The sequence below is a fragment of the Jeotgalibaca caeni genome, from assembly GCF_028863945.1.
GTDB lineage: Bacteria > Bacillota > Bacilli > Lactobacillales > Aerococcaceae > Jeotgalibaca > Jeotgalibaca caeni.
Genome location: NZ_JARBEA010000008.1, coordinates 1 through 57,671, shown reverse-complemented (window position 1 = coordinate 57,671; position 57,671 = coordinate 1). Strand labels below are relative to the sequence as shown.

Annotated in this window: 50 protein-coding genes (1 of these 50 running past the window's edge); 9 read left to right on the top strand and 41 right to left on the bottom strand. The window is 41.6% G+C overall.

All coding sequences use genetic code 11. The features are described 5' to 3' along the window. From PVE40_RS03090 to PVE40_RS03070, 5 genes are all read right to left on the bottom strand, one after another. Positions 1-734: the 5' portion of a sugar ABC transporter permease gene (locus tag PVE40_RS03090; RefSeq protein WP_274730408.1), read on the bottom strand. The gene continues 130 nt to the left of window position 1, outside the view; 734 of the gene's 864 nt are visible here — the first part of the coding sequence; it begins with the start codon at positions 732-734; its stop codon lies beyond the left edge, outside the window. Between the two features lie 5 nt (positions 735-739). Then, entirely contained in the window at positions 740-2,071 is a 1,332-nt protein-coding gene (locus PVE40_RS03085) for a carbohydrate ABC transporter permease (protein WP_420828508.1), read from the bottom strand. Positions 2,072-2,168: 97 nt separating this feature from the next. Beyond that, positions 2,169-3,476, bottom strand: a complete 1,308-nt coding sequence (locus PVE40_RS03080) for an extracellular solute-binding protein (RefSeq protein WP_274730407.1) — start codon at positions 3,474-3,476, stop codon at positions 2,169-2,171. A 291-nt stretch (positions 3,477-3,767) separates the two neighbouring features. Next, positions 3,768-5,078, bottom strand: a complete 1,311-nt coding sequence (locus tag PVE40_RS03075) for an alpha-amylase family glycosyl hydrolase (RefSeq protein WP_274730406.1) — start codon at positions 5,076-5,078, stop codon at positions 3,768-3,770. Next, a complete protein-coding gene (locus PVE40_RS03070) occupies positions 5,078-6,787 on the bottom strand; it encodes an alpha-glucosidase (RefSeq protein ID WP_274730405.1) in 1,710 nt (569 codons plus the stop codon). The genes PVE40_RS03075 and PVE40_RS03070 overlap by 1 nt, the downstream gene beginning before the upstream one ends. A 130-nt stretch (positions 6,788-6,917) precedes the next feature. Here PVE40_RS03070 and proC point away from each other — a divergent pair, with 130 nt between their 5' ends. Beyond that, on the top strand, positions 6,918-7,742 hold the full coding sequence (gene proC, locus PVE40_RS03065) for a pyrroline-5-carboxylate reductase (RefSeq protein ID WP_338033465.1): 825 nt from the start codon (positions 6,918-6,920) through the stop codon (positions 7,740-7,742). A gap of 48 nt (positions 7,743-7,790) precedes the next feature. Here proC and PVE40_RS03060 read toward each other — a convergent pair whose 3' ends face one another. Both PVE40_RS03060 and PVE40_RS03055 read right to left on the bottom strand, forming a co-directional pair. Beyond that, positions 7,791-8,750, bottom strand: coding sequence for a LacI family DNA-binding transcriptional regulator (locus tag PVE40_RS03060; protein ID WP_274730403.1), 960 nt, complete (start codon positions 8,748-8,750; stop codon positions 7,791-7,793). Positions 8,751-8,837: 87 nt separating this feature from the next. Next, positions 8,838-9,287, bottom strand: coding sequence for a Fur family transcriptional regulator (locus tag PVE40_RS03055; RefSeq protein WP_274730402.1), 450 nt, complete (start codon positions 9,285-9,287; stop codon positions 8,838-8,840). 215 nt (positions 9,288-9,502) lie between these two features. Between PVE40_RS03055 and PVE40_RS03050 the strand changes: the two genes are divergently transcribed. Then, positions 9,503-10,591, top strand: coding sequence for an FUSC family protein (locus PVE40_RS03050; RefSeq protein WP_274730401.1), 1,089 nt, complete (start codon positions 9,503-9,505; stop codon positions 10,589-10,591). Between the two features lie 45 nt (positions 10,592-10,636). On the opposite strand, the gene PVE40_RS03045 is transcribed toward PVE40_RS03050, so the two are convergent. The 6 genes from PVE40_RS03045 to recX all read right to left on the bottom strand — a co-directional run bounded on the left by PVE40_RS03045 (position 10,637) and on the right by recX (position 17,731). Next, positions 10,637-11,461 (bottom strand): Cof-type HAD-IIB family hydrolase, encoded by an 825-nt coding sequence (locus tag PVE40_RS03045; protein ID WP_274730400.1) that lies wholly within the window; start codon positions 11,459-11,461, stop codon positions 10,637-10,639. A gap of 17 nt (positions 11,462-11,478) precedes the next feature. Beyond that, entirely contained in the window at positions 11,479-13,449 is a 1,971-nt protein-coding gene (gene pulA / locus PVE40_RS03040; RefSeq protein WP_274730399.1) for a type I pullulanase, read from the bottom strand. Between the two features lie 152 nt (positions 13,450-13,601). Next, a complete protein-coding gene (locus PVE40_RS03035; RefSeq protein ID WP_274730398.1) occupies positions 13,602-14,915 on the bottom strand; it encodes a hypothetical protein in 1,314 nt (437 codons plus the stop codon). Between the two features lie 144 nt (positions 14,916-15,059). Further along, positions 15,060-15,605 carry a nucleoside tri-diphosphate phosphatase gene (gene ntdP, locus PVE40_RS03030; RefSeq protein ID WP_274730397.1) on the bottom strand — a complete coding sequence of 182 codons (546 nt, stop codon included), beginning with the start codon at positions 15,603-15,605 and terminating at the stop codon, positions 15,060-15,062. Between the two features lie 111 nt (positions 15,606-15,716). Next, positions 15,717-16,904, bottom strand: coding sequence for an A/G-specific adenine glycosylase (gene mutY, locus PVE40_RS03025; protein WP_274730396.1), 1,188 nt, complete (start codon positions 16,902-16,904; stop codon positions 15,717-15,719). Continuing rightward, entirely contained in the window at positions 16,901-17,731 is an 831-nt protein-coding gene (gene recX / locus PVE40_RS03020; protein WP_274730395.1) for a recombination regulator RecX, read from the bottom strand. Before recX ends, mutY begins: the two co-directional genes overlap by 4 nt. An 89-nt stretch (positions 17,732-17,820) precedes the next feature. Between recX and PVE40_RS03015 the strand changes: the two genes are divergently transcribed. Then, positions 17,821-18,726, top strand: coding sequence for a nuclease-related domain-containing protein (locus PVE40_RS03015; protein WP_274730394.1), 906 nt, complete (start codon positions 17,821-17,823; stop codon positions 18,724-18,726). A gap of 188 nt (positions 18,727-18,914) precedes the next feature. On the opposite strand, the gene PVE40_RS03010 is transcribed toward PVE40_RS03015, so the two are convergent. Further along, positions 18,915-19,865 carry a general stress protein gene (locus PVE40_RS03010; protein WP_274730393.1) on the bottom strand — a complete coding sequence of 317 codons (951 nt, stop codon included), beginning with the start codon at positions 19,863-19,865 and terminating at the stop codon, positions 18,915-18,917. Between the two features lie 78 nt (positions 19,866-19,943). Beyond that, positions 19,944-20,795, bottom strand: coding sequence for a competence protein ComK (locus PVE40_RS03005; RefSeq protein ID WP_274730392.1), 852 nt, complete (start codon positions 20,793-20,795; stop codon positions 19,944-19,946). Between the two features lie 189 nt (positions 20,796-20,984). Here PVE40_RS03005 and PVE40_RS03000 point away from each other — a divergent pair, with 189 nt between their 5' ends. From PVE40_RS03000 to PVE40_RS02990, 3 genes are read left to right on the top strand one after another with little or no spacing between them, the layout of a single operon-like run. Further along, on the top strand, positions 20,985-21,191 hold the full coding sequence (locus PVE40_RS03000; protein WP_274730391.1) for a DUF1659 domain-containing protein: 207 nt from the start codon (positions 20,985-20,987) through the stop codon (positions 21,189-21,191). 25 nt (positions 21,192-21,216) lie between these two features. Next, a complete protein-coding gene (locus PVE40_RS02995; RefSeq protein WP_274730390.1) occupies positions 21,217-21,450 on the top strand; it encodes a DUF2922 domain-containing protein in 234 nt (77 codons plus the stop codon). A 55-nt stretch (positions 21,451-21,505) separates the two neighbouring features. Continuing rightward, a complete protein-coding gene (locus PVE40_RS02990) occupies positions 21,506-22,192 on the top strand; it encodes a LysM peptidoglycan-binding domain-containing protein (protein ID WP_274730389.1) in 687 nt (228 codons plus the stop codon). Between the two features lie 32 nt (positions 22,193-22,224). Here PVE40_RS02990 and PVE40_RS02985 read toward each other — a convergent pair whose 3' ends face one another. The 4 genes from PVE40_RS02985 to PVE40_RS02970 form a co-directional block, all read right to left on the bottom strand. Beyond that, on the bottom strand, positions 22,225-22,479 hold the full coding sequence (locus tag PVE40_RS02985) for a hypothetical protein (RefSeq protein ID WP_274730388.1): 255 nt from the start codon (positions 22,477-22,479) through the stop codon (positions 22,225-22,227). A gap of 10 nt (positions 22,480-22,489) precedes the next feature. Beyond that, entirely contained in the window at positions 22,490-23,089 is a 600-nt protein-coding gene (locus PVE40_RS02980) for an RloB family protein (protein WP_274730387.1), read from the bottom strand. Further along, positions 23,076-24,191, bottom strand: coding sequence for an AAA family ATPase (locus PVE40_RS02975; RefSeq protein ID WP_274730386.1), 1,116 nt, complete (start codon positions 24,189-24,191; stop codon positions 23,076-23,078). The genes PVE40_RS02980 and PVE40_RS02975 overlap by 14 nt, the downstream gene beginning before the upstream one ends. Before the next feature lie 70 nt (positions 24,192-24,261). Beyond that, complete coding sequence (locus PVE40_RS02970) at positions 24,262-26,061, bottom strand: glycoside hydrolase family 13 protein (RefSeq protein ID WP_274730385.1); 1,800 nt, start codon at positions 26,059-26,061, stop codon at positions 24,262-24,264. 134 nt (positions 26,062-26,195) lie between these two features. On the opposite strand from PVE40_RS02970, the gene PVE40_RS02965 reads away from it, so the two are divergent. Further along, positions 26,196-27,044, top strand: a complete 849-nt coding sequence (locus PVE40_RS02965) for a nuclease-related domain-containing protein (protein ID WP_274730384.1) — start codon at positions 26,196-26,198, stop codon at positions 27,042-27,044. 137 nt (positions 27,045-27,181) lie between these two features. Here PVE40_RS02965 and PVE40_RS02960 read toward each other — a convergent pair whose 3' ends face one another. The 22 genes from PVE40_RS02960 to galU form a co-directional block, all read right to left on the bottom strand. After that, entirely contained in the window at positions 27,182-28,336 is a 1,155-nt protein-coding gene (locus PVE40_RS02960) for an acyltransferase family protein (RefSeq protein WP_274730383.1), read from the bottom strand. Between the two features lie 9 nt (positions 28,337-28,345). Beyond that, complete coding sequence (locus PVE40_RS02955) at positions 28,346-29,212, bottom strand: GtrA family protein (protein ID WP_274730382.1); 867 nt, start codon at positions 29,210-29,212, stop codon at positions 28,346-28,348. A gap of 28 nt (positions 29,213-29,240) precedes the next feature. Further along, on the bottom strand, positions 29,241-30,188 hold the full coding sequence (locus tag PVE40_RS02950) for a glycosyltransferase family 2 protein (RefSeq protein ID WP_274730381.1): 948 nt from the start codon (positions 30,186-30,188) through the stop codon (positions 29,241-29,243). Between the two features lie 150 nt (positions 30,189-30,338). Continuing rightward, positions 30,339-32,855, bottom strand: a complete 2,517-nt coding sequence (locus tag PVE40_RS02945) for a G5 domain-containing protein (RefSeq protein ID WP_274730380.1) — start codon at positions 32,853-32,855, stop codon at positions 30,339-30,341. A 212-nt stretch (positions 32,856-33,067) separates the two neighbouring features. Beyond that, positions 33,068-35,644 carry a hypothetical protein gene (locus PVE40_RS02940; RefSeq protein WP_274730379.1) on the bottom strand — a complete coding sequence of 859 codons (2,577 nt, stop codon included), beginning with the start codon at positions 35,642-35,644 and terminating at the stop codon, positions 33,068-33,070. 130 nt (positions 35,645-35,774) lie between these two features. Continuing rightward, the gene (locus PVE40_RS02935; protein WP_274730378.1) at positions 35,775-37,580 is read right to left on the bottom strand and encodes an LTA synthase family protein; all 1,806 of its coding nucleotides are present in this window, start codon (positions 37,578-37,580) and stop codon (positions 35,775-35,777) included. A gap of 125 nt (positions 37,581-37,705) precedes the next feature. Next, positions 37,706-39,652, bottom strand: coding sequence for a glucosaminidase domain-containing protein (locus PVE40_RS02930; RefSeq protein ID WP_274730377.1), 1,947 nt, complete (start codon positions 39,650-39,652; stop codon positions 37,706-37,708). A 167-nt stretch (positions 39,653-39,819) separates the two neighbouring features. Continuing rightward, positions 39,820-42,651 carry an N-acetylmuramoyl-L-alanine amidase gene (locus tag PVE40_RS02925; RefSeq protein WP_274730376.1) on the bottom strand — a complete coding sequence of 944 codons (2,832 nt, stop codon included), beginning with the start codon at positions 42,649-42,651 and terminating at the stop codon, positions 39,820-39,822. Between the two features lie 146 nt (positions 42,652-42,797). Beyond that, complete coding sequence (locus PVE40_RS02920; RefSeq protein WP_274730375.1) at positions 42,798-44,219, bottom strand: lipopolysaccharide biosynthesis protein; 1,422 nt, start codon at positions 44,217-44,219, stop codon at positions 42,798-42,800. An 83-nt stretch (positions 44,220-44,302) separates the two neighbouring features. Further along, complete coding sequence (gene rfbD / locus PVE40_RS02915) at positions 44,303-45,148, bottom strand: dTDP-4-dehydrorhamnose reductase (RefSeq protein WP_274730374.1); 846 nt, start codon at positions 45,146-45,148, stop codon at positions 44,303-44,305. Between the two features lie 12 nt (positions 45,149-45,160). Then, on the bottom strand, positions 45,161-46,147 hold the full coding sequence (rfbB, locus tag PVE40_RS02910) for a dTDP-glucose 4,6-dehydratase (RefSeq protein WP_274730373.1): 987 nt from the start codon (positions 46,145-46,147) through the stop codon (positions 45,161-45,163). Positions 46,148-46,149: 2 nt separating this feature from the next. Continuing rightward, the gene (gene rfbC / locus PVE40_RS02905) at positions 46,150-46,716 is read right to left on the bottom strand and encodes a dTDP-4-dehydrorhamnose 3,5-epimerase (protein ID WP_274730372.1); all 567 of its coding nucleotides are present in this window, start codon (positions 46,714-46,716) and stop codon (positions 46,150-46,152) included. Positions 46,717-46,731: 15 nt separating this feature from the next. After that, complete coding sequence (gene rfbA / locus PVE40_RS02900) at positions 46,732-47,604, bottom strand: glucose-1-phosphate thymidylyltransferase RfbA (protein ID WP_274730371.1); 873 nt, start codon at positions 47,602-47,604, stop codon at positions 46,732-46,734. A gap of 31 nt (positions 47,605-47,635) precedes the next feature. Next, positions 47,636-48,388 carry a glycosyltransferase family 2 protein gene (locus tag PVE40_RS02895; protein WP_274730370.1) on the bottom strand — a complete coding sequence of 251 codons (753 nt, stop codon included), beginning with the start codon at positions 48,386-48,388 and terminating at the stop codon, positions 47,636-47,638. Positions 48,389-48,398: 10 nt separating this feature from the next. Next, positions 48,399-49,439 carry a hypothetical protein gene (locus PVE40_RS02890; protein WP_274730369.1) on the bottom strand — a complete coding sequence of 347 codons (1,041 nt, stop codon included), beginning with the start codon at positions 49,437-49,439 and terminating at the stop codon, positions 48,399-48,401. Beyond that, entirely contained in the window at positions 49,421-50,755 is a 1,335-nt protein-coding gene (locus PVE40_RS02885; RefSeq protein ID WP_274730368.1) for an O-antigen ligase family protein, read from the bottom strand. Before PVE40_RS02885 ends, PVE40_RS02890 begins: the two co-directional genes overlap by 19 nt. Positions 50,756-50,774: 19 nt before the next feature. After that, entirely contained in the window at positions 50,775-51,548 is a 774-nt protein-coding gene (locus PVE40_RS02880) for a hypothetical protein (RefSeq protein WP_274730367.1), read from the bottom strand. Positions 51,549-51,563: 15 nt separating this feature from the next. Then, positions 51,564-52,667 (bottom strand): glycosyltransferase, encoded by a 1,104-nt coding sequence (locus PVE40_RS02875; protein ID WP_274730366.1) that lies wholly within the window; start codon positions 52,665-52,667, stop codon positions 51,564-51,566. A 3-nt stretch (positions 52,668-52,670) separates the two neighbouring features. Beyond that, the gene (locus tag PVE40_RS02870; RefSeq protein WP_274730365.1) at positions 52,671-53,606 is read right to left on the bottom strand and encodes a glycosyltransferase; all 936 of its coding nucleotides are present in this window, start codon (positions 53,604-53,606) and stop codon (positions 52,671-52,673) included. Between the two features lie 26 nt (positions 53,607-53,632). Then, entirely contained in the window at positions 53,633-54,637 is a 1,005-nt protein-coding gene (locus PVE40_RS02865) for a glycosyltransferase family 2 protein (protein WP_274730364.1), read from the bottom strand. Between the two features lie 21 nt (positions 54,638-54,658). Further along, a complete protein-coding gene (locus PVE40_RS02860) occupies positions 54,659-55,825 on the bottom strand; it encodes a nucleotide sugar dehydrogenase (protein WP_274730363.1) in 1,167 nt (388 codons plus the stop codon). After that, positions 55,822-56,712 (bottom strand): UTP--glucose-1-phosphate uridylyltransferase GalU, encoded by an 891-nt coding sequence (galU, locus tag PVE40_RS02855; protein ID WP_274730362.1) that lies wholly within the window; start codon positions 56,710-56,712, stop codon positions 55,822-55,824. The genes PVE40_RS02860 and galU overlap by 4 nt, the downstream gene beginning before the upstream one ends. A gap of 147 nt (positions 56,713-56,859) precedes the next feature. Between galU and PVE40_RS02850 the strand changes: the two genes are divergently transcribed. After that, a complete protein-coding gene (locus PVE40_RS02850; RefSeq protein ID WP_274730361.1) occupies positions 56,860-57,018 on the top strand; it encodes a hypothetical protein in 159 nt (52 codons plus the stop codon). Between the two features lie 13 nt (positions 57,019-57,031). Beyond that, positions 57,032-57,671 (top strand): nuclease-related domain-containing protein (locus PVE40_RS02845; protein WP_338033464.1); only part of this gene is annotated, 640 nt, incomplete at its 3' end.

Here is a 57,671-nt window from a genome sequence, read left to right as displayed (position 1 = left end):
TTGTTGATAAAGGTCTGCAATCCATTCGCAACCGTATAGTTGGCTGGACTCCGCAAGAGGAACCGAGCCAATAGATATTCACCAAACGGAGACATAAATGCCCATAATGCCTGAACCGCAATCATCGGCCGTACTAACGGCAAGATGATTTGGGCAAAGGTACGCAGGTGCCCTGCTCCGTCCAAGCGTGCGGACTCATCCAATTCGATTGGGATCGTATCAAAGTACCCTTTCATCAACCACGTATTCATCGGAATCCCGCCACCGATGTAAACGAAAATCAAGAACCAGTGCTGATCCAAACCGCCTACCAAGAGCCCCATTACATAGAAGGCAGTCAAGGCAGCCGTTGTCGGCACCATTTGCATAATCAAGAAAAACTTCAAGGACTGCTTGCGTCCGATAAACCGATAACGGCTATAGGCGAAACCAGCTAGCGTAATGGCAATTACCTGAATCACCATCGTTGTTAGCGCCACTTTCAACGTATTCATATACCATTGTGGATACAAGGTATCGTTGAAGAGTCGTTTGAAGTTGTCCAACGTCCAAGGTCCGGTTAGTTTTAAGTCAAAGGCCAACAAGTTCCCAGCTCGGAAAGCTGAAGTGGCCGTAATGAGCAACGGATAGATAATAATGACACTCAACAGCGTTAAGTAGGCATAGGTGAAAATTTTATTCCACATCCGGCTGCGTTTTTGTGTATGAATTTTCTTCGGTTTTCTTTCTGCCATCTTCCTCAATCCTCCATTTCAAATGCACGCGTACGACTGAATATCAGCATCGAAATCGTGATGACGATTCCGGAAATAATCAATGTTACAGCGGCTGCGATGTTGTATTGCGGTGACTGTCCGGTCGTCAGCTTAAAGATCCAGGAAATTAAAATATCCGTTGACCCTGCGCCTGAACCGACACTTCCCGGTCCCCCTTCATTGAAGAGGTAAATCATAGAGAAGTTGTTGAAGTTCCCGGTGTATTGCGTTACGAAAATAGGGGCCGCAACAGCAAAAATTTGTGGCAAGGTGATGAAGCGGAATTTTTGAACGGGCGAAGCGCCGTCAATGACCGCTGCTTCGTACCAGTCATTCGGAATCGATTGAAGGATCCCGGAAACCAATACATAAATATAGGGGAAGCCTACCCAACCTTGAATCCCGATAATCGCTATTTTTGTCCAAAACGGATCGGTTTTCCAAGAAATGGCACCGATGTCCACAAACGGCAAGTGGTTCAAGAATGGAATCACTTGGGAATTAATGGCACCAACACTGTCGTTGAACATGTTTGAAAAGGACATTATGGTGATGAAAGCTGGTACCGCCCATGGTAATAGCAAAATAACACCAAAGATGCGCTTTCCTTTGATAAACGGTTGATTCAAGACCACTGCAGTGAAGATTCCTATGACGAGTTGCAAAGTCGTTGCCGCTACCGTCCAGATAACGGTCCAACTGAACACATCGAAGAACGTGTCACGGTACGTGCTGAGTGCAAAAATCGATGTGAAGGTATCAAATCCAACCCAGTCAACTAAGTTCGCTGGCGGGATATGGTAGAAATCATAGTTGGTAAAGGAAATGAAAATGGTCACCAATACAGGGAATAAAATGGCAAAAACCATAACGAGATAAGCTGGAATCGTAAGTAAATAGGCAAAGCCATTTTGATAAGCATTTTTTATATTCCCGATAGCCGAGTAAGCGACGTTCGATTCATCGAGTGCTCGTAATTTTGCTACACGACGAGCATCGTAAATATTGATCATATACATGAAAGCAAACACAATCATAATAAGAACTTGCAGCGACCCTTCAATCAGAAGGAATAGCGAGTTGTCTTCACGCGGCGTAGAGCCCAGCGTAATTAACCCTTCTAATGCTTCAGCCCCAAACAAGATGATTTCCAAAACAACGAGAACGGCAATGATGAAAAATAAAACAGCTTTGAAGAGTTGCTTATTGTAGAATTGACCCAAACCGGGAACAATCGAAAGCAAGGTTGCTTTTTTAATTCGCTGCTCATCCTCTGGGGAATACACATTTTTTTTCTTCTCTTGTTGATCTTCCAAGGTAATTCCTCCTTTACTGCCAAAAGAACAGCAGTCCCTCTATTTGAAAGAATTTCGGCAGAGACAGGGCACGTCTCTGCCGAAATAAATCTACCGATTAATATTTTTGTTCGATATTTTGTTGAATGACTTCAACGGTATCATTTGCTGCTTCTTCTGGAGTTTTGTTGCCAGAACCAGCGTCAAACATCATTGTTTCAGCTCCGACCCAAACCTCAGCCATTTCTGGAATGTTAGGCATTGGAACCGCTGTGTTGTATTGTTCGATAACCGCAACTGCCAATTCATTGTCGCCAGCATCTTGAATCGTTTGACGAGCTGTTTGGTTAGCAGGGATTTCGTTGGTATGTTCTTCAAACAAGAGCATCATATTTTCTTCGTTTGTCACATAGTTCAACCATTCTTGCGCAAGTTCATCAACTTCTGTGTAAGAAGAGATGATCCAAGCTTTCCCGCCGGCAAATGGTGCGTACTCTTCACCGTTTGGCAAGGTTGGAACTGGAGCAACTCCGAAATCAATACCGCCATCACGGTATGCTGCTGCTGCCCATGGTCCGTTGATAACGGCTACTGTGTTTCCGCCAACGAATTGGTCATCAATAAAGTTACCGGAAGTGGTTTTATCAAGCATTCCTTGTGGCCAGTATTCTTGGAACCACGTTTGTGCGTAAGAAATTGCTTCGATTGCTTCTGGTGAATTTAGCCCGATATCAGTAGTATCGGTTCCGTCTTCACCAAATACGTAGCCGCCAAATCCAGCAAGTAGTCCATAGGAGTGGTAGAAGTCTACCCAGTTTGCCAAGAAGGCACTTGATTTACCAGCTTCAGATGGGAATGCGTATTGCTCATCTTGTGCAAGTTTTTCTAATTCTTCGAACGTTGCAGGAGGTGTATCGGTCAATGCTTTGTTGTAATACATGACTAATGCTTCGATAACAAATGGATTTCCGTAAACAGTGTCGCCTGCAGTAACTTGCAAGTTATCTGTTTCATCGTAGCGGTCGTCATCTGGTAAGATTACTTCCAATAAATGTCCTTGTAAGCCAAGTCCACCTACGCGGTCGTAAGGTGCGATCATTACATCGGGACCTAGATTAGCAGGGCCATCAAGGGGTAACGCTTCCAAGTTTTCGAACATGTCACGCTCTGTTACTTCAATTGTTACACCGTGCTCTTCCTCAAATGCTGGAGCGATGGCATCTACGAAGGCCTTGTAGTCATCATCAATAGATACGTTCAACGTTTGACCAGAGAAGTCGCCGCCTGTTTCTGTTGTTTCAGAAGTACCGTTGGAGGTTGTTTCAGTTGTGTCTCCACCCTCTTCTCCCCCGCCACATGCAGCCAATAAAAATGCTGCCGATGCCATTAAAATACCTACTTTACCTTTTTTCCATTTTGTTAACATGTTTCCATCCTCCTTAGATGTCTATACTTGTTATTTTTACTACTTCTTCATTATCTAATTGAATTCACCTTATTGCAAGCGTTTGCCTGATGTTAACGGTAACAACATTGCGAAAGTGTCGAATACCCTTGTCCTTGCTAGCTTGCGAATGGAAAGGATTCCATTTTTCATTTAGCTGTTTGTTGCACAAAAATGAAGACCAGCGGAATCTTTATGGCTGATCTTCAGAGTTTTGGCACAAAGTCTGAAGACCAGCAACTTACTTCCGCTCATCTTCAGACTTTCGTTTGTTTAGTCGTGCAGCAACGGTTCATGATAATGTGCAAAGAGAATCGGTTCTCCACGAGTTAACAAGACGCCGTCGCGAACGGTATATGGTTCATCATCCAAATGATTGTTATATGTTCCATTTGGCGCATCCACTTGAACGACATGGGGTTCCCCGTCCAAACTGAAGATTCCGTGAATCGTTTTTCCGTGATGTGTGTATCTTCCTACTACCGCATTCGATTCTACTCCTGCTTCCAGCGAGTACGATCCTTCTTGCAAGCAAGGCTCCTGTTTGAAGCGGCAAAGTTTTTGCATCAATGGAGATAAATCAATATCCGCTTCTTCCCAAGGAACCGTGTCCTTGTTAAATAAATCGGGTAGCTTCGCTACTCCGCGCTCTTGCCCGGCATACAGAAGCGTAGCTCCCTTTTGAAAATATAAAAATGCGGTCCAGTTGCGGACAGATGCCGGATCCTGTACATAAGAACGGAAGCGCGGATGGTCATGGTTCTCCAAAAATTTCAGTTTCACATAATTAATTGGGTAAATACCGTCTTGGAACATTAAAATTTCCATGTAATGCTTCAAGCTGATTTCTTTCCACAAATAATCTTCAAAAAAGTCGTGAACATCATAATCATACGTCATATCGAAGGCTTGGAATACTTCGTTGTCAGACAAGCCGACGTTTTTACGGTCCCGGTGCTGGCGCAAGAATTTCGGATGAACCGACTCTGCTAACCAAACGGCGTCGGGATTAACTTCCGCAACTTCTTTTCGTGCTCGTAACCAAAATTCCAGCGGCACCAGACTGGCAACGTCACAGCGGAACCCATCCACTTTTTCTGCCCACATCTTCAACGTTTCAATCTGGTAGTCCCAGAGTTCTTGATGAGCATAATCAAGGTCGACGACGTCGTACCATTCTCCAACCTTGTTCCCCATTCTGCCATTGGGACGGCGATAAAACCATTCAGGATGTTCCTTTACCAAAATGGAATCTGGTGATGTATGGTTATAAACGACGTCAATCATGACTTTCATTCCTAATTCGCGAGCTGCTGCAACCAGTTCCTCGAAATCTTCTGGCGTCCCGTATTCAGGATTCACACCGCGAAAGTCGGAAATCGCGTATGGACTGCCGAGAGTCCCTTTGCGCATAACTTCGCCGATTGGATGAATCGGCATCAGCCAAATAATATCTGTCCCTAGCCCGCGAATGCGAGCCAGGTCAGGAATAACGGCCTGAAATGTGCCTTCTTTCGTATGGTTCCTCACGTAAATGCTGTAGATCATCTTGTTGCGTAGAGATGTATCGGTATCGAGTGCCATCAAATCTCTCCTTCTTCATAATCAGTTAGCAGGACAATCGCTCCATAAGGGCCTAAACGCACGCTGTCCCGAATCATCCGCACCCCTTCATTCTCAACAATCGGTCTGCGGTACGCAGAATCTGGAACAGAATCCAGTTGATACGTTTGAACTTCATCGGTGACGTTACAGATAATGGTCGCTACTTTATTGTTCAGTTCCCGTTCATATGCGTAAAAATGTTCTTCCGTTTCCAGTAGTCGGTATTCTCCATACGTAAAGAGATCAGTCCGCTTCAAGTCTAGTACTTTTTTATAGTGAATCAGGACACTGTTCGGATCGTATACTTGGTCACGCACATTATAAGTGTGTTCCACGTTCACCCCGCTCCACGGTTTAACAGTTGAGAAGCCGGCGAATTCACTATCGTCCCATTGCATGCCGCCTCGCGCTGCATCTTTTGACGTCTCCCGCATGTTATAGAGAATCCATTCGCGCGTATAGCCACGTTCGAGTGCTGCTTCATAAAAATCGGCTGCTTCAGGGGCATGGAAATCTTCCAGCCGGTCAATGTACAAATTCTTCATGCCAATTTCTTCACCGTTATAAATAAGCGGAATGCCTTTTTGCAGATACATCAAGGTCGCAAGCATTTTGGCACTGTTGTCACGGTAGATACGGTCGTCACCAATCCGGGAAACTACACGGGCCATGTCATGATTGTTCCAGTATAGAACAGGTCCACCTACATCCGCCATCATCTGCTGCCACTCATCCATGTTCGCTTTGAAACGGTCAAACAACAAGTTCGACTTCTGCATGCTTCCATTTAAGTCGGGGTCTTTTGCATCTTCGTCCATCGTGAAATAGTTGAAGGTAATGACCGAATCACAGCCTCCTTGCTCTGGATCACAGTAAGAGCGCGCCAGCTCCACATTTGCCGAAGCTGCTTCCCCAAGAATATATACATCTGGGAAATGTTCACGCAAGTCTGTTGTAAAAATCTTCATGTATTGATTTACTTTTGGCAAGTTGGCATAGTACTGCTCGGCGATTCCAATTTGTCCTTCTGGCAAGTCGAGGTCAGGGAAACTTTCCTCCTTATGCAAATGAATGAATGCATCCAAACGGAAGCCGTCAATTCCTTTGTCCATCCAGAATAAAGCCACATCTTCCATCGCTCGGCGCACATCTGGGTTTTCCCAATTCAAATCAGGCATTTCTTTGGCAAACAAATGGAAGTAATACTGATCGTCATTGGGTTCTTTTTCCCATACAGAAGATCGGAAAAATCCTTGCCAGTTGTTAGGCGGCTCTGTCCCGCCATTCTTGCCGTCTTTCCAAATATAGTAATTGCGGTACGGGTTGTCTTTCCCTTTTAATGCTTCTTGGAACCATGGATGCTGGTCGGAGGTGTGGTTCAAAACCAAATCAAAGATAATCTTAATCCCTCGATTGTGGGCTTCACGTATGAACTCCTCCACATCCTTCATGGTGCCGAACTGGGGATCGATTTCCATGTAATCCGCTACGTCATAGCCGTGATCGACTTTTGGCGAAGCGAAAATCGGGTTCAGCCAAATCATATTGACTCCTAAACTTTGAATGTAATCAAGTCGTTTGGTTATTCCTGGAATATCACCAATGCCATCTGCATTCGTGTCCTGGAAGCTCATTGGGTAAATTTGATAAAGAATGGTTCGATGCCACCATGGATGATGTTGTTCCATACTCTTCCTCCTTAAAAATATAACTCAACCTTAGCATACCTTGAAAAGGCTAACACAACAAAATGTTTTGTATTGTTACCGCTATCTTTTTTAGAAAGGAGAAAAATGGTTATAATAGAAGAAAGCATTTATAAAGGAGAAGACGATGGAAAAAACAATTGGATTTATCGGCAGCGGAAATATGGGCAAAGCAATTATTAAAGGACTGCTGAAAACGGGCTTTGCAACAGCGGATCAAATCATCGCTTCACGGCGGAATGAAGCGGCGCTGGAACAGTTGGCACAAGAATTAGGAATTCGAACGACCACTCATAATCCAGAAGTCGCAAAACAAGCGGATATTCTCTTCTTAGCGGTGAAACCAAATCTGTATGATGCGGTCATTGAAGAGGTACGAGCAAATGTGCCGGAAGAAACGGTGGTGGTAAACATTGCAGCCGGAAAGAGTATCGCCTCAATCGAAGCAGCATTCGGCCGCGAAGTGAAAGTGGCGCGGGCCATGCCGAATATACCGGCCTTAGTTGGTGAAGGAATGGTAGGCCTTTGCTTCAATGAGCTTGTATCAACCAAAGAGCAAGCAGAAATCGCACAACTTTTTGCAAGCCTCGGTAAGGTGGAAATCATTCCAGAAACATTAATCAGTGCTGTAATTGGTGCGAGCGGTTCTTCCCCTGCTATTTTATATATGGTAATCGAGGCAATGGCGGACGGTGCAGTGCGCGCCGGAATGCCACGGCAACAAGCGTATACCTTCGCTGCTCAAGCGATGCTGGGTTCAGCTAAAATGGTGCTGGAAACGGGAGAACATCCAGGGAAATTAAAGGATGACGTCTGTTCACCTGGCGGCACGACTATCGAAGCCGTAGCAACTGCAGAGGCGATGGGCTTACGTTCAGCTATTTTAGCAGCCGTTGAGGCGTCGATAGAGAAGTCTAAAAACATGGAGCAAGCTTAAGAAAACAGGCATCATTCGCGGTTTTGAACCTTCCACGAATGGTGCCTATTATTTTTCAATGATTCTTGTACTATTGCGAACGGTTAATTGCGTATCGAATTCGATGTTTTCGACTTCGTCTTTCGGATGCTGAATCTTTTTCAGCAATAAAGAAGCGCACACTTTCCCCATTTGGTACACGTCTTGCTTCACCGTTGTTAACTTCGGTTCTGAGACTTGATCCAAGAACACGCCGTCAAATCCGATGACGCCATAATCGTTTGGTACCTTCTTCCCAGCTTGATGGATGCCTAACTGAAGGCCTAATGCCAAGCGGTCCGAGCTGCAAACAAAGCACGTATTTTCTGGATAATCATGGATTCGCGTCCGAAAATAGTCCTTCGGCAAGGTTGAATGGTTGGCAAAACGCAGAATCTCAGTCTCCATCCCCTCTTCTTCCATTACCGATAAATATCCCGCTTCCCGAGAACGCTCAAAACGAGCATCGACATCAATTCCAATAAAAACAACTCTGGAATAGCCGCTCTCAATCGCATGACGGGTCGCCTTTGCTGTCCCTTCCCGGTTATTGGAATCGACAAAGGTAAAGCCGTAGTCATTTTCACCAAACAAGACGACTGGCTTCTTGATATTTTTAATCCAGGAATAATCCCCTTCACGCATTCCCATAATGATGAATCCATCACATTCGGTAAGGTCCGCACTGCTTTGTGTTACGAGCTGCAAGGCGTAGTGACTTTTATCCAACTCGCCAGCAATACCCATTAAGAGGTTCATATAGTAGGGCTCCGTTGTATCCAATTCCTCTAGAATCATCACCTTCACAATCAAAGTTTTATTTTGAGCCAACGCTTTGGCAACATTGTTTGGGCGATAATCCAATTCCTTCATGGCCGCATAGACTAGGTGGCGCAACTCTTCCGTCACTTGCTCTGGATGATTGATTACGCGAGACACGGTCATTTTGGAAACATTCGCCAATTTGGCAACATCCGTTAATGTGGGCATACGGTTCTCCTTCCCCTCAACTTGATACTTCTATTATAACGGAAAAAAAGCCTTTTTCGTAGAGTTGAAAAAGACTTTCTTCTTATCCTATTGTGCCTGCTGCGTATTGCGTTTTTCTTGGCAATTCGGGCAGATTCCATACACTTCCATCCGGTGATGGGTTACTTCAAAACCAATCAAGCTCTGAGCAACCATTTCCACATCGTCCAAAACCGGATAATATAAATCGACCACGTCCCCACACTCTTCACAAATGGCATGATAATGCTGTGTATTCGTGAAATCAAAGCGGCTGGAAGCGTCGCCGTAGGTCAGTTCTTTTACGAAGCCTACTTTCATAAACAGATGCAAGTTATTATAAACCGTTGCTGCACTCATATTAGGAAAACGATCCACTAGTGCTTGATAAATCTCATCGGCGGTTGGATGCGTGTCAGATTCTACTAAATATTCCAGAACAGCAAGACGTTGAGGCGTAATCCGAATCTTCTCGTTTTTTAACTTTGCAATGGAATCGGTTAACATTGAATAACCCATCCTGCCACACCTTTCCTCTAAATCTGTATTCTCTTTTTCATTATAGCAAAAAAACTTCGATTACGAAACATTTCCTATTAGCCTTTTTCACAAACCTTTGCCTTTCAACCGGCACTCCTTTACAATAAAGGTAAGAAAATATCTTTCGCTTCCACTTGTTTCGCGTTATAATTCATACCATCGAATAAAAAAGAAATTCGGAGCTGAAAAAACATATGAAACTAGGAGCTCGCTCATTCAAAACGGGACTCGCTGTAGCTTTATCCATCATTCTATCTCAACTACTCTTGCCTGACAGCGGGGTAATTGCAGGTATCTCTGCTGTATCTTCTACTCAACCATCAGTCGCTCGGTCCTATCAGTACTTAAAGGAACGGATGATCGCAAATACGATTGGTGGAATCCTCGCCGCCGTTGTTGCTTGGTCGGTCGGAACCAATGTGCTGGTTATCGGCCTTGCCTCCGTCTTGTTGATTTCCATTTTGAACTACTTGAAGCTCGGCAATGTGATCAGCCTCTCGGTCGTTACGATGGTTATTATTATGATGTCAACGGAAGGAAACCTGTTCCTCACTGCTTCGGCACGAGTTGCAGAAACGTTTATCGGGGTAATCGTTGCCTTTTTGGTTAACACCTTTATCCATCCGCCGAAATACGGCGAGCGCCTCTTCCACACGATTGATTATGCTACAAGTGAGTTTTTGATTTGGTTACGTGCAAGCTTACGAAAAAATACGAACTTTTCCATTATGAACAAAGACTTAAAATGGTCACGCCAGCAGTTATCTAAAATGGAAACTTTTTTCCAATTACTCCAAGAAAGTAAATTACCTTTTCGAAAATACCGCTACGATGAGATGCGCTTGTTGGTTATTTACCGTCGCATGATTGCCTGCGCAAGAGCCGCTTATAAAATCTTAGTCGTTATGCATCAGTACGAGAATGTTTTCTTCAACTTTCCCCTTGAAATGCGCATCATGGTTCGCGAACGCTTAGAAACGTTAATGAGCGGACATGAACAAATTATGCTGAAATTTTCAGGTCGAGTGTCGCCTGACCAAGTGAATTTCTTTAAGGCCAAACGAGAAGAACGGGAAAAGTTAATCGCTGACTTCTTCGAAAGTGTGCGCCGTGATAATGAGATGAGTAATCCTAATGATCGCAAAGGATATGGCGCCATCCATCTCATGAGTGCCATCTTGGATTATGAGGACGAGCTGGTTCGCTTTAATAAACTCGTGACCAATTATCGAATCAGCAACAAACATAGTCAAATTTCAAACATTGAAGACATTAGCTTATAAAGAAAAGCGTTCCAAACCGCTCGGTTGCGGCTTGGAACGCTTTTTCTATTTCAACACCCATTTTCTAAAAGCGTGGGCGACGCCGTCTGCTTCATTGGATAAGGTCAATTCATTCGCAATTCCTTTTAAGCGCTCGGTCCCATTCTCCATCACTACTCCTAGCCCGGCTGCTTCGATCATTTCATAATCATTCTCGCCGTCGCCGATTGCCATCACTTCATCCATTGAAAAGCCTAAGTGATCAGCTAACTTCTTCAGCGCCGTGCCTTTATTGGTATCCTTGACCATGACTTCAATCAAATAATCTTGGCTACGAACGATGTAGTAGCGGTCATGCCACTCCGGAGACATTGCTTGCTCAACAACATCCACTTCATTCGGGTCGCCAAAGTAAACCATTTTCAAAATTTCTTCTTTCTCATCTAAATGATCGAGATGAATGATTTCCACTTCCATATTGATGGTCCGGCCTTCATCAATCAGATCCTCTTCAATACGCGGCTCCGCCCCATAAGGTAAAACCATGTAGAAACGTTCTTCGTTCAAGAGACAAATATCAGCCGGATAGTTTTTCCCGAATTCATACAGCTCCGTCACCTCTTCGAGCGAAAGGGGTACATGATCCACCACTTCCATCGTGTCCACACGAGTAATCGCGGCACCGTTTTGCGAAATCACATAATCCTCTTCATCGGCAAAACCTAGTTGATCTAGGTAAGGTCGAATGCCTTCAATCGGGCGCCCCGTACATAAAACAATTTTTACTCCTTGATCAATGGCTTGATGGATGGCATCTTGGACGCGCTGCGTTAATACTTTTTGTTCGTTGACCAGAGTCCCATCAATATCAATTGCCACAAGCTTAATCATTCCGTCACCTACTCTTTTTATTTTCGTTTCCGTATTACCGTTGTGGAGAAACCTTCTACCATGAATTCGGAAACGTGCTGCCACATGATTGGCTCGTCTAGATGCGTTTTTCCATCATGTACGAGTACTTCATAGTCGCCCAGTTCTACTTTTGTTTCTACTGCATGGCCATTTCCGTTGAAGTAAACATAGTATAGTTGGATTTCGTCTTCTACTTGCCACATGACTTGATAATGCTCCGCCTTCCAAACTTCCATGTGTAAGGCGATTTCTTCAGCTGTGCGCAAACGGAATAATGGTTCACTTTTGCGCAAAGCAATCAGCCCTTTCACATACTCCACCGCATCCATTTGACTGTCTCTAAGGGACCAGTCCAATCGGTTAATCGCATCTGGAGACTTGTAACTGTTTTCCACTCCGTCTTTGGTTCGCAAGAATTCTTGCCCCGCATGGATGAATGGAATTCCTTGAGCTAAGAGAACCATGCTGGTTGCCAACAAGTGTCTGCGTTTGCGCGTTTCCTCGTCATCGTCCGGCATATTGATGGTTAACTTGTCATAGAGTGTATGATTGTCATGCGCCTCTACGTATTGCACCATCTGATCGGGACTTTGATAGCTCGCGATGTCTTCTGGGAAATAGAGCCCGCCTTGTTGGTTAATCGCAATCCATTGTTCTTGGAATGCTTTACCGCTGACAAAGCCGGGATCCGTTGCTCCGTCCATATCGCTGCCTTTAATCGCTTGACGCAGCGCATCATTGAAGTGAGCAATTCGTGGCATTTGCTCGGCATTTTTACTGTTTGCCTTTTCCTCTGCCGGCAAGTTGGTCATCAAATCCCAACCCTCACCAATTATAATGATCGATGGATCAATTTCATCTAGGGCTTCCCGAATGGCATTCATCGTTTCCACATCATGAGATCCCATCAAGTCAAAACGGAACCCATCCAGTTTGTATTCACGCGCCCAATACTTCAAACTATCAATCATATATTTACGGTACATCACATGTTCAGAAGCTGTATCGTTTCCACAACCCGTTCCGTCAGACATGGTGCCATCTGGATTCTTGCGGAAGTAGTAACCAGGTGCAGTATTTTCAAAAGGATGTCCGATCGGTTCAAAGACATGGTTATATACCACATCCATGATGACACGGATTCCTTCTTCGTGAAGTCCTTGAATCATGCGCTTCATTTCTTTGATGCGCGTTTTCGGTTCATATGGATTTGTCGCATAGGAACCTTCTGGAACATTATAATTTTGTGGGTCATAACCCCAGTTGTAGCCCGAATCCGGGTCGCGCTCATCGACCGTTTGATAGTCGTACATCGGTAATAATTGCAGATGAGTAATGCCTAACTCTTTTAGATAATCGAGCGCGGTTGGTTTTCCAGTAGGTGACTGGGTTCCTTTTTCAATGACACCAAGGAACTTCCCTTTGTTCGCAACCCCACTGCTTGCTGAAATTGTGAAGTCACGGATATGAGCTTCATAAATAATTGCGTCAGTAGCTGCGGTAAATGATTCCATCCGCTGCCAATTTTCCGGGTTCGTGTCACGCAAATCAACTACAACTGAACGTTCCCCGTTCACCGTAGTGGCAATCGCATATGGATCGACCGTTTCGACTACTTTTCCATCAGGATAGGTGATGGCATACAAGTAAGCTACGTTATCCAAATTGCGTTTCACTTCTTGTTCAAAAACGCCTGGAGCAATCAATTCCATTTCAATGTATTCTTTTGTTTCACTGTATAAGTCCTCAAACAAAACAAGTTCTACCTTGACCGCAACGGGCGTCCAGACAGAAAAAATAGTCGCTTCCGGTGAATAACTAATTCCTAATTTGCCTTCATAGGCATAATTTTCTTCAAATTCAGGGGTTACCATCAATTGGCCTGTCACTTCGTCGTAGTAATCAGTTGGAACCAGCGTATGGAGACTATGAGAAGTACGATTGGCTTGCATCTTATTGTTTTCCATAACACATTCCTTTCTATTATTGGCACGAATGTGAAATACGTGCAGATTTTATAAAAGGTAAATCTATTTCTATATACTAATTATACCGCACCAGCCTTGTATTGTGCCATCAAAAGGAAAAGCAATGCCCGGTTGGGGGCATTGCTTTTGGTTTAACGCATATCGTCTTGATGAGAACTTCTTGAAGAAGATTCATCTGTCGGTGCTTCTGGAAGCTCCGATTCTGATTCTTCTGGTTCTGGTTCCGGAGTCGGTTCCGGTTCTGGCTCTGGTTCCGGTTCTGGCTCCGGTGTTGGAGTTGGAGTCGGCGCTGGAGCTGGTGTTGGTGGCGGCGTTGGAGCTGGTGTTGGAGGTGCTGGTGCAGTGCTTGACTCATCAGCAGGTGGAGTCCAAGGAACATATTCTTCCTCTTCTGGTTCTTCCCAAACAGGTTGCTCCTCTGACCATTCCTCTTCCGACCACTCATCTTCAGACCATTCTTCTTCAATAACTTCCTCAGAAGGCTCTTCTTCGATTACTTCTTCTGAAGAAGAACTTTCTTCTTCCTCATACACTTCAATGACAATATCAATCTCTGCCGGCTCACCGTCTAAGTGGTATGCACTCGTTGTGTCCACTCTTAATTCTTTCAAGTTTTGTGAGAAAGCTTGCGACACATAAAGACGTGTTTCTTCGGTTAGATTGCCGTTCTCATCGTACATCCCTTCAATGGTCAAGCTGTTTCCAGCCAGATGTCCCATTGTTTGGTCATGAAGGTTGAAGACTGGCAAAGAGTACTCTTCGCTAGTTGCCAATAACTCATCAATTCCTTCTTGATGGGCAGAAGCAAGGGTTCCATCTTCTGTTTCGGCTGCTGACTCAGGCAAAGGGGTTACCAAAACAATTAATGTTTCTGGCAACTTTTCCTTCATTGCATCATAGGCAGCGAATACTTCATTAATGTTATTTTCTTCAATTGGTTCGCCATCAACGGTCCAATCAACAATTCCATTTACCGGAAGCGGTGTGTGGTAAAAAACAACATCAGGATTTGTCTCAGCTAGACTTGCAACTTGTGCTTCCAGTTCTTCTTCGCTATCCATTTGGCTCAGAAATTGAACTTTCATTTCGCTGAAGGCACGTTCGTTCGCCAAGTTGGTCATATTTTCTACGGCCCAAGGAGCTTGGTCCTCGATTTCACCGTAAAACGTTACGGCTGTGTCTCCTTTTCCGTATTTTACATATTGCAAGAAATCAGCGACTGTACTTTCTTCCCGTTTTTCATCAAAGGCGGCAATAAACTCTTTGCGTTTTTCTTCTTCTTTTTTCTTTTGGCGATCTTCAAATGATTCACCTTGACTGACAGGTTTATAAGTAGGATCCATTAGAGCAGCTTGTCGGTTTTTATTATAGGAGAATCCCATAAAGATGACAGCAACGGTAATAATTCCCATCAAAATAACAAGAATGGTCTCTTTCTTTTTCACGTATACGACTCCCTTGTATTGGTATATTACGATTCTATCGATATTTTTACAATTTCTATCATAGCGTAACCAGCTCATAAATGCACGATTTTTTTGTTTTCTATATAAAAACAACCGCCCTATTCGGACGGTTCTTTCTATTCATCACTGCAGTGGTTTTTTATTCGACAGCTGACAATACCGTTCATACCAAAGTTCCACGTACTCTTTGGAGAAAGGACCTTTTTCTTCGTTGATCCATTCAACCAAAATCTTGACGTTCTCTTTGAGAATATGGTCGATTTCTTTTGGATAGTGCATGCGTTTGCGGTGCAGTTCATATTCATCTACATCCAACAAACGTTTTTCACCATCTGGAAAAACCTTAATGTCCAAATCATAGTCAATATACTTCAATGCTTCTTCGTCAATCACATAGGGCGAAGCGAGATTGCAGTAATAGGAAACTCCCTTTTGACGAATCATTGTTACAATGTTAAACCAGTAATGCTTGTGAAAATAAAGCAAGGCTGGTTCCCTTGTTACCCAGCGACGGCCATCAGCTTCCGTCACTAGAGTATGATCATTGCAGGCAATGATGGATTGGTCACTGGTTTTTAATACCATGGAATCACGCCAGGTACGGTGCAGGCTGCCGTCATGCTTAAAACTCATAGTAGTGATGAACTCTCCCTCTTTCGGATGATGCATCACGGTGCCCAACTTTCTATATCTATTCGGGAGAAGGGTCAGATGCCCTTCTCAAAGGTGTTTCAACTCACGAAATAGTATAACATAAGTTCTACGATATGTGGGATTATTTCAGAACGAATTGAAGAAATTTCGCTGTTGCTTTTTAATGATTTCCCACATCTTCTGTTGCGGCACCGCAAAGGCAAATTCAGAAAAATCAGAACGGTTCACCCACTGCATGTTTTCGGCAACAGCATGATGCTCGTTTGGCACTTCCACCAAGTGAACAGTGACGTTCCACTTCCGGTGGCTGAAGACGTGACTGAAGGATCCGACCGCCGCTTGGACGTTTGTTGGCGCCACTCCGGTTTTTTCTTTGACCACTTTTTCAATTTTTGTAAAGTCAGGAGCTGCCTCTTCTGCTACCAAAAGGTCAAGTTGTTTATCGCCCCAATCTTCTTCGAACAAAGGGAACGTCCAGAAGTTTGCCAGCAGACCATTTTCCGGTCTTTTCTCCAGCAAAAATTGATCGCCTTTTCGAATCACGATTCCTTGCATGGTGAGTGGCACTGGTTTCTTGGCTTTACTCTTAAATGGATACAAGTGCATCGTGCCGTTTTTGTAGGCAGCGTTGAATTCTTTGATTGGACTTTCTTCGGGACGAGGATTGACTGGCCCACAAATATCGGTTCCTAAGTCCATGATTGCCTGGTTGAAGTCACCGGGGCGCTCTGGATCAATCACAATCCGAACAAGCAGTTCAAATAATTTCCGTGTCGCAGGCTTCGCAATATCTTCACCAATCTCAAACAAGCGGCTAAAGACGCGCATCACATTCCCATCAACAGCCGGTTCCGGCAGATTGAAAGCCATGCTTGCGATAGCGCCCGCTGTATAGGGACCAATTCCTTTGAGCTTAATAATCTCAGCGGGATCATTCGGGAAGACGCCGTTGTACTCTGCTACAATCTGCTGGGCAGCTTTTTGGATATTCCGCACGCGTGAATAATATCCCAGCCCCTCCCAAGCTTTCAAGAGCGGCTCTTCTTCTGCATCCGCGAGCTGTTGAATAGAAGGAAATAGCGTCATGAAGCGGTTATAGTACGGAATTACCGTAACGACACGCGTTTGTTGCAACATGATTTCCGATACCCAGATGCGGTACGGATCATTATTCATCCGCCACGGCAAGTGGTCGCGCCCTTCTGCATCGAACCAATCGAGCAGTGCTTGACGAAATGCGACAATTTTTTCTTCCGGCCACATCTCAATTCCATATTTTGTTAACAATTCTTGTTTCATTTCTTCTCTATTCATTCGTCATCCATTTCCTGTGTTTTTTCTTCTATATATTGTTGAATCAATTCATTCGGGAACCCTTTTTGATATAGGTTCGATCTTACCTTTTGCGCCAGCTCGCGGCCTTCCGCTTTCCGGCTGTAGCGGCGCCACACTTTTTCGCCTTGCACGCGCAATGCTTGCAGCTCGTCTTCTTCGGATTTTTCGTGATCCAAGTCCGCTAATGCCTGTTCAATGATATCACGGTCGTACCCTTTTTGCTGGAGATGGAGTCTTACTTTCTGCAAAGCTTCTCTAGATGAAATTCGGCTCTGTTTTCTAAGTGATTTTTCAGCTAAAGTTTGAGCATTTTCAAGTTGTTGGTCTTTGGGATATTGCTTGAGAGCCGTTTGAATCGTTTGTTCATCTAAGCCCTTCAATTTTAATTCCTGCGCAATCACGCTAGGACCTTTGCGGTTAATGTTCGCCGCTGTTCGGGTGTAGCTTTCCCCGTAAATTTGGTCGTTAATATACTGCTGGTCGCGCAATCTCTGAAGCGTCTGTTCAATATATGGAACCGCAATCTCATTCTCACGCAACTTCTGGGTAACTTCCTTTTCACTCCGCAAACCATACGACAAGTAATCGACCGCAATGGTGTACGCCAAATACGCGTTGTTTTCATTTTCAATCTCTTCCTGACGCTCTTTCGTCAGCTTCATGCCTTTAAATAAACCCGTTTTGATGAGGACCGCTTCAGAAACGGGAAAGGCATATTTTCCATCCACATAAATGTTGAAGCGATCTTTCCGTCTCTTTTGCACTTCAATTGTCGTAATTGTTGGTACTTTTTCATTTTCCGTCATGCTCGTCCCCCCTATCCTTTCTATTATAACAAAATTTTATAAAAAGGAATGGCTCGTTTATTTTGTATCTTATAGTAGGAGGGTTGCCGATGATTCTAAAAGGAAGAAGTAAGTCCGTGAGGCATCAGGTGCTGGAGGCATTGTCTTACCGGACCGAGCTGACAGAAGAAGATTGGAAAAAGTTGCAGAACCAAGTAAAGGGATACGAAGGAGAGGTGCAGTTCGACGAATGTGCTCGGCAGTTAGCGGGGAATGTGTGGGTATTGCAGGATTTGTTGCTGCCTTATGAAGATACTACCTTCCAGCTTGATACGCTGGTGGCGCGCGGCGAAACATTGTATCACTATGAAGTAAAAAATTATACAGGCGAGTATACGCAAAAAGGAGGCGTGCTACGCTCCCAGTATCAAACCCAGATTATGGATCCAGAGAGTCAGATTAGCCGTGCCAATACCATGCTCCACAATACAATTCGCCGGCTGGGATATTATTTTGAAATCAAGTCTTATTATGTGTACATCAATCCAGCGTTTCATTTGTATAGCGAGCGAAAGATGGATGCGGTCTTATTTGCTGGGCAACTGCCGCAACATTTTCGGGAGCTGAATAAAAAGTCAGATGTAGAGAGTAATAAAATGAAGCAGCTTTTGCATGAGCTGATGAAACTGCACGACCCGCATTACCGGCCAAACAAAATGCCGCACTATGAACATGTGCGGCGTGGTGTGGTTTGTGGGGGTTGTCATTCGTTTGAGCATACAACAACTAGACAGAATCTTATCTGCAATTCTTGTGGCAAAAAAGAAGCTATTGCAGCCGCAATCGTTCGAACGGCCGAGGAATATGTGCTGCTCTTTCCGCAAAAGAAGTTAACAACTCAGGCTCTCTATGAATGGTGCGAAGAATCCTTTTCCATGCAGCGAATTCGATATTGCTTAAAGAAAAATTTCCGACGACATCATTCAACAAATAATACTTATTTTACAGTTCGTTAAAGTGATAGTCTAAAATGAAGCTCACTTCATCGAACTTGACTTAGTTCGTTAAAGTAGAAGATAAAATCTCACTCACTTTAACGAACTGAGCTTAGTTCGTTAAAGTGAAGACCATAAACTGGGCTCACTTCATCGAACTCATCGTTTTAAACCAAAAACTCCCCTAAAAAAGGGGAGTTTTGCTCTCTTTATAGTGCTGGAGGTGTGCGGTCTGAGTCGTCATACTCTGGAGTGACTTCTTCGCCGCCTTCATCTGCTGCTACTTCTTCGGTTTCGAAGCCAAATGGATCGCGGGACACTTGTCCGTCTACTCCATCTTCTTCAGGCGCAGCTGTTGGTGCGTCAAATTGCATCTCGTCCATTTTTTGATTCTCATCCGCCATTGTTGGATCGCCGTCTGGGTCTGGCGCATCGATTGGGGCACCGGTTGTATCTTCTTCTAGATCTGGATTTTCGTCAGCGTTTGTTGGCGCATCATGTTCTGCGCCTTCTTGGCCTTCGACAATCTCATTCCCGTCATCATCGACTAATGGGTCTGGGTGCTGGGATTGAGGAATTTCGTGTTCAACATGATCGGTTTCTGTTTCACCTGGCGTTGGATCTGGATGCGGCGCTTGATGTCCGCCTACTTTTGCAGCTTGATCCATATTCTCTGTTGAACGGTCGTTTCCTTCAGCCCACTCTGGTGTAGCGCCTTTTGGTGTTTTGTCGTCCTGCATTGTATCTTCCTCCTCTTTTATAATTCCATCACGAACTAAAAATTCTGAGTGTTCCGGTGTTGCTGGTGGAGCATCATCGATTAAGAGCAGATATTCGCCTTCTTCCAAAGCATCTTCGAAGCGTTCATACGTGTCCTCATCAATGCCGTAGTCTTCAAAAATCTCTTCTTCCTCTACCTCGTCTTCATCGTCGTCATCCATGTCGACGGTGAAAAAAGAAACAATTTTGTCCCAGAGCGATTCTTCCTGATCACTCGTTACTACCACATCAACCGCCGTTTCTTCTTTCAAACGGTGCCCTTCCGGATTCCGCGTAATCACCATCAGTTGACTCGCAGCGTACCCCTCGGACATCATAAAGTTGATGGTCTCCTTCAATTCTGAGTAATCACTAAACGTACCTTCTATTCTCTTATTCAAACAGCTAACACTCCTTCCTAGCAAACTAATTACCTTTATTCTATGACAGGCAAAGCCAAATGACAAATAATAAACACTTTATCCTTTAATGGAAAAGCGGCGCAAAACATATTGGTTCATTTTTTGAAAAGTGGGTTCCGCCTTGCAAGGAGAACGGTTCGTGTACTTTTTCCAAGTAGAAACGAGCGCCATTTTGAAAAGGTTCTCCAGCTCAAATTCTCCTTCATACGCCTGACTATAATGTTTGTTTAACTGCTCTTCTTCGAACCGATTGTTGATTCGAAGAAGCACTTGATATTGAAAGGAATACATCAAGGAAGCACCCTCCACACTTTTTTGAAAGGTTTGAAAGCGGACCGGCAAATCAAAGCTATGTCGGTTCAAAAAGTTGAAGCGCGTATAGCCGCGCTGCCCAGAGATTTTTTGGTAATCATTCAAATGGGCTAGGTTGATCCAGCTGACACTTTTCTTACAAGGACCGTGAATGGGCAAGAAGCCTGACGACCCCAGCACATAAGGAACACAATGCTTAGTTTCCCCAGTCGCTGCTTGATGCAAGAGGCGCATGTATTCATAAGGCATACCGAGGGACTTAAACATCCGGTTCATAATAGCTGTGCTTGATTCCGCTGATTTTACCAGAAGTCCGTCTAGGTAAAAGACGAGCGTCTTCCATTCATCCGGCACACAGAAATCAGCCACATTAATCACGCAGAAAATAGTTGAATCAAGCGACACTTCTTTTACTGCTATCCCCTTTTCGAGATAGGTTTTGATATCCGACTCTTCATTGATTTGAAACGGCACGATGAATGATTTTGGCAAACTGGGAGTCGAGACGGCTTCAAAGAACACCTCACTCTCATTTAAGTAAGCGCATTCAAAACCATCGAAACAAAATAAACTTTCTTTGAGAAAGTCATAATTCATTGCGTTCCTCCTTCAGAATATGTAACTCTCTCTATTTTATACTTCTTTTAACGAATGTACACCCTGATTTGTTCATTATTTAACAAAAGAGCATAATTAATTTGAAAAGGTAACACTTTTTTTACCGAGACCGTTGTTACTAGTGTAGCCGGTCATGACCCTACAAACTAACTTTTAGGAGGAAACAAGATGTTAAAGCAATGGGAAGAAGCAAATGTAGAGTTGTACTTCAATGACTATGAGAACGAAAAAGAGGTTAAGCAAAGCTTTTCCGACCTCAAAGAAAATGCCACACCCGATCAAATCGGCAGCTTCCAAAATGCAATTGGTGCGTTAATCAGCTTGCCAACTGCACATGCAATCGTAGTCGAAAAACACCGATACGTTCAAGCGTAATCACACTAACTAGGAGGAAACAAACATGGAAACAACCAAAACACTGGAATTAAAATTCAAAACGGCAAACGGAAAAGCAAAAAATCTATCCTTACGTAATCCCCGCGAAAATTTGACAGCAGCAGAGATTCAACCTGCGATGGATGCGATTGTAGGACTGGGCGCTTTTGAAGTAAAAGGCGTGAACCCTTATGCAGCAATCGACAGCGCACGTTATGTAGAACGTACAGTTACAGACATTTTTGATGTAGCACAATAAGGATAAGAAGCCAGGGTTCCTTCCCTGGCTTTTTTTGTAGAAAGGAATCGATAAAATGAACTTCATCATTGAAAAAGACATGCTCAACATCGCACAGGCTCCGCTTGTGAAGTCTCAATTCATTATCGCCCACGAAGCAGGAAACCCCAATAATACGGGCGAAGACAGTTTAGCCAATGAGATTTCTTACATGAAACGAAACTGGCAACATGCATTTGTCTCTCACTGGGTGGGTGGTGGCGGACGAATCGTTCAGATTGCTCGGACTGGTTATACTCAGTGGGGCGCTGGACCAAAAGCAAATCCGTATGCGTTCGCGCAAGTGGAGTTGGCCCGGACTAGGGTTGGCAGTACGTTCCAGAAAGACTATGCCGCTTACGTCTGGCTGCTCCGACAGCTGGCGGCGGAAGCTGGAATTCCCTTCATTTTGAACAGCGACCAGCCAACTGGTATCAAAACCCATTCCTGGATTTCCAGAAATATAGGCGGTACCGACCACGTCGATCCTGACGCTTATCTCGCTCGCTGGGGAATTTCCATGAAAGAATTCAAAACCGATATCGAAGCGCCGATTAATGACAGCAGCAAACCTCGCTATCTTCTGCACCTAGTCGTTCGCGGCGACACACTTTGGTCTCTTTCACAAAAGAATAAAACCACAGTCGCTGCCCTCAAGAAATTGAATGGACTGACGAGTGATTTGATTATTACCGGACAGATTTTGAAGTTGAGACAAATTTAAGGCAAAAGACCAGCGGAAATCCGCTGGTCTTTTTAGTATACCCTCTTCAAATATTTCATCTTCATCAGATTATTTTTCAGAAAACTGCGGAACATATCTTGCTGCATGACTGGATCTTCTTCAGCGAATTCATCAAAGAAGCGCAAGCATATCATGTAAAAACGAGTCGCTTCTTCTGGTTTCTTAAAAATGTATTCCTCCGCAAGCCTGTTCCCATTCAAAAAATGGAAGACCACTCCATTTTTCTCTTCTGTAAATTCCATGCCTAAAAATTGATTGGTATACATATCCTTCCTCCTATTCGTTTCTCAGATGTTGATTCAACTCTTCAACCAACTGAAAAACGGTGGTGGAAGGATTGTCTTTTGCCGGCGACTGGGACCGATTTTGGTAGAGCGTTTTCGCATGGGCAATGGCTGCCGGCTGCCGTGTTAACAAGCGGTTATACATATTCGGTATATTCTTTTTGTACGGACGCTTCATGCGCTTCGCCAGCATACTGGCATAATCAAACCGACTGACCGGTTTTTCGATCAGCTCATAATGCAGCAAGTACCACAGCTCGAACGCCTCATTGCTATAGGCGACGCGAAACCCTTTCTCCTGATGTGCCTCACAAAAGGCGACTGCATTATTGAAACTGACGGCAGAAAAAGAATCCTTATCGAACACCAGCCAAATTTCATCGAACTCATCCGTTCGAGTCTCTAAAATTTCTTCGGCGTAATGCACCAAGGACAAGGTGTTCCGGCCGGTACCATGAATTTCTACGTTCGCCGACAAAACCGGGAAGCTGCGGAAGTAATTGGGCTCCGTTTTACTGCCTTCACAGACAATCAAAAAGGTCTTCTCCGGCAAACGGGTCGCTACTTTTCGTTGATATTTACGCCTCGCCATTGTCCACCCACCAATCTGCTGGCGGTACAAATGGCACAGCGCCGTATTTGCCGTTCAAATAGTTGCGGTAAAAATCAAAGGTATTCTTGCGTTCTGTATCATCAAACTGATATTCCACCAGTGAAACAAGTTCGCTGTTCCCTTCGCGTTTCTTTTCCACAAACCAGATCTGGTCACGGCGGAACAATTCGCTGCGCAGATTAGAAATATCATGCGTAGAAAAAATAAGCTGGGCACCCTTTTTGTTGAACTCGCCGCGAAATAGCTCCAAGACATATCGAGTCATCAAGGTGTGGAAGCTTTGATCCATTTCATCGACTAACAATAAACTTCCCTGCTCCAGTGCCTCAATAATCGGACCTGCTAGAGCGAGTAGTTTTACTGTCCCCATCGACTCCACATCTTGGAAAAGAAATCCTTGGCGAATCGGTTCAAACGTTCCATCTGCTTGTTTCTTCAACTTGATTACATAAAACTCGCTGTCTTTCATTTCCACGTCATGAATCGACGGGTCAGCAACTTGAATCAGGGTCAATAAATTGTGCTTGTACTTTTCCAAATGGAGACGAGCTTTGGAAACGGTCCGCTCCACATTTTGAGTATGCAGAATGACCTGCATAGCTTGAAACCAACGCTGGATGGCTGGATAGTCTTGAATCTGGTCTTTGAACGCCAACTGACTTCTGGAATCTGTATGATGAAAAATTTGTTTTGTTTCCGTAGTTTCCAAATATAAGTATTCTTCAGTCACCGCCTGCTTATTCGCATGGAAGCCGTAGCGGTACAATTCCCCTTCAAGGAGAAAGCTCATTTCCAAGCATGAATCCTGCAGTTCCGTTTGTGCATCCAGATGGAATGGCTCCATTTCTTCCAGCCAGTCCCCTTTTTCCCCAAAAAGACCTGCCCGAATCACGTTCACTGCCCGCAGTAAATTACTCTTCCCACTAGCGTTAGCCCCGTAAATGGCGCTGACTTTGGACAAAGTTAAGTCGCCCCGCTCGCTCACCGTCGCCGGGTGCTCGGGAATCGTTGACGCTACCATGGAAAAAACCGTTTCATCACGAAAGGAATAAAAGTTTTTGACCACTACTTCCACTAACATCCGCTCGCCCCCTTTTACTTAAAAATTATAGCATAAAGACGACCATTTGGATTTGGTCGTCTTCATTATTTTATTCTGATTTCACACGGTGAATACTAAAGCCATTCGGTGCAATCAATGATTCACCCGCCAACTCGTTACTCAAATGATGGAAAATGACTTCCGTGTTCGCTTTGTGCGGAATGGTATAGTCTTCCCAGCCTTGGTTAAAGTAGCCGATGATTTGGTCTTCACCCAAGATGCGCTTCACGCCGACTACCTTTTCTTCATCCAATACGAGTTCCCAACGCAAGTTGCCGTATGACAGGAGTGGTTGGTATTCTTTGCGCAACTGAATCAGCTGTTTGGTAAAGTCATACATGTCGCGGTCTTGGCGTTCTTCTTCCCAGACCATGCAGCGGCGGTTTTGCGGATCTGCTCCACCGACCATCCCGACTTCAGTTCCGTAATAAATACAAGGAGAACCGTGCATCAAAAACATGAAGGCTAAGGTTGATTTCACCAAATCGACGTTCCCTTCCGCCATCGTCAAAATCCGCGGCGTGTCATGGGAGTCGAGCATATTAAACATGGTTTCGTGTGTTTGTTTACGGTATTGCATCAATTGTTCGTTCAGGACGTTCGCCATTTTTCGAGCTGGAATGGTTTTGCCAACAAAGAAATCGCTGATGTTCCCGACGAGCGAATAGTTCATTACCCCGTGGAATTCATCCCCGCGCAACCAAGAACGGGACGAGGTCCAAATTTCACCAAGCAAATAGAAATCTGGTTTCAAACTCGTACAAGCGGTATTGAACTTGCGCCAGAATGCGTGATCCACTTCATTCGCAACATCAAGGCGCCAGCCGTCGATATCGAATTCCTTAATCCAATAAGTGGCGATGTTTAACAAGTATTCTTGCACTTCTGGGTTATGCGTATTAATTTTTGGCATCATCGGCACGTACGAATACGTTTCGTACGGCAAGTTTTCCGCATGCTCCATATAAACCGGACCGTGCGCTTGGATTTCCTCTGCGCTTGGCACAGGGAACTCGCGGATATGGAACCAATCCTTATAGCGAGACTCCTCTTGGTACTCCGCCACGTCACGCCACTGGATCGATTCGGCACCAATGTGGTTGAACACTGCATCCAGCATCACCCGCATCCCGCGACTGTGCGCTTCCTCGACCAATTTCCGGAACAAAGCTTTGTCCCCAAAATGAGGATCGATTTCGTAATAGTCGGTTGTATCGTACTTGTGGTTCGACGGCGCAGTAAAAATAGGCGTCATGTAGATTCCATTAATCCCCAAATCTTCCAAGTAATCGAGCCCATCAAGAATCCCTTGCAAGTCTCCGCCGTAAAAGTCAACCGTTGTCAATTCTTCTTTGCTGTCCCAAGGGAGTACCCCTTCTGGATCATTTTTCGGATTGCCATTTTTGAAACGCTCCGGGAAAATTTGGTACCAGACGGTTTTCTTTACCCAATCCGGCGCCTTGAAGCGGTCCGTTTCATGGAAGTATGGCAGGCGGAAGTATAAGCCCGAGTTGGTCAATGACTCCTTCAAATACGGGAACACCCCGCGGTCATTGTAAATAACGTCCGAACCATCTGTTCCGTAAATATGGAACGCATAGGCCATCCGCTTCACGTACTCATCGGTGTCAATCAACCAATAGTCGTGCAAGTCTGTGGACGCCATCAGCTCCATTTCCAGTTCTTCCTCATACCAATCTTTCAAATGTAAATTAAACGGGTCTCCTTGGATGAAGCCCACTTTCGCTACGTCCCCTTTTTTCGTGCGTAGCCGGACGTGTACGTGCCCTGGCGCATAGATGTAGCAATACTCACTCTCTGGACGGTGGTAAAATGCTGCTGTTTCCATTTTCGCCCTCCTCTCGTCTATTCGATTTCAATCTTATCAAACCTATCAAATACTACAAGAGTTTTGCATAATGATAGCGGTAACATAATGGAAATCTCATTTTTTTGCGTATCTATTAGGGAGGAGGGATTTTTTTGAAAAAAGTACGTGAGAAGCCGAAGAGTTTGTGCGTGATGGAGTGCTTGAGAGGCAGGATGGCGTTTAGTAAGGAAGAGGAGCGGAGTTATTGGCAAGGAGTCAGGGGATATGAAGGTGAGTGTTGTTTTGATTCCTTTACGAAGGATTTTGTTACCATTAATGACCTGACGATAAAAGAAGGACAGACCGCGCAGCTCGATACACTGCTTGTGACGGAATACACGCTTTATTTGTTTGATGTTAAAAATTTTGACGGTCAGATTATGGTGCGTGATGGTATTTTGTATCATAACCAAGAACGGTTGGTTAATAACCCGTTGGAGCGGCTGGAGCGGGCTAAGGTGTTATTGGAGAAAAAATTATTGTTGCATCATATCCGTATTCCAGTTGTTGCCAACTTAGTTTTTATTAATCCAGATATGATAATTTATGGACACCATCCGGATTTACCGATATTATTGCATCCACAAATTAAACCGTATTTGGAAAAAATCTCGCGCGGAAGTTTGGTCAAAGTAGAGAAGCTGGCGCAAATGGTGGCAGATTTTCACACGGAGGATAATCCTTATACTGCTCTTCAAATGATGAAATATGAATATGATAATTTGAAAAAAGGCATCTTCTGCCCGTCCTGTCGTGTGTCGATGAATGCTGTGAGTGGTAGAACCGTTCAATGTAGAAAATGCGCTTATAAAAACTCGAAAACTCAAGCTTTTTTACGGATGATGGATGAATACCATATTCTTTTTCCTGATAAGAAAGTTTCGGTGCAAAACATGTATGAATGGTGTGGAGGAATGATTTCTAAAAGAACCATACACACTCTATTTGAACGTAAAAAGTGAAGATGGAGCTACCCTATCCTTCTGGTCTTCAGACTTTGGAGCAAAACTCTGAAGACCAGAAGTTTTTTTGCACTCATCTTCAGACTTTAATCAAAAAGTCTGAAGACCAGAGAATATTTTTCTCCCATCTTCAGACTTTATTTCGCAAACAAAGGTGTTCGCAATATTTTCAGCTGTAAAAGTCCTTGTTCTACCCGCTCGTACCAAATCCAGGCGAACCAGATCGCGAATAGAGGCGATACCATCAACATCGTAGTTGGATCGAATAATTGGCCGAAGATGGTGGTGAAGAGGACGATAAAGGTGCTGTGCGTCAAGTAGAGGCTGAAGGAAATGCGGCCGAGAAATTGCAGCCACGCTGATTCAAAGAAGCGGGTCAGCGTCTTCGATTCAACGACCCATAATATCAGCAAAATGAAGCCAATTGACGTAAGTATCAGCGATTGGCGGCGGCCGATATCTACGCCCACTCCCATCAGCACCCATTGAATCGGAATCAAAACGAGTGAGAGCCAGCCCAGCCAGCTATGCTTCCGGAACCACGAGCATATTTCGTCAAAGTGTTTACACAATACTGCGCCAGCCAAGAAATAAAGGAAGTAATAATTCGTTCGGTGCAAACTTGGCGCCTCTTCTAATAAAAGTGCGAGTATACGGTTCAAAGCCAGTACGCCAATGACTACCCTTCCCGTTGAATAGCGGTACAACAAGATCCCTACCACCGGCATCACCAAGGAAATGCGCCACTCCTGCACAATGCTCCAGAACGCACCTGCCGTGACATCCAGATTCGCGTCCCACACAAAGAACTGTCCCACGACTTCCGCCACACTCGGTACTTCCGCCCATTTCGCATCAAACGAACCACTCAGCACAATCCCCTCTTTCATTTCCCCAAAGACCGCGATACACAATAGCGTTGCCGTCAACACAGCCCAGTACGGCACCACCAAGCGGGTAAAACGTTTTTGGAAAAAGGAAGGAAAATGGAGTTCGCGCCCTTCAAGGTACGGTTTGACCAAAACAAAGCCGCCGATCAGGTAAAATAAAATGACGGCTTCATTCCCACTCCAAAGCAACTTCAGAGGGGTCACCGTCCATGCTTTCCAACTTATATTCAAAAATGATTGCTGATAATTTGCTGCGTGCCCCACTTCCGTCCACGTCAAAACGTGGAACAGCATGACTACAACCGCAGCCAAGCCGCGCAGTCCATCAAATACTTTCAACCGTTTCATAACCCAACCTTCTTTCGTAAAAACTAGTTTACGAAGGAGGACAGCGAAACGCAAGCAATACGCTTAATCTCGGTCAAAAATAAATACTTTTTCAATCAAATACCCAGTAAAAAAGAGTGCCAAATCAACGACCAGCTTAATCAGCGTCTCCGGCAATCGGAACAAGCGGTAAATTCCGGTCACAAGCAGCCCGGAGGCCACCATTTCCACTACAACCAGCGTAAAGTACTTCACCGCTGGAACTTTGTGATCCCCTTTATTCTGGAAGACCAGGTGCTTGTTAATCAAAAAGTTCACAACCGAAGATACGACCCGCGCGATAGCCGTTGCGGCCAGGATGCGAAAGTCATCGTCCACTGCGTTCAAAGTGAAAATCATCAGCTGGAACAAAGAAATATCAACCAAAAATGAAGCAAACGAAGACAGGACATACTTGAAAAACGTACGGAATAAAATCCAGATATCTTCTAAGGATGACTTATTAGGTTTCAAACTAGAAGATGGGAGCGCCACTTCTTCAATCGGCACTTTCTGGCGTACAACCTCAATCAAGGTATTCAGTTGATTCTGTTCCTGTTGAATGGATTCATAAACCGCTACTGGGTAGCCCCGCAGGCTGCTCTGGATATCCAAGATGCGTTTGCTTTGAATAAACCAAAATAAGTTGCTCAATATTTTTTGTCCTCTTGTTTGTTTTGGCTGTGAACCCATGTACACCTTAGAGGAATCATTTTTTATTTTTTCAGCAATGTGGAGAACATCGGATACCGTGTACCCTTTTTGGTAATCAACGGTAATGACGCTCGCATAGCCTTCCAGGTTCCCTGGTTCCACTTGCACCACTAATCCGTTATCCGCCAAGTGTTTGACGAACATCGGCAACCCCGGCTCTTCTCCTTGGGCGTTCACCACTACTAGGATGTTTTGCACCCAATCCCTCCTCTACGATACATTCGTTTTATTGTTTCCAATCCTCATCCGTTTCCTTCAAAATATAAACCGGACGTTTCTTCGTCTCTAAAAAAGTTTGGCCGATATACTTCCCAACAATCCCCAGGCAAAGCAGCTGCAGCCCGCCCATTCCTAGAATCATCACCATCAAAGACGTCCAGCCACTTGTTTCGTTCCCGAAAATTAAGGTTCGAATTGCGAAAAAGAGAGCTAATAAAATTGCGATGACAAAGGTGATAAAACCGATAAAAGAGGCAATCGCGAGCGGAACCTCGCTAAAAGCAACGATTCCATCAAGCGAATATTTGAACAGTCCCCAAAAGGACCACGAAGTTTTCCCGGCATGGCGCTCTACGTTGCTGTACTCTAAGTACTTTGTCTCGAAGCCGACCCAACTGAATATTCCTTTCGAAAAACGGTTGTACTCAGTCATTTCTAAAACAGCGTCCACCATTTTACGCGTCATTAACCGATAATCACGTGCCCCATCGACTATATCGGTGTCGGAGATGCGATTAATGAGTTTATAAAAATATTTGGCGAAGAAAGATCGAATCCGCGGCTCGCCCTCCCGGTTAACCCGTTTGGTGCCGACACAGTCATAATCTTCTGTTTTAAGCGTGCGGTACATCGAAGGCAGCAGTTCAGGCGGATCTTGTAAGTCTACGTCCATCACCGCCACATAATCGCCCTCCGCGTGCTGCAGGCCGGCATAGATGGCTGCTTCCTTACCAAAGTTGCGGGAAAAAGAAAAATAATGCACGCGCGAATCAGTTGTGGCGAGTTCTCTTAAAATAGATAACGTTTGATCAGATGATCCATCGTTAATAAATAATAGCTCAAAATCTACTATGGCGGTGCCTTCCATGATTTCAAATATTTTTTCATAGAAAAGCGGCACCATTTCTTCTTCGTTGAAGCATGGGATAATGATGGATATTAGGTCTTTTTGCAAGGTGTTCAGCTCCTGTGATTGGCATTCATATGGAGTTATCTTAACATATTGTAACATCGAAAATATTATTTTTGCTCTAGTATATTTTTTCGTTAATTTTATAAAAAAAAAGAGAAATAAGGAAAACTCCCTACTTCTCTTACGCAATATTTAATAAGTATAACCAACTTCGTCTACATCCCACTGCGGATTAATTTCTGAAGGGCTCCCATTAAAGAACGTATCTCCATACTCTAAGATACTTGGTTTTTCAGATTTCAATAAGTTGAATGTATAACTTCTTGATAAGCTTTGACCTGGCATTAAATTATTAAAGAAACCATACTGCGGCTGATTCGTTCCATCTGTTAGATACAGTTTAAAAGTTTCTTGGTTAATACGTTGATTAGTAGTATTAGTCTCGGTGTAATAAATCGTAAACTGATCTGAATCAGCACCCTCTATATAAGAAATATCTGTTATTTGAACAGTAATGCCGTTTGCCGCAACCCGAGGATCCGTAAGTAAAAGTGGTCGTTTTTGTACTTCAAACTCTGCCCTACTTAAATCAGCACTTATATTGTTTATACCAAATGCTTCACCTTCAGGGAAAATAATTGATACAGATCCGTGTATATCTGTCACAATAATACTCTCTACTGTATATTTTCCTTCCCCCACGCCCATGTAGGATGGATAAGCATCAATAGTTGCTTCATAAATTCCTTGATCTATTTTAAGAAATTCAGATGATTTATCCCAACCATTAGGAAGAGAATAAGTTACTAACATTTTATAAACTTCTTCTTCATTAACTTCTGCATGCATGGTTAACTTATTAGAATTCCATTCATCCAGATAAAGTAATTCTTCTTCAATGGATAAAGTATTAATTTTAATTGGTCCAATAGCAGCAATACTATCCGTAGCTTGCTGAACTGTAATTTGAGAAATAGGTTCGTAGTTCACTCTACTGATTTCTTTTGATGAAACTTCTATGTTATTTATATATGTTACTTCTTTTGTAACTTCATCATATCCTTCTGACCCATTCTGAATATTTCTTATTTCTCCACTTTTTAGTAAATTAGAATAAAAAGTAGTGCTAGGGAACGGAATATAATTTTCATATATTACAACATTGTCTACTCTTGTTTCTTTTGTTCCAATTCTTACAATTTTATTAGTAGGTAAAGTGGTTTCTCTAGAAATTTCTTTTTTAGATGTTTCCTTTTCATTAGTATAAGTTACTTCATAGATTACTGTGTCGAAGCCATCTTTACCTTCTTGTATAACTTCTGTTTTCCCTTTTTCAAGCGTATCATCGAGATTTTCAACTATTTCAAAAGGTAAAATCTTTTCTTTTACCGTTTCTTTCTTTACTGTTATTACTTTTTTCGTTCCAACTTTAATTACTTTATCTTGTGGCTTAATTGTCTCACGAGATATTTCTTTTTTACTTGTTTGTTTCCCAGCTTTATAAGTAATTTCATAGGTTACGGAATCGTAGCCATTAGCTCCATTTTTAGTAACTTTAGTTTCACCTTCAAGCATTGTACTATCTTTCTCTTCAATCGTTTTGAAAGCAACTTCCTTTTCTTTAGCTTTTACTGTCTTTTTCTCAATTTTTACATTTTTTTCTAAATAAGGATTATTGGTTTTCCCTGGAGCAGGTTCACCTTTTTTTACTAACTTAATTTCAATTCCTTCTAACCTTTTTGCATAACCAGCAGTTCCTGCCTCTTCACCATTTTTAGCCCAGTCTAGCCAACCAAAACTTTGAGCATGTACTCTGTAAAAAATATCATAATGTTTAGCAATTTCCCCAGTTAGTTCAAGTTGTATTGCTTCTAAGCGTTTAGCTTCACCAACGGTTCCACTTAAAGCATCATTTGTTTTCCAGCCCATCCAACCATATTTCTCAACATGAGTGCGGTATTTTACTCCTCCAGAATATGGTAAATTTGATAATTTAACTTTAATACTTTCCAGACGTTTAGCTTGTCCTGAAGTACCACTCATTTGACCATCTTTTCTATAATTCTGCCAACCAATAGATTGAATCTGTGTCCGATATGAAACAGATGGAATTGGCACATATTCTTGGAAAGCGAGACCGTTTCCGGTAGGCCCTTTATTCCCCTTTTCAACCAATTTTATCTCGATTGCTTCTAAACGATAGGCGTAACCTGCAGTACCGGCTGATTCTCCATTTTTAGCCCAATCTAACCAACCAAATTTCTGAGCATGAACACGGTAATAAATATCGTAATGAGCAGCTAATTCGTCTGTTAGTCGAATTTCAATTGCTTCGAGACGCTTTGCTTCTCCTGTAGTTCCGCTTAACGCTCCATTTTTTTGCCAATCCATCCAACCATTTTTTTGAACATGAGTACGATACTCAATCGTTCCCTTTAAATCCGTATTGCCTATATTAATTTTAATTCCTTCTAATCTTTTTGCTAATCCGATTGTTCCACTCATTTTTTCTTCGCTTACATCTTTTTGCCAACCATAAGATTGGACATGAGTAGAATAGGATAATGTAGGGCGAGTTGCAGCTTCTACAGTAGCAACGTCGGGAATGGACGTAGTATATTCTCCTACTCTATCAAACATCCCTAAGCCAGAAGACATTAATTGAATAATTACCAAGCTTATTGCGCTTCTTTTCACAAACTTTTTCATTTCAACACTCCTTTCGTATGAGACAATTATACTCTATGTTGTCAAACAAAAAATACATTAAAAAAGACGTTTTTAGTTATATTTTAATCGTCCGATGACACATTTATAATGAATGGGTCATACCCGATCCTTCAACTTGAGAAACTAACCAAGATTATAAATTTTATAACATTTATCAAAAAAAGATCCGCTAATCGCGGATCTTCCTCTACTTATTTCTTCACAAAAGCCCGATTCGTACTTCCCGGAGCCTTCTCCCCTTTTCGTACCAATCGCACTTCTATACCCTCTAAGCGTTTGGCTAAGCCTTCCGTCCCTGCTGACTCTCCGTTCTTCGCCCAGCCTAACCAGCCGTAGCTTTGTGCGTGAACGCGGTAGTAAACGTCATAGAACTTCGCCATTTCTTCAGTAAGCTTGATTTGGATTGCTTCTAAGCGAAGGCCTTTTCCTTGTGTACCGCTCAGTTGCCAATTTTCTGTCCAATCTTGCCAGCCTTCTTTTTGAACATGCGTACGGTATTGAATCGTGCCTGACAATGATTGGGTGAAAACATTCATCAGGATTCCTTCTAGGCGCAATCCTAATCCAGAAGTTCCGCTCATTTTTCCATTCGATACAGTCGATTGCCAGCCTTGTTTTTGAACATGCGTTGTATAGTTTACAGTTGGTTTGCTTACGACAAAAGGACGTGTTGTAGTACCAGGTGCTTGACCGCCTTTTTTGACGAGTTGTACTTCAATTCCCTCTAGGCGTAAAGCTAACCCTTCTGTCCCTGCTGATTCACCATTTTTAGCCCAACCCAGCCAGCCAAAACTTTGCGCATGAACACGGTAGTAAATATCATACTTCTTAGCAAGCTCACCCGTTAATTTCATCTGGATTGCTTCTAGACGTAACGCTTCTCCTTCTGTTCCACTGAGTTCGTTATTGGATTTCCAAGCTTGCCAACCGATGGATTGAATATGAGTTCTGTACTCAATCCCTCCTGTATAAGCTAAATCAGAAGCAGTAATTTTAATCGCTTCTAAGCGAAGTGCTTCGCCTTCTGTGCCACTCATGGCACCATTGCTCACGTAATCTTGCCAGCCTTTTTTCTCAACATGTGTGGTGTAAGAAACAACAGGCTTAATCATAACAAAAGGCCTTGTCGTAGGACCAGGAGCCGGCTCGCCTTTCTTGACCAGCTGAATTTCGATGGCTTCCAAACGCTTGGCTAACCCTTCTGTACCAGCATCTTCTCCATTTTTCGCCCAGCCTAACCAACCATAGCTCTCTGCGTGAACGCGGTAGTAGACATCATACTGTTCTGCAATTTCACCAGTTAACTTGATGCGGATTGCTTCTAGACGTTTTGCTTTACCTACCATTCCACTTGGATCACCGTTTTTCGCCCAATCCATCCAGCCATAGCTTTCTACATGTGTTTGGTATTCAATACTTCCTTCCATTGGTAGGTTATCCAACGAAATTTTAATTGCTTCTAGTCTTTTCCTCGCACCAGAAGTTCCACTCATTTCACCATTTTGAACCGCATCTTGCCAGCCAATGCTTTGAACATGGGAAGAATAAATGACATTTGGAATCTTCTCGGTTACTACCACATCAAATTGCTGCATAGACATACCGTAGTAATCTTCAAGGTAGATATTCCCATTTTGGAAATAAAGCGGGTTTCCTGCTTCATCGATTGCGTGGAAATAAAGAATCTTCCAAGTTCCAAGTTTGGTATTCTGATCAACGGTAAAAGAAGCTTCATAAAGCCCGTTAGACTCGTTATAAACAAATGGTACATCTATAATTCCACTACCACTCTCTTCTGTTAACTCTTCGTCTTCATGAATTAAACGGACATGTGCAGCTTTGATTGCTTCATTATCTGTTAACTTTACTCGATACGTTACTGTGGAGCCTACTTGCGCTTCTTTTTGGCTTACTTGAATCGTATCTTTGTGTAACAAAGGACTTTCTTCGTCTGCTTGAAGTTCATTCACGGTAAAGAAGTACTGGCTTACATTATTCGCTGCCAACTCATCACGAAGCAAGATGTAATTAAAATCTAAATCAAATGCCTCGATTTGAGATACTTCCCATTTACCGGGCATGACATCTTCAATAATTTCAACAGATCCTTCGTATTGTTCAGTTCCAGGATTATATTCCATCACTACTGTATAAGGCAGCTCAACCGCTGGGTTATATAAATTCAAAGTAACATCTTGAAGTTCTGTTTGGTTGTCCATTTTTAAGAAGATATCCACTTTATCGCCAAGTTTTGCTTCCTTTTTGGAAAAAACGAGCGATTGAACAGTTAGTTGTTCTACTATAGCGACATCATAGGCTTGTAGATTAAAGGTTTCTTCATCATGAGCCCAAATAGAACGAGACTCTCCATTTTCAATTAATTCAATTTTATTAATGGATAATACTCCATAAGGAACCTCATCATTCAGTTCCACTTGAGCTTCAAAGCGATTGGTTTCCGCTTGATAAGTCATCATAAATTCTTCACTATATTCAGAATCAGAATTAGAAAGGGTCAATACAACTTGTGAATCTACATCCACATCCGTAACTGGAACTGGAACGCTATACGTAAGGATGTCCCCTTTTGCTGCTCGTTGTTGACTAACCGTGATCGTAGTTGGATCAATAATCGGTGTAGTTACCTCAGAGATAACGGGACTTGTTTGTTCATTGCTTTCACTTAGTTCTGCAGCAGAGACAACGAGTGGTGAAACAGCATTTAATAATAATGATGCGATAATAATACTTGAGCCAACTTTTTTCATGTCCTTCTCCTCTACTTCTTACTGTTTAACATATAATTCAATGGTATCATTTTCAGTCAAAATGTCTATGTTTTATCGTTAAATTATATAAAAAAGCGTGAATTCAACTTGTGAACTCACGCTTTATAGGTTAATAAAATCCTAAATCCTTACTATAGTTTTTACCAGTTGTAATATCATAGAGAATCAAATCATATTCATTCATTACCAACTGTGTACTTGGTCTCAAATCAGCTCGACTATAGTGTAATTCAGTTTCTCTCTCCAGATAGATCCCCTTTTCAAAGGCTGGTAGAATTTGTTCCATCCGCTCCAGCATAGCAATGAACGGCGTGATAGGAGCGTTCGTCAATTCCAGCACATGATTCATGAAATAGATGGGACTAATCGTTCCAATACTTTGACTATCTTCGGAGAAATTTGTATAAAACAACAGTGGTGTCTCATGCATCCGAACATGACCATTCAAGTCGAATAATTCTTCACCATAAAAGCTTGGTAAGTGGTCACCCCAGAATACAACCATTGTTTTTTCCTCTGTTGTATCTAATTCTTTTAAGAAGTTATCTAATGCGATATCGCTATACTGAATTCCTTGCGCATAGTGAGCGACTTCTAAGTTATAAGGAGCTCCTTGAACTTCAAAATCCACATTTTCATACTTATGTACGAACGGTTTATGATTTTGCATCGTCACTAAATGCACAAAATCTTTCCCATCTGACTGTTTCATCACATCCATTACTTCCTGATACGTTGATTCATCAGAAATAAAAGTATTCTCATCAATTCGCTTTGTATAGGTCATGTCATCTTGAAAAAGGAATTCGTCAAATCCTAGCGATTGGTAATTTTCTAATCGTTTGTACATGGTTGTATTATATGGATGAATGGCAGTCAAGTGGTGCCCCGCTTCGGCCATCAAATCCGTCACTTTAGGGAAGCTCTTCATTTGATTACTTAATTGAATAAAGGGAGTTGTAATATTAGAAGCCAGCGGTTCCAATGAAATTCCCGTCAATGCTTCAAATTCAATATTAGCGGTTCCTCCGCCGTATCCTTGTGAAAATGACAACCCACTTCGATATCTTTCTGCCCATTCACGGTAAAGCGGCATGGGGTCTTTCGAGATTTCCATTCCTTCAATCCGAGTTGGATCCGAGAATGTTTCGCTCATAACAAAAATGATATTGTATTCTTCTAACGCATTCGTTCTTATTTCGTTGACACTAGCAGCTTCTTGAGCATACTTTTTATAGATTTCTTCGATTTTTTCTTTGCTGTACTCTTTTGGACGGTTAACTGCTGGAGATTTTAAGTTGTACATTAAACCAGTAACTACACCGTTCTCGGTATAATTCTTCTCTTGACTATAGGAAATCCAGTTCGTACGTTCATTAAAAGCAGCACGTATTAAATTACCTGGTTGATTAAATTGGTAAGCATAAAACAATAATCCTGAAGTTATTATAAATCCACTCAAACGAATTACTTTCTCTGTTCTTCCTACCGAACGTTTTTTTCTTTTTTTGAAAAAGAGAATCAGGCTTCCAACCAATAAGGCAAGAATTACTAGAGTTCCAATGACAATTCCGATTTCTACCATTTCCAAAAGAAAGCCGAAGTCTTTTAAGAAATACACATCGCTCGGGTAAAGCGGTTCTCCCCGATAGAGCATCTTCTGTTGGGTACCGATTCCAATCAATAGGCTAATAAAAAGCAACAAAAAGGAAGATAACCCAGTTGATGCGGTTAAAAAGAAAAACCAGAGGAATAGTATGAATACAACTCCCGCTTGCAAGATATTTAGTCGAGTTTTGTAATCAAAAAAATGAAGCGTTGCTTCAAAATCATATTGAAAATGAAACCATTGTAATAAAAAAACTACTAATAAAGAAACAAGTAACCCGATTCCAAACGTCAGGAAAGTCGACATTACTCTTTTTTTGTTTATCAAAGTCTTACCAAACCTTTCTAATATGAATACTTATATTTAATCAATAATAACAAAAAAAAGAGCAACAGACCAACTTTTTTGAAAGTTATCTGCTGCTACACTTATTATCGATAAAAAGAATTGCTTGTCGAGCCAGGAGCTCTGCTGCCTTTTTTAACGATTCTAATTTGTAATGCTTCCATTCTACGTCCCAATCCTTCTGATCCGGAAGGAGCACCATTTTTGGCCCAACCTGTCCAACCGTACGTTTGGATATGGGTTCGGTAATAAATATCAAACTCTTGCGCCATGGTTCCAGTTAGATTAACTTTAATAGCCTCTAGCCTTTTCCCTTCTCCAACTGTTCCACTTGTCATACCGTTCGATACTTTTGGTAGCCAACCGTATGTCTGGGCATGAGATTGATACTCAATCCCACCTGTATAAGGCGCATTTGATAAAGATACTTGCAAAGATTCTAATCTGCGGCCTTTTCCAACAGTACCGGATAGTTGACCGTCCTTCACTGGAGATGTCCAGCCATCATATTGTAATTGAGTGGCATAGTTGACTATAGGAGTTGAATACGTGCTGAATGATTTTCCAGAAGTATTTACTGGTACTTCATCTTTCCAAGAAATGATGACTTCTATTGAACGGATTTTTTTACCGTATCCTTCTGTACCAGCTGGTGCACCATTCTTCGCCCAACCTGACCAACCAATCGTATCGGAGTAAACACGATAATAAATATCATAACTCTTTGCGCCTTCTCCTGTTAAGTTCAGCTTAACAGCTTCCATGCGCCATCCATTTCCAACATTTCCAGCATTCGAACCCTCTTTAATGTTATTGACCCAACCTTTTTTCTGAATATGGGCAGAGAAGTTAATGCTGATATTATTATTGTCCGGAAAACGGAAACGTAAGTCTTCTACTCGCAAATCGTCTCCAACATGCCCCAATGAAAGGCGTGTTCCACTTGTTTTCAACCAACCATGCTTTTGTACGTGATACTCTGCTGATAACACAGGTACTTGATCATATTTATTAAGTTGATAAGTTTCTATAATCGAAATTAATTTATTCGCATAGCTTGGATCTGTTGCGTAGCCCGCATCTTGTAATGCTTGTGCTGCTTTGCGGTAATCTTTCTCTCCGATAACGTGACGGTAATTATTTCTCCGCCACTCTGTTCCCGTGAAGAAGTTCCCATGGTCACGAATACTTTCCAACCAGTTATTATAATGTCTAAACGGCGCTACTACATTGTACCAGTATCCTTCCTTGATAACTTTTCCGTTTTTATCCTTAACTGGATCGGCATATTCTCTTGTTATTACATTATAGACTTTGCCTTTCCAGTCAGTGGAGGCTTTAATGCCAAAGAGATTATTCGCATCCAAGGCTAAACCACTTAATCCCCATGCAGATTCTAGTGCCCCCTGAGCAATTGTAATAGATGGTAAGATACCAGATGTTACACTATCTTCAACGGCATATGGGGAAATTTTGCTGATAAAATCATCCACATGTGGAATTCCCGTAGAAAATGCGCGCATCATTCTTGCAGAACTATTTTTTGATTGTAAATCCTCTTCCATCATCTGCATCGCAAGTTCATGAATTTCGCTGCGATTATATTCTGGTAAATCAGGAAGCTCTTCCTGTACCTCTGCCGGCGTTTCTTCTTGAACTTCTTCTTCAATTGCTTCTGTTTCTTCTTCAGCAGCAGGTTCTGGCTGTGATTCTTTGACTTCCTCTTCTACAACTTGCTCAACCGGTTCTTCCTCTACCGACTCATCTGACTCTATTATTTCTTCTGTGGATTCTTCTACAACCGGTTCTTCTATGGAGCTTTCTTCTTCAACAGGAATTTCATCTCCTGACTCCACATTTTCTTCAATAATTGCTGGAATCTCTTCTGAGGAGGGAATCTCCTCGGTCTTTTCCACTTCTGTTGGATTAACAATTAATTCTTCAGTAGCAAACACAGGACTAATAGAACTTGCAAAAAGGGTACTAGTGGCGAACAATATTTTCATTGGAATTAGATGTTTTTTTCGTTTCATTCCAGTAAACGTCCTCCTTAAATTATGAATGTTTCCTTACAAAGTATAGTATAAAAAATTACAATATCTAAGAAATACTGACTTTTGTAATAGAACCGTAATAAAGTTTGTTCAGAACAATATAGAAATAAACAGCCAACTCTAGCGAGTTGACTGTTTATCCAAAACTATTTGAAATACTGAACAACTCCGTTTGTAAGAGCCTTCGCTAGTGTTTCTTGGTAACTACTCGTTTTTAATTTGTTTAACTCAGCCAGATTACTCATAAAACCAAATTCTACTAAAATAGCTGGCAATTTTGTTTCACGTAAAACGGCAAAGGTTTCCCGTTGCACTTGGCGATTATATGCTCCGGTGGCTGAGATAAGAGAGTTTTGTACCGCATGAGCAAGTTTTTCACTCTCTCTCAATCTTGTCGGGTCATTGTGTTTATCTTTGTTAATCGCTGGTTGGTATTCTGGATCATATTTATACCAGAATGTTTCAATTCCATTTACGTAAGAGTTCCCTGGCATTGCATTGTTATGAAGACTGATAAAAATATCTGCATTAGAAGCATTTGCCATCTTAGAACGCTCTGTACTATGATCTACAAAAACATCCGTTGTCCGAGACATAATGACATCAAATCCGGCAGCTTTTAGATGCTTTTCTACCCGGAACGCGATTTGCATATTCAAGTCTTTCTCTTTAGTATTGTAATAATTTGCTCCACTGTCTGATCCACCATGACCTGGATCGATGAAGACAACCTTCTTCTTCGGTTGAGGTTTTGGCACTTCTTTTTTGAAAGCTTTTGATTCATTTACAGCAGGAGCAGGCAAACCTTTTTCGATAAGCTTGATTTCGATATTTTCAACACGTTTCCGCATTCCTTCTGTACCGGCCGACATTCCGTTCTTCGCCCAGCCTAACCAACCATAGGATTGTACATATACGCGATAATAAATATCATATTGCTGCGCCATTTGTCCGGTTAAGTTCAATTGAACAGCTTCCACTCGTTTCGCTTGTCCAGTTGTTCCGCTAAGTGCTCCATTGGATACCTTATTCATCCAGCCATGACTTTCTACATGCGTGCGGTATTCCACGCCTCCTGTGTAAGGATCATTTTTTAATGAAACTTTCAAAGCTTCCATTCGAAGGGCACGGTCTGTTGTTCCGTTTGGTTTCCCATCTTTTGATTCAGCAAGCCAGCCTAGGCTTTGGATATGGGTCGAATATACAACAGAAGCTTGATCCACGGTACGGAATGCCGATCCTCCACGGTTGAAGGCCTCACCTTTTCGTACAACTTTAACTTCCAACGCCTCTGCACGGAATCCGTATCCTTCAGAACCAGCAGGCTCTCCGTTCTTCGCCCAACCAAGCCAGCCGAATTTTTGTACATGAACACGGTAATAAACATCATATAGAGAAGCATTCTCTCCAGTTAGTTCTAGTTTAATGGCTTCCATGCGTTTTCCAGCTCCTGGCAATCCATTGATTGCGGAACCATTGGACCAATCCATCCATCCATTACTTTGCATATGAGTAGAATAGCGAACATTGACACCCGGAATATTTTCAATTCCTACGCGAAGTGCTTCTAGTCGTTTTGCTTGTCCGCTTGTTCCACTTAAAGCACCATTTTGAGCCGGCGTTTGCCAACCTTGTCCTTCTACGTATGAGCTATAAGAGACGACTGGTTTAACAGTAGGGTTTTTCCCCGCAGTCTGATCACTTGTTATAAATGTTTGTGCAGTGTCTCCAGGAGCAGATTCCCCTTTTTTCACTAGCATGATTTCAATAGCTTCTAGTCGTTTTGCTAATCCTTCTGTACCTGCTGGAGCACCGTTCTTCGCCCAACCAAGCCAGCCATAGCTTTCAGCATGGACGCGATAATAAATATCGTATTGGCTTGCCTTGGAGCCTGTTAGATTAATCTTAATGGCTTCCAACCGTTTTTCTTCGCCAACCGTCCCACTTATCGCATCGTTAGAAACTGCTGGCAACCAGCCCTTTTTCTCTACATGAGTAGAATAGCTGACACCTAAATCGGAATCTTTGATATTAATTTTTATTGCTTCCAACCGTTTGGCTATTCCTTGTGTTCCAGCCATTTCACCATTTATAGCATCAGCCATCCACCCCTTTGATTGGACATGGGTAGAATAGGTAACCGTTGGCACACTTGTAACAAGTTGGAAAGGAGTCATTGTTCTTGCAGCCTTCTGTGGTTGTGATGGTTTTTGTTCAGCTTCCGTTGCTTCATCTACCTCAGCAACCTCTTCTTCAACAACTGTCTCTGGTGCGGACTCTTCTTCCTCCACCACTTCTTCTGTCTCTTCTACTTCCTCAATAGGAGTTTCTTCAACGACTTCCTCTGTTTCTTCTTCATCTTCAACAGGTGCCTCTACTTCTTCTTCGGAGACTTCTGGTTTCTCATTCAAAGCAATATATTCTTCTTCGCTGAGAATCGTACGGTTCTCTCCTTCTGCAAAAACATATTGGAATAACTCTTTCTTTTCTAAAATAATTCCATTTTCATCTATCATCATTGCTTGTTCAATCGAAGAACCATTCTCATTCAGTTCAATCGGCAAGTACATTTCCGTTGTGACAGCAGGAACAACCTCTTCTACCTCAAAGGTTTCGGATTCCGTTACGTGCAAGCGGACAACTTCTTGTGATTCATGTTCTAGAGAAACCACTTCGTCCCCAACAGGAATTTCCCAAGGAATGGTTTCAGTTAGGGCATCTGGTTGAGTTATTAAATACTCAGCTCGAATAGCTGTTTTTGTTTCGTCTTTCCATTCTATAAATCTCAACGTAGTTGTTTCTGATAAAGGATATAAATGTTCATTTCCATCGAATGTCACTTTCAAGTAAGTTAAATCTTTCACTTCTTCACTCACTTGAGCGTCAGACTCGGAAGCAAGAGCAACTGGGATTGGCAGGCTCGTTTGCAAACCAATCATCAAACTAGTAAAAAGGGCCGCTAATTTTCTTCCTCTCATTCTATTAAGTTACCTCCAAAAATGTTTTAAGTTTATAATAAATTTAGTGTACCATAAATAGAAGTCCTTCTGGCAAGAAAATTGAAGACAATATAAAAATGAACAAAAAAGTCCTCTGCCGTTGAACAGCAGAGGACTTCCTAGTTTTATTTTTTTATAACGCGCAGCATTTCTTTTAGTTGACCAGTGACTACTAGTCCTACAACTAGCATTGCCACAAAAATAATTCCTTTCACCATCAGGTTAACAAAGTTACTAAATGGTAAGGTGGGTAGGAGCATGAAAGCAGCAATCTGTAATGCACCTAAGACAAGTGGTTTTTTCAGTTCTGCCAATAACTCTCCGTACCCTGAATCAAAGACGCGATACATCAATAAGTAATTATTAACCAAGAAATTAATGGAAAACGATACGACTACCATAGCGGCTACCCATTCAATACTGCCGAGATATACACCAACACCAATCGAAACGACATTTAAGATCATAGACTGTACACCTGAGAAGAGGAGTAAATCGGTACGATTCGTTGATTGATAAAAGGCTCCGGTACTGCTGGCAATCATTTGAATCCAAATCGATACAGCTAAAATTTGGAACGTAAGAACACTTTGGCCCCACTGATTTCCAAAAATAAAGAAAATAATTTCTTGTCCAGCAAACGCACAAAACACTGAAATCGGTATCCCGATATTAGCGAGAACTCGGGTAATCTTCAAGTATGTATCTTTGATGACATCTCTACGGTTCTCATACTCTGACATAATCGGCTGAATAACCGGAGTAATGATTCCTGCCAAAATTGTATTAGGATACAAAGAAAGTTGATAGGCTTTATTGTAGTAACCCAGTGCCCCTTCCGTGAAAACCCGTCCAATCAGAATGCTGTCAAAATTACGTGAAAAATAGTTGATAAAGTTAAAACTGAATTGGTTTCTCGAAAAAGCCCAAATTTTCTTAATTGGTTCAAAAGAAAACTTAACCTTGGCTGAGACTTTTGCCTTTCGGTAGTAAAAAACAAAGTTCATCATTGCCTGCACTAAACTTCCCAAAATAATAGCATAGTATTTGAAGCCTAAGAAAGCCAAAATGATGGACACAATCCCTTTAATAATACCGCTAAAGATTAAAATAGTATTAACAGTTTTGAAATCTTTCCTCTTTTGGATGATCGCCTTCGGTACGACCAATAAAGCAAAGAAAAAGACAGCAATTCCTAAAATAACAAAGATTGGGATATACACTTGATTATCATAGAAGATGCTGACTGGGTAACCTAGCAACATAAAAATGGCTGCTAGTACCGTTGCAAAGCCAATAGAGAAACGGAAAATCACTTGGACATCATGATCTGTCAGTTTTTTATTTTGGATAATTGCAGGACCAAAGCCCATGTCCGCTAACAAGTTAAAAAACTCGATAAAGATTTGTACAATGGAAACAACCCCGTAATCAGCAGGTGTAAGAATACGAGACAAAACAGCATTTACCCCGAGCTGAATAATAACGTTCGAATACTTTCCCATCGCACTAAAAAACATTCCCGAACGAAAGTCATTGGCTGACATTTAGATTTCACCTCTTTTTTTCAAAAAAATATAAAAGCTCAACATCAGTATTTTAGCACGTAATGTTGAACTTTTATGTTAAGTTACCGTAAAGAAATAGTCTTAAGGAATGAAGCCAATGCTTCCTGCCACGTCGGAATCTCAAATCCCGTCGCTTTTGCCTTGCTCAAGTCCATAATGGAATGTCTTGGACGATAAGCTTTTTGTGGATATTCTTCTGAAGTAACGGGTTTGACTTCAACATCTGTATCCTTTAGAATCTCTTGGGCAAATTCATACCACGTACAATGATCGTCGTTCGACAGATGATAGATACCGTATTCTTGCTTTGTTTCCATCAAATGAACCAAGAACTCTGCTAAGGTACGGGTCCAAGTTGGACGACCTGTTTGATCGTTCACTACGGTTAGGGTTGGATGAGTTTCTGCCAAGCGGCGCATCGTATAGACAAAATTGTGTCCATACTCGCCAAACACCCATGAAGTCCGAACAATATAAAAACGCGAACAGATGGATTGAACAAGCTTTTCTCCTTCAAGCTTCGTACGGCCATATTCATTTTTCGGATTTGGTTCAGCATCTACTGCATATTCCGCTTCGTTTGTTCCATCAAAAACATAGTCGGTACTGATGTAATAAACGGTAGCGCCATATGCTTCTGCGACTTCCGCAATATTCTTCGTACCGAGCACATTCACTCGTTCATTCAGTTCCTGACCTTCGTCTTCTGCTTTGTCTACTGCTGTATAAGCGGCGCAATGGAAAACGACGGTTGGTTTGATGTCTTGGAAAACTTTTTCAATAGCCGTTTTTTCCGTGATATCCATTTCGTCTGCATCCGTTGCGGTGTAAGAAATTCCTTTTTCATCCAGTAAATAACGCAGTTCTGTTCCTAGTTGCCCGTTGGCTCCTGTAATTAAAATGGCCATCTGATTGCCTCCCTATTTCTTCAAACTAGCTCGGTCTTTTAAGGCGCGCCACCAGTCTTCGTTTGCCAGATACCAGTCGATTGTTTCCACAATCCCAGTATCGAAGGTATATTCTGGCTTCCAGCCAAGTTCTGTTTCCAATTTGGTTGGGTCAATCGCATAACGACGATCATGGCCTAGACGGTCTTCTACGTATTCAATCAAGTCACGAGAAACATTCAACTTTTCTACGATGATATCAACGATTTGGTTATTCGTACGCTCGTTATGACCACCAATGTTGTATACCTCACCTTTTACGCCTTTACGGAGTACTAAATCAATCGCTTGGCAGTGGTCTTTTACGTGAAGCCAGTCCCGCACATTTTCACCGTCTCCATAGATTGGTAATTTTTTCCCGTCCATCGCATTCGTAATCATTAATGGAATTAACTTCTCTGGGAAATGATATGGTCCATAGTTGTTCGAACAGCGCGTGATGTTCACATTCATCCCGTACGTTTCAAAGTAAGAACGAACCAATAAGTCTGCGCCTGCCTTACTCGCTGAATATGGACTATTTGGTGCTAGCGGAGTTTCTTCCGTGAAATATCCTTCTGCGCCTAGAGAACCATAGACTTCATCTGTCGAAACTTGGAGATATTTTTCAATTTCCATTTCCTTAGCAACATTTAGAAGCGCTAAAGTTCCTTGGATATTTGTTTCCACAAATACTTCTGGATTCAGAATGCTTCGGTCTACATGGGACTCTGCTGCGAAGTTTACAAAATGTGTAATCTCGTAAGTCTTTACCAAATGACGGACTAGTTCTGTATTTTGGATATCGCCTTGAACGAAGATATGATTTGGATTCTCTTTCAAGTCATCCAAATTGTGGATGTTCCCAGCATAGGTTAATAAATCTAGATTAACCACTCGATCATGGGGATACTTTTCTAAAATATAATGGACAAAGTTGCTGCCAATAAAGCCAGCTCCTCCGGTAACTAACAAATTCATCTTTATTTCTCCTCCCACACAAATGGATTATCAAATTCTGCCAAAGTTGGATGATGTTTGTCTTTTTCAGATAAGACCAATTTTTCTATTGGCATCGGCCATTCGATTCCAATGGCTGGATCGTCGAAGGCAATCCCACCATCATGTTCTTTTGAGTAATATTCATCCACCTTGTACTGCACATTGCAGTTCGCAGTTAATGTAACAAACCCATGAGCAAATCCTTTTGGAACAAGGAGTTGACGATGATTGAACTCACTTAGAATGTACCCTTCCCATTTCCCATAAGTAGGTGACCCTACTCGCAAGTCAACCAGTACATCATAAATGACACCAGTAGTGGCACGAACAAGTTTCGTTTGCGCTTTGTCCGGTGTCTGGAAATGCATACCGCGAAGAACTCCAGGCTCTACAGAAAGAGAATGGTTATCTTGGACGAAGGCAATATCAATGCCTACTTCCTTAAATTTTTCCTCTGTATAACTTTCTGTAAAGAACCCGCGATGGTCTCCAAAAACTGCCATTTCAATTATTTTAACGTCTTGTAATTTTGTGTTTAAAACTTTCACGATTTTCGCTCCTTCTTATTTCGATTGTTCCGCCAAACGCAGCATGTATTGCCCATACTCATTCTTTTTCAATGGTTGAGCTAGCTCAATGAGCTGTTCTCTTGAAATATATCCCATTCGGAATGCAATTTCTTCTAAACAAGCTACTTTTAAGTTTTGACGTTTCTCAATCGTTTCAATGAAGAGAGCAGCCTCCAACAATGATTCATGAGTTCCTGTATCCAACCATGCAAAACCGCGTCCCATAATTTCTACATCAAGCAATCCCTTTTCCAAGTAAGCTTTATTTACATCGGTAATTTCTAGTTCCCCGCGTGGAGAAGGTTTAATACTCTTAGCGATTTCGATGACATCATTATCATAGAAATACAAGCCGGTTACTGCATAATTACTTTTTGGAACTTCTGGTTTTTCTTCAATGGAGACAGCTTTCATGGAATCGTCGAATTCCACAACGCCAAATCGTTCTGGATCATTTACATGATATCCAAAAACAGTGGCCCCTTTTTCCTTTTGAGCCGTACGTTGCAGCATCTTCGATAATCCACTGCCATAGTAGATATTATCTCCTAAAATGAGACAGACTGAATCATCACCGATGAATTCTTCGCCAATAATAAAAGCTTGAGCGAGACCATCTGGACTTTCTTGCACTTTGTATTCGATGTTTAACCCTAACTCATTTCCATTACCAAATAGTTGCTCAAAACGAGGCGTGTCAGTGGGAGTTGAAATAATCAGAATATCCTTGATTCCTGCCAGCATCAAAATAGACATTGGATAGTAAATCATCGGTTTGTCATAAACTGGCATTAATTGCTTCGACACAGCCTTTGTTAAAGGATAGAGACGTGTCCCGCTACCTCCTGCTAAAATTATTCCTTTCATTCTCTTACCTCCTAATTTTGTTTATACTCCTTTAACTTCTTCTCTTAATTGCATTGAAGACATAGAAGCAAAAGTAGTAAATGGCTTTCGGTAACGGTAATTTTTCCAATCGGTAATACGTGTTCCACGTTCGTTTCAATGCACCAATACGATTGCTAGAGATCGAACCTTTTACTTGCCGATATTTACCTAATACTTCATTCAAACCATAAGCATAATCATGTTTTCTTAATATTTGAAGCCAAGTTGCCGTATCTTGACCTTTTCGCACTAATGGCATGCGGAAATCTCCAATGATTTCTCGGTCAATGATTACCGTTGAACAGGCAATCGCCGTATTCTTCAAGAGACCTTTATAATCTAATCTCTCCGGCAACGGAACAGAAGGACTGATTACCTCTTCATTCTCTGACACCAATTCGAAGTTTGTATAAGTGAACCCATACTGATTTTCTTTCATAAAAGTAATCTGGCGTTCCAATTTTTGCGGCTTCCATACATCATCACTGTCAATAAAAGCAATGAACTGCCCTTTCGCATGTTCAATCCCCGTATTACGAGCCACCGCTGCTCCCTCATTTTGAGACAGCTTCACATATTTGATCCGGCTGTCTTCTTCCATAAGAGCTCGAATGACTTGTTCACTATTATCTGGTGAACAGTCATCGACTAAAATATATTCCCAATCTTTGTAAGTCTGGTTCATAACGGAACGAATGGTACGTTCAATAAAGGGTTCTGCTTTATAAACAGGCGAAACAATGGATACTACATTCTTTTTCATATTGAATTCTCTACTCCTCATTAAGTTGAATAATCTTTATTGGAGCATGATACAGCTTTAACAACTCTCTTTGCTGATTATACCAAGTCTTATCCGTAATGTTTGGTTGAACGAAGAGAACAACTTCCTCAACTTCCAATTGGTTATCCAATTGCAGAACATGTTCGGATACCCGTAACCCGCTCGTATCCTTCATCTTATCGGCATCTTGAGCCAAAAGTACTCTCTCACGAGAAGCAGGAACAACAGAGGTATGCTGAATCGCATCACGATCTTGGCTGTTTAATAAAACAAAGGTATCTTCTTCATTCCAATTGTAGTTGAACGCATATTTAATTTTCTTGCTAAAGAATGTTAACGTCAGGGTAGCGAAGAAAGCCACAGCTACTCCACCAATCACTGCAATGATAAAAGATACCGCAATGTTACGAATACTAAATGGATCTACTGATCCTTCAACTTCAATCAACGCTTCTGGATTTGCCAGTTCTTCTTCCGTTAAGATTCTTGGTTCAGAAATAACATAGGTATTTTTATTCTGAAGCAAGCTTATTTCTCCATTTTCAATCATTTCATAAACCGATTGTAAGACACGGACGTTTTCTTCTTCCGTTCCTACTCGGGAACTGAATACCCAAATGTTAGAAGCTTCATTACGAGATGCTCCCAGCACTCCACGGTCACGTGCTGTTTTCGGATAGTTTGTTTCTTTTTCAACATCTAGTAAATCACTAATTTCAACATTTGTCGCTTCTTCTATCGCTTCGATATTCGTGTCGGTTTTGATAGCCTCTTCAAGCAATAATGTGTTTGTATAGACCCCACCGTCATTGTATTCGATATACATTTCAAAAACAGCTGGCTTTTCTGTTCCAGACATGCTCGTTGTTTCTTCTTGCGCCTCACTCTGTTCGGCTTGGTAACGGATCAACAACGGAATGAATTGTACCAGTAAAAGCAACGTTAGGAATATAAATGTGAATGTGATGAACTGTTTCTTCTGATTGCGAAGCAATCTCTTCATTTCTTTTACTAATGTGTGACTATCCATGAGGTCCTCCTAATGTTTTTTTCTGCTTCTACCACTTTTTTCTGTATCCCTAGCGATTCACAATAAGAAAAGAAGGCAATGATGACACCAAAGACTACCCATTGCCACTCATTAATAATATTGCTTGCTGAAGAAATAGAGGAAAGAGTAAAGGCAGCAAGATATCCAATAATAGAAAGTGATGCTTTTCTAATAAAAGCATCTTCGCTGTACCTGTAATACTGATAAGCCTTTCGAATCATACTGATATAAACCAGTAGATAAATAACAAAAATTAAAACACCATATCCAGTCAAAATTTCCATCCACCAATTATGCATGTTACTAATCCCATCAGTTGGCAGAATCGATTTTGTTTTCATATAGTGCTCAATATTTCCAGCCCCTACGCCGAACCCAAACGAATTTTTCAAAAAGTAAAAGCCATTTTTAATTAAGTTCACACGTTCATGGTTTGAACTGCCATCAAACTCTACCCTGCCAGCAATTAATTGCAAAATAGCAACGACTTGCCCTCTTAGAGAAGCACTTACCACAAGTAACACAGCTCCTGCTCCTGTTAAACCGCCTAAAGCTATGAAAAATCCTCTTTGAGTTATCACTTTAGCAAAATAAACCAGAGTCATCGCACCCATTCCGATGAAAAATGCTAATAAGTTCGCACGGGAATCTGTTTGATAAATCAACCAGAAACAGCATAGCCATAAACCGAGATAAGCTGTTTTCACATAAACATTTCTGGCATGTCGAAATAGGAACAGAATAAAGAATGAACCCATCAGTAACATCGTTGCATAATCATTTTCATTAGGATAAATAGAAATTGGAATACGTGTGAGAATATTCCGTGAACCAGGACGATATTTCGTCATAAAGTGATCGCTGGCCCAAAAGTAATTCCCGGTGATCAACTCACTCAACCCTAATAGAATATGTAAGGTAACCCCAGCTACAACACTTTGAAATAAGCGGAGTACATCTTTTTTCTCCTTCACGAACAAATGGATGAATACGATGGAAAATACCCCAATCCCAATGAATATATTCGCCCTAATCCAACCCGTCAAGCTCTCGCTCCAAGCAATGGACATTAGTGAATATAATAGCCAAATAAAATAAAACGAGGTATAGGTACTGCTTAATTTACGAGGATAGAAGCGTAAGCGTGAATCATTATTGAGAAACTGTATACCAAAGAGATAAAGCATAAACAAAAATAAAATACGGTACAAGGATAACTTAAATCCTATATCAATTGCTAATATTTGTGTCCCTAGAAAAACAGAGAACACAAGTACATAGACCAGCTTTTTCATCGGTTGCCTCCAAACGTTTTTACATTTCTTTAGCGCCTTCCATCATGTAACGGATTTGCTCCTGTCTGGACGGCATCCCTTGATTCGGTTGATATTTACGCACAACAAATTGCAGAATCAATAAATGATAAAGTTTGGGGGAGAGAGTTTTAAATAGTGCTCCACGATCACGGTAATACTTTTCATTATAACCTTTGAACCAAGTAGACTCCCTCTCCTCAGTTAACTTAGCAATCGTAACGGGAACTGCCATAATTTTCAATCTTTTCTCCAGACAATCCCTTAGAAAAATAGTATCTTCTCCATTACTATGAGGCGTTCCCCCGCCAAACTGCAGATGGAAAAAAATACCTTTTTTATGGATACTTTCTGGTCGGAATGCAATTCTAGCAGCTCCGAAACGCATATAGTTTCTTTTTGAAACTTGAAAAGGCTGTCGAATGATATAGCGAGTGGGAATTTCTTCCTCCAGATTAAAAATTAATACATCTGCATCCGGGTACTTCTTAAATTGCTCTTCCACTAACTTTGGGTATCCATCCACATAAACCATATCATCATCCGCTAATAATGCATGCGCAGCACTGGCCCGCATTAAGGCACTATTTCGGCTTAACCCTACTCCGCGTTCAGCAAAAGAATAGATTTCAATCGTCTTCCCATTTCTTTCTACTTTTTCATAATTGTGCGTGTCCGTCTGATTAATAATGATGGCATCGGACTGAAGATTCATTCGTTCAATGAGCGCATCGTCTTTTTGATTCATGGTGGCAACTAATACTTGTAAATCCAAACATACACCTCCTTTTCATATGATCTTTTGATAGAAATCAATTAAGTCTTTAATCGTTTGATGAATCTCATAGTGAGCATCGACAATATCTTGATATGTATTCTTACGCTCCCTAACCTGACTATAATCAGATATTACTTCTACCCATCTACTCAACGAATCTAAAGGCAAGAAAAAAACAAGGTCGGTGATGGCCACATCACTCGGCACTTGATCTGAAACGAGTGTTGGTAACCCGGCTGATTGAGATTCTACTGCGCTCAACCCCAATCCTTCGAATTTAGACGGCAATAAAAAAACATCCGCAGCTTGCAACAATTCAGGAACATCTCCACGAGCCCCTAATAAGAGAACATCTTTTTCAAGATTCCGCTTCGTAATTTCTTCTCTAATTTCTGAATACAAAGGGCCATCTCCAACAAAAACAAGTACACTGGAAGGAATCTGTACTCTCACTTTTTCGAATACTTCGAGCATAAACAGATGGTTTTTCACTTCAGAAAAACGACCTACGTGCATGATTGTATACCGGTTGTCTAATTGTAATTGTGACCGGACAGCTTCTCTTTTTTCTGCATTGAATGCATATTGAGCGGCATCAATGCCATTATGGATAATCTGTACGTCATTCTTTTCTGGAAACATCCAAGCAGCGGCTGCATTTGTGATCGCTAGATGATACCTGGCGTCTTTTACATTATGGTTGCGTATTTTTCCTTTTAATCCTTGACTCTTATAGCTTTCGTTATAACCGGTTGTATGTGCGTGAATCCCTACCGCTTTTATTCCCCTTCTTCTAGCGGTTTGAATCACAAATGGATCGTCTGCGACGTGAACATGTAGAAAGTCATACTCATGATGTTTAGCAAAAAATTGATTTACCTTACGATAGAAAGCCATCATTGATTTTATATTCAACGATGGCGTATCCAATGTATGGAGCTTCCCGCCTAACTCAAGATACTCTTTTAATAACGGCGAATCAGGGCTATAGTTCCGTACTAACAATTCGAACTCAACTGCATCAGAAGGAAGATGACGATACCAATTCAGAAAGACACTCTCAATTCCACCTGTATTGAAGCCAGGAATATAATGAAGTATTTTTAACTTTTTCATTGTCTATCCTCCATTGAATTGATACGATTTCTCTTCGCCCGATTTCTTTACCTTAAATAAATAAGGATATTGATTCGTGTACGCACGTATCTTATCAATCTTCATCAAGCTTACTTTCATCCCCGCACGGACACTTTTTCGTCCCATTTCATACTTAATACCCACTTCATTATTGAAGCTGAGTTTGGATGATTGATCTTCCTTATGATAAATTTCTACTTCATCAAGATATACTAATTTCAAGCCAAGCTTATAGCAGATTAAAGCCAGTATTTCTTCCTCATAATAGAGGAAGGTTCCCGGATAGAATCCATCCATTTTCTCTAGATAGTTTTCTGTCAAGAATAAGACAGAGCCGTGGAGTGTAAAGGGTTGATTAGAAACAGATACAGGTTTATTTTCTGCAACAGCAGGTTGTTTCTTAAGTTTTCTCTTGATCACTCGTCCCACGTTTAAAACCCCGGAGAGTTTGTATTTTCTTAATAAGGGAAATGAAAACTCTCGGAATACTGCCTTAAATGATGGATGGAATATAGCGGATGGGTTCTGGTTCCCTCCATCGCTACCAATAATTCTGGTTCCCATTGCTCCCACGTTTGAATCAATTGATTGACTCGCTAAGAAAGCTAAGTAGTTGGGATCAGTAAATAAAACATCGTTGTTCATAACGAGGATGTTCTTGATGCCTAGCACTTTTTTACAATACAAAATACCAATGTTGTTTCCTTTAGCAAAACCTAAATTTTCATTCGACTGGAGGAGATGAATGTTCTCTTCATTTCCGTAGCGACTGTACAGCTCATCAAAGGATTCATTTTTGGAAGCATTGTCTACAATTACTACCTCATATTCATGAAAGGTTTGGTCTGCTAATGAGTCAATGCACTCTACTGTATCGTGCCAATTTAAATAATTTAGAATTACAATCCCGATTTTCAAGTAGATTCTCCTTTAATACAAGCTAATCAGCTTACTACGTTTTTCTTTGCCTTCTTAGTTTGGTAATTCGTATACAGGTCACTATTATATACTGGACTTAAAACAAGTTTTAAGCGATTGATCAGTAGTGCCTTCCCTTTGAATTGTGGAAGCAACAACGATGAATCCAATCGTTTAAATTCTTGCTTAAAAGCAGCAAATGCTTGTTTTCGATCTGCCTTATTTTTTATTTGTGGTACTTTCTGTAATTGGAACGTATAATGCTTAAATTTCAAATTGGTAAAGAGATGACTGTCATAAGCATTGCGTTCTTTGTAGAATGCTTCTGCATCTTCAATACTTTTAATCGTCTCCAAGATCACTAATGAATAGGAGTGGCTGATGCTCCCACTTCGAACTCGGTAGTGATAAACTACTGTATCCAATACGGTTATCTTCTGTGCAAATAACAAGAGTCTCAAATAATAATTTAAGTCTTGGGCTTGTCTTAAATCTGCAAAGTAAATTTCATTTTCTTTTACCATTCTTGCCGAGAGTAATTTATTTCCGGGTACAGAAGTGGCAAGAGAAAAAGTCTCGCGCAATTCTGGCCCGTTGTATGTTCCAGCCTCAACTGGAAGAGTTACCGTCTTCCCAAATTCGCCTGCTTCATTGACTGTATCGTACCAGCCCATAACGATATCTGCTTCGGTTTGTTCCGCTGCTTCTACCATCTTCCTTAATACATTGTCTGCAAGATAATCGTCTGAATCAACAAATTGAATATAGTCACCTGTAGCGTAGTCCATCCCATTGTTTCTAGCGGCAGGAGCTCCACTATTTTCTTGAAAGAGTCCTACAACACGATTATCATTTTTCATATATTCTTTGATAATTACAGCAGAGTCATCGGAAGAACCATCATCTACTAAAATCACCTCTATATTTTGATAATCTTGATTTAAGATGGAATCTACATTTTGCCTCAAATAATCTGCTGCATTATAGACTGGCATAATAAACGAGACTTTTTTTGCATTTTCTACTGACACAAGTAATCCCTCTAATCTTTCCTAATTCTCATTAAATAAATCGCGTGTATACACCTTTTCTTGTACGTCCATTAATTCTTTCGCATTTCGGTTCGATACAATCACATCAGAAAGTTGCTTGAACTCTTCTAAATCACGAATGACCCGAGAATTGTAGAACGTTTCTTCTTCTAATACAGGCTCGTATACAACAACTTCAATTCCTTTTGCCTTGATTCGTTTCATAATTCCCTGGATAGAGGAAGAACGGAAGTTATCGGAATCAGATTTCATGGTCAAACGGTAAATTCCCACTACTTTTGGTTGTTTACGCAATATCATATCTGCTACATGATCTTTACGCGTACGATTCGACTCTACAACTGCCTCAATCAAGTTGTTTGGAACATCATCATAGTTCGCAAGAAGCTGTTTAGTATCTTTTGGCAAGCAGTATCCACCATATCCAAATGAAGGATTGTTGTAATGCATACCAATACGAGGGTCTAAACCAACCCCCTCAATAATTGATTTACTATCGAGTCCACGCACTTCTGCATAGGTATCCAGTTCGTTGAAGTACGCTACACGTAAGGCTAAGTATGTATTTGCGAATAGCTTCACGGCTTCTGCTTCCGTTGAATTCATGAAAAGAACGGGAATGTCTTCTTTAACGGCGCCTTCTACTAAAAGGTCAGCGAATTGTTTTGCCACATCTGACTCTTCACCAACGATAATGCGTGATGGGTACAAGTTATCGTACAATGCTTTTCCTTCACGTAAAAATTCTGGTGAGAAGATAATATTATCTGTTTCATACTCTGCCTTTACTTTTCGAACAAAGCCTACGGGAATGGTTGACTTAATAATCATGGTCGCACTTGGTCGATATTCTAATACATCTTCGATCACGCTCTCTACTGTAGAGGTATCAAAAAAGTTCTTTTTATCATCATAATTTGTTGGTGTACAAATAATAACGAAATCTGCATTCCGATAAGCTTGGGTCTTGTCTGTTGTTGCAGTCAAATCCAGTTCCTTAGTTGCTAGATACTCTTCGATTTCCTTATCTACAATCGGTGATTTACGATTGTTAATCAACTCTACTTTTTCTTCTACAACATCCAAAGCAATCACTTTGTTGTTTTGTGCTAATAAAATGGCATTTGATAATCCTACATATCCGGTTCCGACTACAGTAATGTTCATTTTGCATCTCTCTCTCTTAATTCAGTTGCTAGTTCTTTTACGTATTGTTTCATTTTATCTTTTGTTTCTTCGTGATGTAACCCATATTCAATATTCGCCAACAACATGCCATACTTATCCCCAACATCGTACCGTTTACCTGTGTATTCATAGGCTACTAGTTGATTGGTTTTATTTAATGTTTCCAACGCATCGGTCAACTGGACTTCGTTTCCAGCATCCGGCTCTTGATTACGTAAAATTTCAAAGATTTCTGGTAGCAGCAAATATCTGCCTACAATTCCCAAATCACTTGGCGCTTCTTTGGCCTTTGGTTTTTCTACCAATCTCTTAATGGAGTAAACTTGTTCGCCCACTTCTTTATCAATATCAATCACACCAAAACGATCCGTTTGATTTTCTGAAATGCGGACGGTCGCGACTACACCTTTGCCCTGTTGTTGATAGACATTCATTAGACATTTTGTTAACGGAACATCATTTGGCATGATATCATCGCCCAATAGTACAACAAAAGGCTCATCCCCAATAAACGCTTCAGCTTGGAGAATCGCATCCCCTAAGCCTTTTGGATAAGCTTGGCGCACATAATGAATGGAAGGAATCGTAGTTGATTTTACAGTCTCAAGTAATCGATCCTTGCCCTTTTCTTTCAAGTTTTCCTCGAGCGAAAAATTTGCGTCAAAATGGTCTTCGATTGCATTTTTCCCTTTTCCGGTAACGATGAGGATATCTTCAATCCCACTCTTAATCGCTTCTTCTACAATAAATTGAATACTTGGCGTATCCACAACCGGCATCATTTCTTTTGCCATTGCTTTTGTAGCTGGCAAAAATCTTGTACCTAGTCCAGCTGCTGGAATAACTGCTTTTCTAATTTTCTGCATACGTACCATCCTTCCAGTCCAGTTTGCCTTATTATAACAGATTCTACAGGAAGAAAAAACGAACCGATGGGGATTCTTAGGATATCCTTTAGTTTTGAAAAGGGAATTCACTTTTTTTACGTATCTTATAGGTAAAGGAGGAAAGATATGTTTATTAAAAGAAGAGAAATTCCTGTTCAAGTATCATTATTGAGGGTACTGAAGCCAAGGCATGAATTGCTTTACGAGTACTCTAGTATATTGGATCGTGCAGAGAGCGGGTTAATTGGTGAAGAAAAATTGGATTATTATTTAAAAAAGAAGTGATTGGGATGCATATATTCTTCCAGGCTTTCGTTTCAATAACATCCAGATTGATACAATTGCTATCTGCAATGGAACCATCTATCTGTTTGAAGTGAAGAATTATCAAGGTGACTGCTACTTTCAAGACGACCAGTTTTTTTATCCACATCATTTTGAAATTAAGAATCCTCTTCATCAAGCATCCGATAACGCTATTGCATTGAAGCAGTTACTTAGAGGGAAACATTTTCAGATTAAGCACTGGGTTGTTTTTACGAATCCCGACTTCACCTTGAAACAAGTGAAACGAACCGACCCCATTATCCTGCCAAATCAAATCGAACGTCATTTAGAATATCTTCGTCACTCTTCATCTCCTAGCACAAAGGCCGATTATGAGTTAGCGATGCATCTTTTACAACTCGACAATCCTTCAGCTCAGCTGAAATATCTAGATATTCCTTTATATGACTTTTCGCATCTAAAGAAAGGCCTAAAATGCAGAAAATGTCATGTTTTAAGTGTAGAGGTATCAGGTAGAACCTGTTCTTGCCAGAAGTGCAGCTACCGGGAACCCGTTTATCAGGTGGTTCAAGATGAATACGGCATCGAAAATGTACCACTAGTGCATTGTTTTTTACCACTAAGTGCAAAGAAATGTACCAGTAAGTGCG

Excerpts from the sequence above, each read along its gene's own strand:
- rfbD (WP_274730374.1), bottom strand. The coding sequence starts at position 45,148 with ATGGCCATTTTAATTACAGGAGCCAACGGGCAACTAGGAACAGAACTG.
- galU (WP_274730362.1), bottom strand. The coding sequence starts at position 56,712 with ATGCAGAAAATTAGAAAAGCAGTTATTCCAGCAGCTGGACTAGGTACA.
- PVE40_RS03050 (WP_274730401.1), top strand. The coding sequence starts at position 9,503 with ATGAAACTAGGAGCTCGCTCATTCAAAACGGGACTCGCTGTAGCTTTA.
- PVE40_RS02885 (WP_274730368.1), bottom strand. The coding sequence starts at position 50,755 with ATGAAAAAGCTGGTCTATGTACTTGTGTTCTCTGTTTTTCTAGGGACA.
- PVE40_RS02990 (WP_274730389.1), top strand. The coding sequence starts at position 21,506 with ATGAACTTCATCATTGAAAAAGACATGCTCAACATCGCACAGGCTCCG.
- PVE40_RS02935 (WP_274730378.1), bottom strand. The coding sequence starts at position 37,580 with ATGTCGACTTTCCTGACGTTTGGAATCGGGTTACTTGTTTCTTTATTA.
- PVE40_RS02975 (WP_274730386.1), bottom strand. The coding sequence starts at position 24,191 with ATGTTAGTGGAAGTAGTGGTCAAAAACTTTTATTCCTTTCGTGATGAA.
- PVE40_RS02930 (WP_274730377.1), bottom strand. The coding sequence starts at position 39,652 with ATGAAACGAAAAAAACATCTAATTCCAATGAAAATATTGTTCGCCACT.
- PVE40_RS02890 (WP_274730369.1), bottom strand. The coding sequence starts at position 49,439 with ATGGATAGTCACACATTAGTAAAAGAAATGAAGAGATTGCTTCGCAAT.
- PVE40_RS02895 (WP_274730370.1), bottom strand. The coding sequence starts at position 48,388 with ATGAAAAAGAATGTAGTATCCATTGTTTCGCCTGTTTATAAAGCAGAA.
- PVE40_RS02985 (WP_274730388.1), bottom strand. The coding sequence starts at position 22,479 with ATGTATACCAATCAATTTTTAGGCATGGAATTTACAGAAGAGAAAAAT.
- rfbB (WP_274730373.1), bottom strand. The coding sequence starts at position 46,147 with ATGAATTTGTTAGTTACCGGAGGAGCTGGCTTTATTGGCAGCAACTTT.
- PVE40_RS03000 (WP_274730391.1), top strand. The coding sequence starts at position 20,985 with ATGTTAAAGCAATGGGAAGAAGCAAATGTAGAGTTGTACTTCAATGAC.
- pulA (WP_274730399.1), bottom strand. The coding sequence starts at position 13,449 with ATGGAAAACAATAAGATGCAAGCCAATCGTACTTCTCATAGTCTCCAT.
- PVE40_RS03080 (WP_274730407.1), bottom strand. The coding sequence starts at position 3,476 with ATGTTAACAAAATGGAAAAAAGGTAAAGTAGGTATTTTAATGGCATCG.
- PVE40_RS03060 (WP_274730403.1), bottom strand. The coding sequence starts at position 8,750 with ATGCCCACATTAACGGATGTTGCCAAATTGGCGAATGTTTCCAAAATG.
- PVE40_RS03070 (WP_274730405.1), bottom strand. The coding sequence starts at position 6,787 with ATGGAACAACATCATCCATGGTGGCATCGAACCATTCTTTATCAAATT.
- PVE40_RS02920 (WP_274730375.1), bottom strand. The coding sequence starts at position 44,219 with ATGTCAGCCAATGACTTTCGTTCGGGAATGTTTTTTAGTGCGATGGGA.
- PVE40_RS03075 (WP_274730406.1), bottom strand. The coding sequence starts at position 5,078 with ATGGCACTCGATACCGATACATCTCTACGCAACAAGATGATCTACAGC.
- rfbA (WP_274730371.1), bottom strand. The coding sequence starts at position 47,604 with ATGAAAGGAATAATTTTAGCAGGAGGTAGCGGGACACGTCTCTATCCT.
- PVE40_RS02980 (WP_274730387.1), bottom strand. The coding sequence starts at position 23,089 with ATGGCGAGGCGTAAATATCAACGAAAAGTAGCGACCCGTTTGCCGGAG.
- ntdP (WP_274730397.1), bottom strand. The coding sequence starts at position 15,605 with ATGCATCATCCGAAAGAGGGAGAGTTCATCACTACTATGAGTTTTAAG.
- PVE40_RS02860 (WP_274730363.1), bottom strand. The coding sequence starts at position 55,825 with ATGAACATTACTGTAGTCGGAACCGGATATGTAGGATTATCAAATGCC.
- PVE40_RS02945 (WP_274730380.1), bottom strand. The coding sequence starts at position 32,855 with ATGAAAAAGTTTGTGAAAAGAAGCGCAATAAGCTTGGTAATTATTCAA.
- PVE40_RS02970 (WP_274730385.1), bottom strand. The coding sequence starts at position 26,061 with ATGGAAACAGCAGCATTTTACCACCGTCCAGAGAGTGAGTATTGCTAC.
- PVE40_RS03015 (WP_274730394.1), top strand. The coding sequence starts at position 17,821 with ATGATTCTAAAAGGAAGAAGTAAGTCCGTGAGGCATCAGGTGCTGGAG.
- recX (WP_274730395.1), bottom strand. The coding sequence starts at position 17,731 with ATGACGGAAAATGAAAAAGTACCAACAATTACGACAATTGAAGTGCAA.
- PVE40_RS02875 (WP_274730366.1), bottom strand. The coding sequence starts at position 52,667 with ATGAAAAAGTTAAAAATACTTCATTATATTCCTGGCTTCAATACAGGT.
- PVE40_RS02925 (WP_274730376.1), bottom strand. The coding sequence starts at position 42,651 with ATGAGAGGAAGAAAATTAGCGGCCCTTTTTACTAGTTTGATGATTGGT.
- PVE40_RS03055 (WP_274730402.1), bottom strand. The coding sequence starts at position 9,287 with ATGGGTTATTCAATGTTAACCGATTCCATTGCAAAGTTAAAAAACGAG.
- PVE40_RS02850 (WP_274730361.1), top strand. The coding sequence starts at position 56,860 with ATGTTTATTAAAAGAAGAGAAATTCCTGTTCAAGTATCATTATTGAGG.
- mutY (WP_274730396.1), bottom strand. The coding sequence starts at position 16,904 with ATGAATAGAGAAGAAATGAAACAAGAATTGTTAACAAAATATGGAATT.
- PVE40_RS02995 (WP_274730390.1), top strand. The coding sequence starts at position 21,217 with ATGGAAACAACCAAAACACTGGAATTAAAATTCAAAACGGCAAACGGA.
- PVE40_RS03005 (WP_274730392.1), bottom strand. The coding sequence starts at position 20,795 with ATGAATTATGACTTTCTCAAAGAAAGTTTATTTTGTTTCGATGGTTTT.
- PVE40_RS02940 (WP_274730379.1), bottom strand. The coding sequence starts at position 35,644 with ATGAAAAAAGTTGGCTCAAGTATTATTATCGCATCATTATTATTAAAT.
- PVE40_RS03045 (WP_274730400.1), bottom strand. The coding sequence starts at position 11,461 with ATGATTAAGCTTGTGGCAATTGATATTGATGGGACTCTGGTCAACGAA.